Annotated in this window: 54 protein-coding genes, 5 pseudogenes and 1 riboswitch; of the genes and pseudogenes, 21 read left to right on the top strand and 38 right to left on the bottom strand. The window is 71.4% G+C overall.

Going from position 1 to position 55561, the window contains the following annotated elements; all coding sequences use genetic code 11:
• Window positions 1-31: 31 nt before the first annotated feature.
• The 3 genes from WJ438_RS34515 to WJ438_RS34525 all read left to right on the top strand — a co-directional run bounded on the left by WJ438_RS34515 (window position 32) and on the right by WJ438_RS34525 (window position 2808).
• Window positions 32-196, top strand: coding sequence for a hypothetical protein (locus WJ438_RS34515; protein ID WP_406728683.1), 165 nt, complete (start codon window positions 32-34; stop codon window positions 194-196).
• A 713-nt stretch (window positions 197-909) separates the two neighbouring features.
• Window positions 910-2670 carry a sodium:solute symporter family transporter gene (locus tag WJ438_RS34520; protein WP_406729899.1) on the top strand — a complete coding sequence of 587 codons (1761 nt, stop codon included), beginning with the start codon at window positions 910-912 and terminating at the stop codon, window positions 2668-2670.
• A 9-nt stretch (window positions 2671-2679) separates the two neighbouring features.
• Window positions 2680-2808, top strand: coding sequence for a putative transporter small subunit (locus tag WJ438_RS34525; protein WP_406728684.1), 129 nt, complete (start codon window positions 2680-2682; stop codon window positions 2806-2808).
• 97 nt (window positions 2809-2905) lie between these two features.
• Here the strand turns inward: WJ438_RS34525 and purB are convergent, their stop codons facing one another.
• The 5 genes and pseudogenes from purB to WJ438_RS34550 form a co-directional block, all read right to left on the bottom strand.
• Entirely contained in the window at window positions 2906-4348 is a 1443-nt protein-coding gene (gene purB / locus WJ438_RS34530; RefSeq protein WP_406728685.1) for an adenylosuccinate lyase, read from the bottom strand.
• A gap of 58 nt (window positions 4349-4406) precedes the next feature.
• Entirely contained in the window at window positions 4407-5249 is an 843-nt protein-coding gene (locus WJ438_RS34535; RefSeq protein WP_406728686.1) for an SGNH/GDSL hydrolase family protein, read from the bottom strand.
• Window positions 5250-5335: 86 nt separating this feature from the next.
• Window positions 5336-6349 (bottom strand): hemolysin family protein, encoded by a 1014-nt coding sequence (locus WJ438_RS34540; protein ID WP_406728687.1) that lies wholly within the window; start codon window positions 6347-6349, stop codon window positions 5336-5338.
• Window positions 6346-7800: a hemolysin family protein gene (locus WJ438_RS34545; protein ID WP_406728688.1), complete on the bottom strand. Its 1455-nt coding sequence runs from the start codon at window positions 7798-7800 to the stop codon at window positions 6346-6348. Before WJ438_RS34545 ends, WJ438_RS34540 begins: the two co-directional genes overlap by 4 nt.
• A gap of 185 nt (window positions 7801-7985) precedes the next feature.
• Window positions 7986-8255 (bottom strand): annotated as a pseudogene (locus WJ438_RS34550) (GNAT family N-acetyltransferase); the annotation flags it as partial.
• 62 nt (window positions 8256-8317) lie between these two features.
• Here WJ438_RS34550 and WJ438_RS34555 point away from each other — a divergent pair.
• Window positions 8318-8608: a hypothetical protein gene (locus WJ438_RS34555; protein ID WP_406728689.1), complete on the top strand. Its 291-nt coding sequence runs from the start codon at window positions 8318-8320 to the stop codon at window positions 8606-8608.
• A 133-nt stretch (window positions 8609-8741) separates the two neighbouring features.
• Here WJ438_RS34555 and WJ438_RS34560 read toward each other — a convergent pair whose 3' ends face one another.
• From WJ438_RS34560 to WJ438_RS34590, 7 genes and pseudogenes are all read right to left on the bottom strand, one after another.
• Window positions 8742-9731, bottom strand: a complete 990-nt coding sequence (locus WJ438_RS34560; protein WP_406728690.1) for an NAD(P)-dependent alcohol dehydrogenase — start codon at window positions 9729-9731, stop codon at window positions 8742-8744.
• A complete protein-coding gene (locus tag WJ438_RS34565) occupies window positions 9728-9931 on the bottom strand; it encodes a helix-turn-helix transcriptional regulator (RefSeq protein ID WP_406729900.1) in 204 nt (67 codons plus the stop codon). The genes WJ438_RS34560 and WJ438_RS34565 overlap by 4 nt, the downstream gene beginning before the upstream one ends.
• 23 nt (window positions 9932-9954) lie before the next feature.
• Complete coding sequence (locus WJ438_RS34570) at window positions 9955-10386, bottom strand: hypothetical protein (protein WP_406728691.1); 432 nt, start codon at window positions 10384-10386, stop codon at window positions 9955-9957.
• Window positions 10387-10578: 192 nt separating this feature from the next.
• The gene (locus WJ438_RS34575) at window positions 10579-10812 is read right to left on the bottom strand and encodes a Tn3 family transposase (RefSeq protein ID WP_406728692.1); all 234 of its coding nucleotides are present in this window, start codon (window positions 10810-10812) and stop codon (window positions 10579-10581) included.
• A 628-nt stretch (window positions 10813-11440) separates the two neighbouring features.
• Window positions 11441-11641 (bottom strand): annotated as a pseudogene (locus tag WJ438_RS34580) (GNAT family N-acetyltransferase); the annotation flags it as partial.
• 80 nt (window positions 11642-11721) lie between these two features.
• Window positions 11722-14288: pseudogene (locus WJ438_RS34585) on the bottom strand (ABC transporter permease).
• A gap of 4 nt (window positions 14289-14292) precedes the next feature.
• Complete coding sequence (locus tag WJ438_RS34590) at window positions 14293-15165, bottom strand: ABC transporter ATP-binding protein (RefSeq protein ID WP_406728693.1); 873 nt, start codon at window positions 15163-15165, stop codon at window positions 14293-14295.
• 257 nt (window positions 15166-15422) lie between these two features.
• Between WJ438_RS34590 and WJ438_RS34595 the strand changes: the two are divergent.
• Both WJ438_RS34595 and WJ438_RS34600 read left to right on the top strand, forming a co-directional pair.
• A pseudogene (locus tag WJ438_RS34595) lies at window positions 15423-15665 on the top strand (toxin-antitoxin system HicB family antitoxin); the annotation flags it as partial.
• A gap of 39 nt (window positions 15666-15704) precedes the next feature.
• A complete protein-coding gene (locus WJ438_RS34600) occupies window positions 15705-16079 on the top strand; it encodes a fic family toxin-antitoxin system, toxin component (RefSeq protein WP_109380762.1) in 375 nt (124 codons plus the stop codon).
• On the opposite strand, the gene WJ438_RS34605 is transcribed toward WJ438_RS34600, so the two are convergent.
• From WJ438_RS34605 to bioB, 4 genes are all read right to left on the bottom strand, one after another.
• Window positions 16080-16784, bottom strand: a complete 705-nt coding sequence (locus WJ438_RS34605; RefSeq protein WP_406728694.1) for a class I SAM-dependent methyltransferase — start codon at window positions 16782-16784, stop codon at window positions 16080-16082.
• A gap of 122 nt (window positions 16785-16906) precedes the next feature.
• Window positions 16907-17638, bottom strand: coding sequence for a dethiobiotin synthase (bioD, locus tag WJ438_RS34610; RefSeq protein ID WP_406728695.1), 732 nt, complete (start codon window positions 17636-17638; stop codon window positions 16907-16909).
• 1 nt (window position 17639) lies between these two features.
• Entirely contained in the window at window positions 17640-18920 is a 1281-nt protein-coding gene (locus WJ438_RS34615) for an adenosylmethionine--8-amino-7-oxononanoate transaminase (RefSeq protein ID WP_406728696.1), read from the bottom strand.
• Window positions 18913-20157, bottom strand: a complete 1245-nt coding sequence (gene bioB / locus WJ438_RS34620) for a biotin synthase BioB (protein WP_406728697.1) — start codon at window positions 20155-20157, stop codon at window positions 18913-18915. The genes WJ438_RS34615 and bioB overlap by 8 nt, the downstream gene beginning before the upstream one ends.
• Before the next feature lie 146 nt (window positions 20158-20303).
• Between bioB and WJ438_RS34625 the strand changes: the two genes are divergently transcribed.
• Window positions 20304-21431 carry an 8-amino-7-oxononanoate synthase gene (locus WJ438_RS34625; protein WP_406728698.1) on the top strand — a complete coding sequence of 376 codons (1128 nt, stop codon included), beginning with the start codon at window positions 20304-20306 and terminating at the stop codon, window positions 21429-21431.
• A gap of 87 nt (window positions 21432-21518) precedes the next feature.
• Here WJ438_RS34625 and WJ438_RS34630 read toward each other — a convergent pair whose 3' ends face one another.
• Both WJ438_RS34630 and WJ438_RS34635 read right to left on the bottom strand, forming a co-directional pair.
• Window positions 21519-21743: a DUF397 domain-containing protein gene (locus tag WJ438_RS34630; protein WP_406728699.1), complete on the bottom strand. Its 225-nt coding sequence runs from the start codon at window positions 21741-21743 to the stop codon at window positions 21519-21521.
• A gap of 9 nt (window positions 21744-21752) precedes the next feature.
• Window positions 21753-22613 carry a helix-turn-helix domain-containing protein gene (locus tag WJ438_RS34635; protein WP_406728700.1) on the bottom strand — a complete coding sequence of 287 codons (861 nt, stop codon included), beginning with the start codon at window positions 22611-22613 and terminating at the stop codon, window positions 21753-21755.
• Window positions 22614-22825: 212 nt separating this feature from the next.
• Here WJ438_RS34635 and WJ438_RS34640 point away from each other — a divergent pair, with 212 nt between their 5' ends.
• Window positions 22826-23284 carry an ATP-binding protein gene (locus WJ438_RS34640; protein ID WP_406728701.1) on the top strand — a complete coding sequence of 153 codons (459 nt, stop codon included), beginning with the start codon at window positions 22826-22828 and terminating at the stop codon, window positions 23282-23284.
• Between the two features lie 120 nt (window positions 23285-23404).
• Here the strand turns inward: WJ438_RS34640 and WJ438_RS34645 are convergent, their stop codons facing one another.
• The 3 genes from WJ438_RS34645 to WJ438_RS34655 form a co-directional block, all read right to left on the bottom strand.
• Window positions 23405-23878: a C40 family peptidase gene (locus WJ438_RS34645; protein WP_406728702.1), complete on the bottom strand. Its 474-nt coding sequence runs from the start codon at window positions 23876-23878 to the stop codon at window positions 23405-23407.
• A 3-nt stretch (window positions 23879-23881) separates the two neighbouring features.
• Window positions 23882-24090, bottom strand: a riboswitch (cyclic di-AMP (ydaO/yuaA leader).
• A 331-nt stretch (window positions 24091-24421) separates the two neighbouring features.
• The gene (locus WJ438_RS34650; RefSeq protein WP_406728703.1) at window positions 24422-24730 is read right to left on the bottom strand and encodes a hypothetical protein; all 309 of its coding nucleotides are present in this window, start codon (window positions 24728-24730) and stop codon (window positions 24422-24424) included.
• Between the two features lie 7 nt (window positions 24731-24737).
• A complete protein-coding gene (locus WJ438_RS34655) occupies window positions 24738-25373 on the bottom strand; it encodes an ATP-dependent Clp protease proteolytic subunit (protein WP_406728704.1) in 636 nt (211 codons plus the stop codon).
• Between the two features lie 68 nt (window positions 25374-25441).
• On the opposite strand from WJ438_RS34655, the gene WJ438_RS34660 reads away from it, so the two are divergent.
• Window positions 25442-25738 (top strand): type II toxin-antitoxin system Phd/YefM family antitoxin, encoded by a 297-nt coding sequence (locus WJ438_RS34660; protein WP_406728705.1) that lies wholly within the window; start codon window positions 25442-25444, stop codon window positions 25736-25738.
• Between the two features lie 143 nt (window positions 25739-25881).
• Here WJ438_RS34660 and WJ438_RS34665 read toward each other — a convergent pair whose 3' ends face one another.
• On the bottom strand, window positions 25882-26607 hold the full coding sequence (locus WJ438_RS34665; protein WP_406728706.1) for a lysophospholipid acyltransferase family protein: 726 nt from the start codon (window positions 26605-26607) through the stop codon (window positions 25882-25884).
• 230 nt (window positions 26608-26837) lie between these two features.
• Here WJ438_RS34665 and WJ438_RS34670 point away from each other — a divergent pair, with 230 nt between their 5' ends.
• Window positions 26838-27293, top strand: a complete 456-nt coding sequence (locus WJ438_RS34670; protein WP_406728707.1) for an RpiB/LacA/LacB family sugar-phosphate isomerase — start codon at window positions 26838-26840, stop codon at window positions 27291-27293.
• Window positions 27294-27317: 24 nt separating this feature from the next.
• Here WJ438_RS34670 and WJ438_RS34675 read toward each other — a convergent pair whose 3' ends face one another.
• The 5 genes from WJ438_RS34675 to WJ438_RS34695 form a co-directional block, all read right to left on the bottom strand.
• Window positions 27318-28544: a PP2C family protein-serine/threonine phosphatase gene (locus WJ438_RS34675; protein WP_406728708.1), complete on the bottom strand. Its 1227-nt coding sequence runs from the start codon at window positions 28542-28544 to the stop codon at window positions 27318-27320.
• A gap of 143 nt (window positions 28545-28687) precedes the next feature.
• Entirely contained in the window at window positions 28688-31174 is a 2487-nt protein-coding gene (locus tag WJ438_RS34680; protein ID WP_406728709.1) for a SpoIIE family protein phosphatase, read from the bottom strand.
• Between the two features lie 173 nt (window positions 31175-31347).
• A complete protein-coding gene (gene rocD, locus WJ438_RS34685; RefSeq protein ID WP_406728710.1) occupies window positions 31348-32574 on the bottom strand; it encodes an ornithine--oxo-acid transaminase in 1227 nt (408 codons plus the stop codon).
• Window positions 32571-33383: a dimethylargininase gene (ddaH, locus tag WJ438_RS34690; RefSeq protein ID WP_406728711.1), complete on the bottom strand. Its 813-nt coding sequence runs from the start codon at window positions 33381-33383 to the stop codon at window positions 32571-32573. Before ddaH ends, rocD begins: the two co-directional genes overlap by 4 nt.
• A 123-nt stretch (window positions 33384-33506) precedes the next feature.
• Window positions 33507-34022 (bottom strand): Lrp/AsnC family transcriptional regulator, encoded by a 516-nt coding sequence (locus tag WJ438_RS34695; protein ID WP_406728712.1) that lies wholly within the window; start codon window positions 34020-34022, stop codon window positions 33507-33509.
• A gap of 169 nt (window positions 34023-34191) precedes the next feature.
• Between WJ438_RS34695 and WJ438_RS34700 the strand changes: the two genes are divergently transcribed.
• Genes WJ438_RS34700 through WJ438_RS34715 form a run of 4 tightly spaced genes read left to right on the top strand, consistent with a single transcriptional unit; the run spans window position 34192 to window position 38271 of the window.
• Window positions 34192-34962, top strand: coding sequence for a LytR/AlgR family response regulator transcription factor (locus WJ438_RS34700; RefSeq protein ID WP_406728713.1), 771 nt, complete (start codon window positions 34192-34194; stop codon window positions 34960-34962).
• A gap of 9 nt (window positions 34963-34971) precedes the next feature.
• Window positions 34972-35331, top strand: a complete 360-nt coding sequence (locus WJ438_RS34705) for a hypothetical protein (protein ID WP_406728714.1) — start codon at window positions 34972-34974, stop codon at window positions 35329-35331.
• A 25-nt stretch (window positions 35332-35356) separates the two neighbouring features.
• Window positions 35357-37069 (top strand): cation acetate symporter, encoded by a 1713-nt coding sequence (locus WJ438_RS34710; protein ID WP_406728715.1) that lies wholly within the window; start codon window positions 35357-35359, stop codon window positions 37067-37069.
• Window positions 37066-38271, top strand: a complete 1206-nt coding sequence (locus WJ438_RS34715; RefSeq protein ID WP_406728716.1) for a sensor histidine kinase — start codon at window positions 37066-37068, stop codon at window positions 38269-38271. Before WJ438_RS34710 ends, WJ438_RS34715 begins: the two co-directional genes overlap by 4 nt.
• Window positions 38272-38292: 21 nt before the next feature.
• Here the strand turns inward: WJ438_RS34715 and WJ438_RS34720 are convergent, their stop codons facing one another.
• The 5 genes from WJ438_RS34720 to WJ438_RS34740 form a co-directional block, all read right to left on the bottom strand.
• A complete protein-coding gene (locus WJ438_RS34720; RefSeq protein WP_406728717.1) occupies window positions 38293-38469 on the bottom strand; it encodes a hypothetical protein in 177 nt (58 codons plus the stop codon).
• A gap of 119 nt (window positions 38470-38588) precedes the next feature.
• The gene (locus tag WJ438_RS34725; RefSeq protein WP_406728718.1) at window positions 38589-39539 is read right to left on the bottom strand and encodes a cytochrome c oxidase assembly protein; all 951 of its coding nucleotides are present in this window, start codon (window positions 39537-39539) and stop codon (window positions 38589-38591) included.
• A gap of 177 nt (window positions 39540-39716) precedes the next feature.
• The gene (locus tag WJ438_RS34730) at window positions 39717-40742 is read right to left on the bottom strand and encodes a 6-phosphofructokinase (protein ID WP_406728719.1); all 1026 of its coding nucleotides are present in this window, start codon (window positions 40740-40742) and stop codon (window positions 39717-39719) included.
• Window positions 40743-40989: 247 nt separating this feature from the next.
• Window positions 40990-41718, bottom strand: a complete 729-nt coding sequence (locus WJ438_RS34735; protein WP_406728720.1) for a type 1 glutamine amidotransferase — start codon at window positions 41716-41718, stop codon at window positions 40990-40992.
• Window positions 41719-41761: 43 nt separating this feature from the next.
• On the bottom strand, window positions 41762-43000 hold the full coding sequence (locus tag WJ438_RS34740) for a MurT ligase domain-containing protein (protein ID WP_406728721.1): 1239 nt from the start codon (window positions 42998-43000) through the stop codon (window positions 41762-41764).
• A 148-nt stretch (window positions 43001-43148) separates the two neighbouring features.
• On the opposite strand from WJ438_RS34740, the gene def reads away from it, so the two are divergent.
• Window positions 43149-43694 (top strand): peptide deformylase, encoded by a 546-nt coding sequence (gene def, locus WJ438_RS34745; protein WP_406728722.1) that lies wholly within the window; start codon window positions 43149-43151, stop codon window positions 43692-43694.
• Window positions 43695-43697: 3 nt separating this feature from the next.
• Here def and WJ438_RS34750 read toward each other — a convergent pair whose 3' ends face one another.
• Entirely contained in the window at window positions 43698-44339 is a 642-nt protein-coding gene (locus WJ438_RS34750) for a TetR family transcriptional regulator (protein ID WP_406728723.1), read from the bottom strand.
• A gap of 170 nt (window positions 44340-44509) precedes the next feature.
• On the opposite strand from WJ438_RS34750, the pseudogene WJ438_RS34755 reads away from it, so the two are divergent.
• Window positions 44510-45770, top strand: a pseudogene (locus tag WJ438_RS34755) (acyl-CoA dehydrogenase family protein).
• A gap of 185 nt (window positions 45771-45955) precedes the next feature.
• The gene (locus WJ438_RS34760; protein ID WP_406728724.1) at window positions 45956-46618 is read left to right on the top strand and encodes a transcriptional regulator; all 663 of its coding nucleotides are present in this window, start codon (window positions 45956-45958) and stop codon (window positions 46616-46618) included.
• A gap of 33 nt (window positions 46619-46651) precedes the next feature.
• On the opposite strand, the gene WJ438_RS34765 is transcribed toward WJ438_RS34760, so the two are convergent.
• The 5 genes from WJ438_RS34765 to WJ438_RS34785 all read right to left on the bottom strand — a co-directional run bounded on the left by WJ438_RS34765 (window position 46652) and on the right by WJ438_RS34785 (window position 51477).
• Complete coding sequence (locus WJ438_RS34765) at window positions 46652-46888, bottom strand: DUF6213 family protein (protein ID WP_406728725.1); 237 nt, start codon at window positions 46886-46888, stop codon at window positions 46652-46654.
• A gap of 25 nt (window positions 46889-46913) precedes the next feature.
• Window positions 46914-48299, bottom strand: a complete 1386-nt coding sequence (locus WJ438_RS34770) for an NADP-dependent succinic semialdehyde dehydrogenase (RefSeq protein WP_406728726.1) — start codon at window positions 48297-48299, stop codon at window positions 46914-46916.
• Window positions 48300-48376: 77 nt separating this feature from the next.
• Window positions 48377-48841, bottom strand: a complete 465-nt coding sequence (locus tag WJ438_RS34775; RefSeq protein ID WP_406728727.1) for an NUDIX domain-containing protein — start codon at window positions 48839-48841, stop codon at window positions 48377-48379.
• Window positions 48838-50376 carry an ATP-dependent DNA ligase gene (locus WJ438_RS34780; protein WP_406728728.1) on the bottom strand — a complete coding sequence of 513 codons (1539 nt, stop codon included), beginning with the start codon at window positions 50374-50376 and terminating at the stop codon, window positions 48838-48840. The genes WJ438_RS34775 and WJ438_RS34780 overlap by 4 nt, the downstream gene beginning before the upstream one ends.
• A gap of 75 nt (window positions 50377-50451) precedes the next feature.
• Window positions 50452-51477 (bottom strand): NAD(P)/FAD-dependent oxidoreductase, encoded by a 1026-nt coding sequence (locus tag WJ438_RS34785; RefSeq protein ID WP_406728729.1) that lies wholly within the window; start codon window positions 51475-51477, stop codon window positions 50452-50454.
• Window positions 51478-51554: 77 nt separating this feature from the next.
• Between WJ438_RS34785 and WJ438_RS34790 the strand changes: the two genes are divergently transcribed.
• The 4 genes from WJ438_RS34790 (at window position 51555) to WJ438_RS34805 (ending at window position 55486) form a co-directional block, all read left to right on the top strand.
• Window positions 51555-52127, top strand: coding sequence for a helix-turn-helix domain-containing protein (locus WJ438_RS34790; RefSeq protein ID WP_406728730.1), 573 nt, complete (start codon window positions 51555-51557; stop codon window positions 52125-52127).
• A 94-nt stretch (window positions 52128-52221) separates the two neighbouring features.
• Window positions 52222-53199 (top strand): NADPH:quinone oxidoreductase family protein, encoded by a 978-nt coding sequence (locus WJ438_RS34795; protein ID WP_406728731.1) that lies wholly within the window; start codon window positions 52222-52224, stop codon window positions 53197-53199.
• The gene (locus tag WJ438_RS34800) at window positions 53196-54380 is read left to right on the top strand and encodes an acyl-CoA dehydrogenase family protein (protein WP_406728732.1); all 1185 of its coding nucleotides are present in this window, start codon (window positions 53196-53198) and stop codon (window positions 54378-54380) included. The genes WJ438_RS34795 and WJ438_RS34800 overlap by 4 nt, the downstream gene beginning before the upstream one ends.
• Complete coding sequence (locus WJ438_RS34805; RefSeq protein ID WP_406728733.1) at window positions 54377-55486, top strand: acyl-CoA dehydrogenase family protein; 1110 nt, start codon at window positions 54377-54379, stop codon at window positions 55484-55486. Before WJ438_RS34800 ends, WJ438_RS34805 begins: the two co-directional genes overlap by 4 nt.
• Window positions 55487-55561: the final 75 nt, after the last annotated feature.

The raw sequence follows: 55561 nt of genomic DNA on the forward strand, positions 1-55561 counted from the left end.
AAGTTCCAGTGGTGGCACGTCCCCTGGATCCATGAGTGTCGCACAGCACATCGCCGTCATCGACGAGCCGTTCTTCCGTCCCTTCCCGGCGGAGCACGGCCCGTCGGGCGGCGGCTTCGCGGGCCCGGGTCACCATGTCGCCGTACTGGCCGTCAGTACCGGCCCGCGGAGCAGCGATCCCGTGCTGTGGGAGTGACGGTGGATCGGTTCGAGAAGGAACGGGGCGCGGTCCACGAGATCCTGGCCGCGCGCTGGGGGACACCGACCCCTGGGAACCTGCAGACCGTCCTGCTGCGCACCGGCCAGGAGGAGATACCCGAGCCGTGGGCCCGGCTCGGCACGAGCGCGAGTGTCGCCTCGCTGTGGGAGGTCCGGGGCACCGGCCGCCGGATCGTATGGCCGTCGCCGACCGGGACGGGAGCGACGGGGCCCGACTGCCGGCGGGGATCACGGAGACGCCACCGCCTGACGTACGACCGGCCGCATAATCCAAGGCGCACATCAGACGTAAAGGGGTAAATCATGCAGCCCATCGCAGTTGCGACTTGTAAAGAAAGATCTGCAAAGAGGGTGATGTGATCACTGTGAAGGTGGACAGAACAAGTATTGAAGTGTAAACATCTGCTATCTGCCTGGCAGGGCTTGAGGGCGGCCAACCGCGGATCTCGGGTATGACCGAAGATCGCCGCCGCCAGTAGAAGCTGTCGCCCTGCGGCTGGTTTGCGGGCCCAAAGGGCCCGCAGTTTTGTGAGCTCCCCCGACTCGCGCAATGACGCGTCGGGTGGCGGGGATGGAGCACGCTCTGCGCCCATGGCGCGCGGATGCGTTTGGCATGCCCCGAGCGAGCCTTCGGGTGCCGTCGTCGGCGCCGGGCTCCGCGAGACGAAGGAGGTACGTCTGTTGGACGGCATGGAAACGGCCCAGTTCAGCGCCGTAATTGTCGTTGGTCTACTGGTTCTCTTCTACGGTGGGACTTTTCTGATCTCGACCCGGATCGGCAAGAAGGAGGAGAACGCCGACGGGTACATGACTGCTGGTAACAACATCGGATTCGGCATCTCGGCCGCCAGCATGACGGCGACGTGGATCTGGGCGGCCTCGATGTACGCCTCCGCCACGTCGGGTTACACCTACGGCATCTCGGGCCCCATCCACTACGGGCTCTGGGGCGCCCTGATGATTCTTTTCATCTACCCCTTCGGCAAACGCATTCGCTCCGTCGCCCCCAGGGCGCACACCCTGGCGGAAGTCATGTACGCCCGCCACGGGCGCTCCAGCCAGCTGATGCTCGCGGGCTCCAACGTCGTCGGCAGTCTCATCAGCCTGATGTCGAACTTCATCGCCGGCGGTGTGCTGATCTCGCTCCTGTCGCCGTTCAATTTCATCCAGGGCGTCCTCTGCGTCGCGACGGGTGTCCTGCTCTACACCCTGTGGTCCGGGTTCCGCGCCTCCGTAATGACCGACTTCGTGCAGGTCGTGGCGATGCTCGGCGCCGTCGCCGTGATCGTCCCGTTCATCTTCTTCGCGGCCGGCTTCCCGGCGGCGTTCGAGACCGGCGCGGCGAACCTGACCCCGCAGCAGGGAAGCTTCTTCTCCAGCGACGCCTTCATGGGGCAGGGCGCCCCCTACATCGCCGCGGTGCTGGCCTACGCGATCGGCAACCAGACCATCGCCCAGCGCCTGTTCGCGGTGAAGGAGAGCCTGATCAAGCCCACCTTCATCACCGCGACCATCGGCTACGGCGGCATGGTGATCGGCGTCGGCATGCTCGGTGTGCTCGCCCTTTACCTGGGCTTCGAACCGACCGGCGGCGACATGAACAACCTCATCCCCGAGATGGCCGCCACCTATCTGCCGTCCGCGCTGCTGGCCGTCTTCTTCATCATGATCGTCGGTGCGCTGTCCTCCACCGCCGACGCCGACCTCGCCGCCCTCGCGTCGATCACGATGGCCGACATCTACGGCCGGGGCGTGGCGGGCACGAGGAAGGCCAACCCGAAGACGATGCTGCTGGTCGGCCGGCTCACCATGGTGGTGGCCACCGCGCTGGCCGTGACGTTCGCCAGTCTGCAGCTGAGCATCCTCGACCTGCTCGTCTTCGTCGGCGCGCTGTGGGGCGCACTCGTCTTCCCGGTGCTGGCCAGCTTCTACTGGGAGAAGGTCACCAGCAAGGCGTTCACCACCTCGGTGCTCGCGGCGCTCGCGGTGTTCCTGCCCGTGCGCTTCAGCTGGATCCCCGTGGACGGGGTCTTCGGTTTCGTCGTGGACGTGCTGGCCGTCCTCGGTATCGGTGTCGTCCTCGGCCTGATGGTGTTCGGCTTCCTGGGCATCAAGGCAGGGAAGATCACCGGTGTGCTGGCCGTGGTGGTCTCCGCGCCGTTCGCGATCGGATCCCTGCACGAGTACGCGACGCTGTGCGGTTCGCTCGTCGCCTACTCGGTGAGCACCGTCATCTGCTGGGCCATGTCCGCGCGCCAGGGGGAGAGCTTCGACTTCTCCGTCATCGCGGAACGCACCGGCGACTTCGACGACGGGGGCGCCGCCGCGGCGATTGCCGACGGCAACGGGGAAGCGCCCGGCGTCCCGAGCCCGGCGCCGGCCCCGGAGGCGGGCCCGGAACACCGGGCGGACGCGAGCCCGAGCCCGTCGTACACACCAAGTAAGACATAAGGAGGCACAGTGACCTTCGCCCTGAGCGTCTACGTCCTGATGTGGCCCGTCATCGTGGCCGTCATCCTGTTCGTGATCAGCCGTGGGTTCTTCCGCGAGTGGGCCGACGCCCGCCGCAACGGCCGGGACATGATCTGACCCCTGGGTCGCGCGCGAGCCGTGTCCTTCACCACCCCGTCGGGTGGTGAAGGACACGGCTCGCGCATCCCGGCCCTTCAGCCTTGGACCAAGCGGGTCAGAGGATCGCCCCGGGGGTGTAGCCGGCGGCCTCCGGGTGCTGCTTGACGAGGTCGTCGACACGGCCGACGAGGGCGGCGACCTGGGCGCTCGCGGCGCCCGTGAAGGACAGCTTGTCCGCCATCAGCGCGTCGAGTTCGGCCCGGTCGAGGGGGAGACGCTCATCGGCCGCGAGCTTGTCGAGCAGGTCGTTGCGCTCGGCGCCCTGCTCACGCATCGCGAGGGCCGTCGCGACGGCGTGCTCCTTGATCGCCTCGTGCGCCAGCTCACGGCCGACACCCGCGCGCACCGCGCCCATCAGCACCTTGGTGGTGGCCAGGAACGGCAGGTAGCGGTCCAGCTCCCGGGCGACGACCGCCGGGAACGCGCCGAACTCGTCGAGCACCGTCAGGAACGTCTCCAGCAGACCGTCGAGCGCGAAGAACGCGTCGGGGAGCGCCACCCGGCGCACCACCGAGCAGGACACGTCGCCCTCGTTCCACTGGTCGCCCGCCAGCTCCCCGGTCATCGAGGCGTACCCGCGCAGGATCACCATCAGGCCGTTGACGCGCTCGCAGGAGCGGGTGTTCATCTTGTGCGGCATGGCGGACGAACCGACCTGGCCCGGCTTGAACCCCTCGGTGACCAGCTCGTGCCCGGCCATCAGCCGGATCGTCTTCGCCAGCGACGAAGGCGCCGCCGCCAGCTGCACCAGCGCGGTCACCACCTCGTAGTCCAGCGACCGCGGGTAGACCTGGCCGACCGAGGTGAACGCCTCCGCGAAACCCAGGTGACCGGCGGTCCGCCGCTCCAGCTCCTCGAGCTTCGCCGCGTCGCCGCCCAGCAGGTCCAGCATGTCCTGCGCCGTACCGACAGGGCCCTTGATGCCCCGCAGCGGGTAGCGGCCCAGCAGCTCCTCCAGCCGGCCGTACGCGACGAGGAGCTCGTCGGCGGCGGTGGCGAACCGCTTGCCGAGGGTGGTGGCCTGCGCCGCCACGTTGTGCGAACGGCCGGCCATGACCAGCTCGCCGTACTCGCCGGCCAGCCTGCCGAGCCGGGCCAGCACCGCCACCGTACGGTCGCGCATCAGCTCCAGCGAGAGCCGGATCTGCAGCTGCTCGACGTTCTCGGTCAGGTCGCGGGAGGTCATCCCCTTGTGCACGTGCTCGTGCCCGGCGAGGTCGTTGAACTCCTCGATCCGCGCCTTCACGTCATGCCGGGTGACCTTCTCGCGCTCGGCGACGGAGGCCAGGTCGACCTGGTCGAGGACACGCTCGTAGTCGGCGATCGCCGCGTCCGGCACCTCGATGCCGAGGTCCTTCTGGGCCCGCAGCACGGCGAGCCAGAGCTGCCGCTCCAACCTCACCTTCTGCTCGGGCGACCAGAGCGTGGCGAGCTCGGCGGAGGCGTAACGTCCGGCGAGGACGTTCGGGATACGGGGCTTGGCGGGCGCAGCAGTCACGTGTACGGAGTCTACTGGCGAATCGTGCAGGCCAGCGCCACGGGTGATTCAGAGGAAGCTACGAGGAGGACAGCGGGGATCGGCGAGTGCCCCCGGTGCCCCTCAGCCCTGCGGCGCCCTCGGTGTCACCGGCGGCGTACGGCAGTAGCTCGGGGCGCTTCGGCGGCAAGCCGTCGCCCGAGGAGCGGCCGGTGAGGCGGCGGCCGATCCACGGGAGCAGGTGCTGCCGTGCGAACCTGGCGTCCGCGACCCGGCGCGCCGACCAGCCCGGTGGCAGCGTGGCCGCCGGGGGCAGTCGCCACTCGGGGTCCTCGGGCGGGTAGCCCAGCGACTGCCACACCGCCTCGGCGACCCGGCGGTGCCCGTCGGCGGTCAGGTGCAGCCGGTCCACGTCCCACAGCCGTGGGTCGCCGAGCGAGGGCGCCCCGTACAGGTCGACGACCAGGGCGCCGTGCCGTTCGGCCAGCTCGTCGACGCAGGCGAACAGCGCCTCCATGCGCGGCCGGAAACGCTCCTGCACGGGTCCCTGGCGGGCCGGGCTGCGCATCAGGACAAGCTGCCCGCAGTGCGGGGCCAGCCGCTCCACCGCCTCGGTCAGCAGATCCCGTACCAGGCCCATGTCGCACTTGGGCCGCAGGGTGTCGTTCAGCCCGCCGACCAGGGTGACCACGTCGGCCCGCATGGCCGCCGCCGTATCCACCTGTTCCTCGACGATCTGCCGGATCAGCTTGCCGCGCACCGCGAGGTTGGCGTACCGGAACCCGGGGGTGACGGCCGCCATCCGCGCGGCGAGGACATCGGCCCAGCCCCGGTACGTGCCGTCGGGCAGCAGGTCCGACATGCCCTCGGTGAAGGAGTCGCCGACCGCGACCAGGCTGGTGTGAGTGGGGTTCGTCTGCATGGCGACAGAGATGATATCCCGTGCACATACCCGCCGGTCGGTCGGCGTTTCCTCCCGTTCCGCGTGGTCCGCCCGGCCGCTCCCGCTCAGGCCCGCTGCCCGAACAGCTCTTGCAGTACGTCCTCCATCGTCACCAGCCCCGCCAGCCGCCCGTCCGCCCCGAGGACGGCCGCCAGATGCGTACGGCTTCCCCGCATGGCGGTGAGGACGGCGCCCATCGTCGTGTTCTCCCGCACCCGAGCGATGGAGCGCATGTCCCGCAGCAGGAACGGCATGTCGCGCGGTGAGGCGTCCAGGGCGTCCTTCACGTGCAGATAGCCGACGATCCGCCGCCCCTCGTCCACCACCGGGAAACGGGAGTACCCGGACTTCGCCGACAGCTCCTCCAGCCCTTCCGGAGTGACGCCCATGCGCGCGTAGACCACGCTCTCCAACGGCAGCACCACGTCCCGCACCGGTCGGCGGCCCAGCTCCAGCGCGTCGTTCAGGCGCTCCTGCGCGCGGTCGTCGATCAGGCCCGCCTCGCCGGAGTCCTTCACCATCTGCGCCAGCTCCGCGTCGGAGAAGGACGCCACGACCTCGTCGCGCACCTCGACCCGCAGCAGCCTCAGCAGTGTGTTGGCGAAGGCGTTGATCGTGAAGATCACCGGGCGCAGCCCCCGGGACAGTGCCACCAGCGGCGGACCCAGCAGCAGCGCGCTGCGCACGGGCTCCGCGAGCGCGATGTTCTTCGGCACCATCTCGCCGAGCAGCATGTGCAGATAGGTCGCGAGCGCCAGAGCGATCACGAAGGACACCGCGTGGCCCGCGCCCTCCGGCACGCCCACCGCGTGGAACACCGGCTCCAGCAGATGGGCGATGGCGGGCTCGGCGACCACACCGAGGACCAGGGTGCACAGCGTGATGCCGAGCTGCGCCGCCGCCATCAGCGCGGACACGTGCTCGAGGCCCCACAGCACGCTCTTGGCGCGCCGCTCACCCTGTTCGGCGTACGGCTCGATCTGGCTGCGGCGCACCGAGATCAGCGCGAACTCGGCACCTACGAAGAAGGCGTTGACGACCAGCGTCGCCAGACCGATCAGCAACTGTACGACCGTCATCGCCGTGCCCCCTTCTCGCGCGCCTTGCCGTTCGTCCTACTGTTCGTCCTGCTGTCCGGCTCACCGGTCGACCGGAGTCTCGACCTGCCGTCCGGCCCGCCGGCAGTCTCCTCGCCGTCCGCCCGCCCGTCTGTCGGGCGCGGGCCGGCGAGTGGCGCGTGCAGCAGGACGCGCGCCGCGCGGCGGCCGCTCGCGTCCAGGACCTCCATCCGCCAGCCGACGACCTCGAGAGTGTCGCCGACGGCGGGGATCCGGCCGAGCTCGGTGGCCACCAGCCCGGCCAGGGTTTCGTACGGCCCGTCCGGCGCGCGCAGACCGACCCGCGTGAGCTGGTCCATGCGCGCGGAGCCGTCGGCCGAGAACAGGGCGTGACCCTCCTCGTCCGAACCGGTCCGGGCCAGGTCGGGAGTCTCGTGCGGATCGTGCTCGTCGCGGACCTCGCCGACGACCTCCTCGACGATGTCCTCCAGCGTGGCCACGCCCGCCGTACCGCCGTACTCGTCGATCACCACGGCCATGGTGCGCCCGCCGGAGAGCCGGTCCAGCAGCCGGTCGACGGTGAGCGACTCCGGGACCAGCAGCGGCTCGCGCATCATCTCCGACACGGGAACCCGTGCCCGGCGCTCGGCCGGCACCGTCAGCACGTCCTTGATGTGCGCGGTCCCGACCACCGAGTCGAGGGTGCCGCGGTACACCGGGAACCGGGACAGCCCGGTCGCTCGGGTCGCGTTCGCCACGTCCTCGCAGGTCGCCTGGACCTCCAGCGCGACGACCTGCACGCGCGGGGTCATCACGTTCTCCGCGCTGAGATCGGCGAGGTTCAGGGTGCGGACGAACAGCTCCGCGGTGTCGGCCTCCAGAGCACCCAGCTTGGCGGAGTGCCGGGCGAGAGCCGCCAGCTCCTGAGGGCCGCGCGCGGACGCCAGTTCCTCGGCGGGTTCCACACCGAAGCGGCGCACGATGCGGTTGGCCGTGTTGTTGAGGTGCGTGATGAAGGGGCGGAAGGCGGCACTGAACCAGCGCTGCGCGTTGCCCACGTTCTTGGCGACGGCCAGCGGCGACGAGATCGCCCAGTTCTTGGGCACCAGTTCGCCGACCACCATCAGGAAGACGGTCGACAGAGCCGTGCCGATCACCAGCGCCAGGGAGCTCGCCACCGAGGCGGAGACACCGATGTCCCTCAGCGGGCCGGAGATCAGTGCGGCGATCGACGGCTCGGAGAGCATGCCGACCACCAGGTTGGTGACCGTGATGCCGAGCTGCGCCCCGGAGAGTTGAAAGGTCAGGTTCCGTACGGCCTTGAGCGCGCCGGCGGCGCCCCGCTCGCCGCGCTCGACTGCCCGGTCCAGCTCCGCCCGCTCGACCGTGGTGAGGGAGAACTCGGCCGCGACGAAAGCGCCACAGGCGAGGGAGAGCAGGATCGCCACCAGGAGAAGGAGCACTTCTGTCATCGGGCCACCCCCGTCCCATGGCCGGGCGGGAAGTGGACTACCGCGCGACGTCGCGTACGGCTCTGTCGGGGACCGCGATGTCGCGTACTACTGGGAGGCTCGCCCATGGGCGGACGCACACAACCTTTCATGGATGACCGAGTGACCCTCCTAGCGTAAAGGGTCAGCAAAGGTGTCCCGCGAGGTCACCCGACGTCCGCCGTCATGCCCGGGCCCTGTCTCCGGCCGGCCTCCCGAAGAGGTTTGACCCAGCGCCGCCAGCGTTCCTCCGGCGCGTACCCGGCGGCGTCCCACGCGCGGTGGGCGGTCTGGCCGCGCTGCAGCACCATCGCGTCCGCACGGCGCCCGCCGAGCCGCTCCTCGGCGGCGGCCAGCAGCGTGGACCCGATGCCCTGCCTGCGGTGGTCCGGGTGCACCGCGAGCCGGTACGGATGGCAGCGCCAGCCGTCGAAGCCCGGCTGCTCACAAACATCGCCGCCGGATCTACAAGCGGCTCGGCCGCGGCATCGAACTCGCCATGCTCGCCGCGATGTCCGGCATGGAGCGCGAATACATCCGCGACCGCACCCTTGAAGGCCACGAGTCCGCCCGCAAGCGCGGCAAGACCATCGGCGGCGCGGGCGTCACCGACGAGTCCATGCTGTCCATGGCCCTCCACCTGCGCGACCAGGAGATGAGCCTGCGCGACATCGCCAAGAAACTCGCCATCACCACAGGTGCGAAGAAGGGCCAGCGCCCCTCGCCCGCCACCGTCATGCGGATGCTGCGCGAACACGACGAGCAGACTGCCACGGCGGCGAGCGCGTGATCACCCCACTACTTCACGGCTGGTGTCTGAGCTGGGACGCCGGGGCCGAAGGGCGCGGTGCGTTCCCGGCGCCCTCGCGACCAACTGCCGGCCGTCACCTCGGGGCTGTCGACCGTCATCGGATGCACCTCTGTCAAGGCTCGCCGCGGGGTATTGATCCCGGCGTCCCGGAATCAACCGTGATGACGAGCTTTCCGGGCGCGTTGCCCGTCGCCAGGTCACCCACCGCGGTTGAGGCCTCCGCCAGGGAGTACGTGCGCCCGACGGCCGGTCGCACGGCCCCGGCCTCGATGAGGTCGCGCAGCGCCTCCAGGTCGGCGGTGCGGGTCAGCGCGATCCGCGCGTCCAGGCGCCGACGCGTGAACGGGGTGATCAGCCGGGCGGCCAGCAGCCGGCCGAGCCCACCGAACCACCGACCGCCGCCCTCGCCGCCGACGATGACGAGCCGGCCGCGCTCGGTGAGCAGCCCGCGCAGCAGGGCCAGCGGCCGGCGGCCCGCGATGTCGATGATCAGATCGTACGTCCCGGTGAGCGGCTCGCGCGTGTAGTCGATGACGGCCCGGGCGCCCAGCGACCGGACGAGGTCGGCCTTGGCTGTGCTGCACACGGCGGTGACGTGGGCGCCGCCGGTGACCGCGAGTTGCGTCGCGAAGCTGCCCACTCCGCCGCCGGCGCCGATGACCAGCACCTTCTCGCCGGCGGTGACCTGGCCGACGGCCCGCAACGCGGTCACCCCTGACGTGGGTGTGGCCGCCGCTTCGGTGAAGCTCAGGTTGGCGGGCTTGCGGGCGAGCTTGCCCGGGCGGGCGAGCGCGAACTGCGCGTACGCGCCGGTCGCCGCGCCGTACACCTCGTCGCCGGGGCGAAACGCGGTCACGTTGGCGCCGACGGACTCCACGACGCCGGCCACGTCCATGCCCGGCACGCGGTTGCGGGGCCGGCGCAGGCCGAAGCCGAGGCGGCCGATGAGCGGCAGCCCGGTCATGACGTGCCACACGCCGTAGTCGACGCCGGCCGCGTGCACCCGGATCAGCACATCGCCGGCGCCGGGCGTCGGGATCGGGACCTCGCCGAGGCTCAGCACGTGCGGCGGGCCGTACTCGTCCTGGACGATCGCCCTCATGAGGGGTCTCCTTCGGTGTCGGGGTACTGGAAGACCTCGTCGAGTCCGACCCGGAACACCCGGGCGATGCGGAACGCCGTCTCCAGCGAGGGGGAGTAACGACCTTGTTCGATCGCGATGATGGTCTGGCGGGTGACGCCGACCCGGTCGGCCAGCTCGGCCTGGGTCATCTCGTCGTGCGCGAACCGCAGGGCCCGGATCGCGTTGGTGACCCGCGTCGGCTTCACCACGTCTGGAAGCCGCCCTTGCGGTACGCCATGATCTTGGCAGACGAGCTGAGCACCGCGGACAGCACGAACGCCAGGTAGACGGTGTTGGCGATCCAGAAGTGGCGCAGCTCGGCGATGGCCATGACCAGTGCGGCGAGCGCGCCGATGACGACCATCGACTGCCCGATGCGCTCACTGACCTGGTAGATCTCACGGTCGCGCTCGTCAGTGCGGTCGGCGCCGGGGCCGCCCGCGACAGCCATCGCGATGTGGGCCACGATCGCGGCGACGATGGCGCCACCGATGGTCCACAGCAGAGTTCCCGCGTAGGCGACGTCGGCGAGCGGGCCGTCGCCGACCCGGCCCAGGACGGCCGCCACGTAGAGCGTGTACGCGCCGAGGGAGACCAGGATCGTCACCCAGGCGCGTTTTTCCTCGAAGGCCATGCCCGCTCCCCATGTAAAACAAAGCTGACATCAGTCAATGTAAAGCGCACCGGACGCCGTGTCAAAGTTTATTTACACGCCCGGTCGGCGACGCCATGGCCCTCGCCGCGGTGCTGCTACCAAACGTCCACAGTCGGCCGGACGGCGCAGGTCGCACCGGCCCGTCCTCATCGGAAGAGCCGCAGGATCTGGCTACTCCGGTTCGCGCCGCTCGGCGGCGCCCTCGCCGCCGCCCGGTGGCAGACGCTTGGCCACGTCCGGCCGCACCTCGCCGTAGGGCTGGACGTGCTGCCAGAACAGCGGGGTCAGCCCGCGCCGGTCGGCGGGCTCGAGCAGCTCGGCCCACTGGGGGTCGGCCAGGGCGTCCTGCAGCATCAGCGTGTTGATGTACACGAGCGCGGCCTGCAGGATACGCAGGCACGACACGCTCATCTCCAGCTTCGGCGAGCGAAGGATCGGTGCGGCTGTGGTGCGTAGCGGACCGGCGCGCGCCCGTTGAACTGAGCACCGTGACGGATCAGCCGTCCACGCCGACGTGGGTGGCGTCGGCGCGGGGGCCTTCTGCTCCAGCCGCTCGCCGTCGCGAGGCCCTGGGCTGTGCTCTACGCCCAACTGCTTGCCTTGGATGACCCCTTGGGCGGCGGCACACCCTTCGCGACGCAGCACGGAGTCGAGGGTCAGGAGCTCGACAGGGGCCTCGCTGTCGTCAGCAAGGGGCACACTCGCTTCCGGATCCCCGAGATGCCGGCGAACTTCTCCCGGCGCCACGAACTGCGGGGGAAGGTGCGGGAAACCTTCGTCAGGGCGCGGAACCTCTTCTACGTGGCGTCCTCGGGGAACTGCCACACCGAGGAGGAGACCTCGATTGAGCCATGCTGGGGCAAGGTCACTGCGTCACCTCGCGCTTCAACGAGCATCTCTGCTCGGAGAGTTACGAGATGGCCGCCCCATGACCAGGGACATTGGGAGATCGCCGCTACGCCATTCGGCGGGACACCGTCGCGGCCCGCACAGACTCGTGCTCACCCTGCTGAACTGCCTGCTGCCACTTTCACCCGTCGAAGCCCGCGATCACGGTGCCGACCGGCTTCGCCCCCTTCTCGGCGAGGAGCAGCGCCTCGGGGTCGCGCGCGACCAGCCGCTCCACGCCGGCCCGGTCGTCGCTGGTGCTCGTGCTTTCGGCGACGACCTTCCAGAAGGCCAGTACGGCGTCCAGGTCCTCGGGCGTCGCGGCCCGTATGCGCAGCTCGGTCATACGCCGGTCGCAGCACGCGGCACCGCCCGCGACACGGAATTCCACGAGCCGGACGTCCGCCACGAAAGCCCACGCGCGTGTCACTCATGAGCGATCGCCTCCAGGACGTTCATCCGCGACGCGCGGAGGGCCGGCAGCAGCGCCGCGGCGATGCCGGCCACCGCCGCACCGATGACCACCACCACGATCGTGCCCCAGGGGATCGTGAGCGCGGTCATGCCCTCCAGCGCCAGTACCTGCTGTATGCAGACGCCCCACACCAGCCCCAGCACGAGGCCCAGCACCGCGCCGAACACCGCGATCACCACCGACTCGAGCCGGATCATGCGCCGCAGCTGCCGCCGGGCCAGTCCGATGGCCCGCAGCAGCCCGATCTCCCGGGTGCGCTCCACCACCGACAGCGCCAGGGTGTTGACCACGCCGAGCACCGCGATGATGACCGCCAGCCCCAGCAGCGCGTAGACGAGGTACAGCAGGACCGCGATCTGGTCGTGCACGAGGTCCTTGTAGTCGACCTGGTCACGTACCTGGACCTGCGGATACGGGTCGAGCGCCGTCTCCAGCCGGTCACGGAGCTCATCCGCACTCGTGCCGTCGGCGGCGTTCACGTACAGCGCGGAGTCCTGCCCGTCGGGCACGTACTTCTCGACCGCCGCGATACCGAGGAACAGTCCGCCCTGCACGCCGAAGCCCTCGCCGCTTTCCATGTCGGTGAGGGCGCCCACGGTCAGCGCGGTGCGCTGTCCGCCCGGGAACTCGACCGGGATGACGTCGCCCGTCCGGACGCCGTGGTCCGCGGCGAAGTCGGCGTCCATGGCGATGCCACCGTCGGCCAGTGCCGCTGCCGTGCCGCCGCTCGCGTAGGTGAGCCGGGCGACGTCGTCGACCCGGTGGTCGTACCCGGCGGCGGTCGTCTCGATCCGCTCCCCGTCCGGCAGCCTCACCCCCACCGGCGCGAACCGCTGCCGTACGACGACGCCCACGCCCTCGGTGTCCCGCACCTGGTCGGTCACCTCCTGGGCGAACGGCAGGAAGTTGGCGTTCTGGATGACGAAATCGGCGCCCAGAGTCTTGTCGATCCGCTCGTCGAAGGAGCGGGACATGGAGGCGCTGGCCACCGACATGCCGCCGACCAGGGCGAGTCCCACCATCAGCGCGGAGGCGGTGGCACCTGTACGGCGGGGATTGCGCAGGGCGTTGCGCTGGCTCATCCTCCCGACCGGTCCGAACAGGGCGGGGAAGGCCCCGCCCAGCACCCGGATCACCGGCCGCACCAGCAACGGCCGGCGACGATGGTCGCGATCAGGGTCAGCACGATGCCCAGCCCCAGCAGGGACGCCGCCGACCTCGTCCCGGTCGAGACGGCGCAGCCCACCAGGGCGGCCGCGCCGAGCGCCCCGACGACGGAACCCACCACCGCGCGGGTCCGCAATGGCCGGCCCACCCCGGCGATCTCGGCGTCGGCGAGGGCGGCCATCGGGGACACCTCTGCCGCGCGGCGGGCCGGAAGGTACGCCGCCACGAAGGTGACCCCGAGCCCGACCACATACGCCGTGGCGGGCGTGACCCATCCGATGACCATCTCCGTGGTGTTCAGGTTCATGCCGAAGACGCTCATCAGCCGGATCAGTCCGTAGGCGAGCCCGACACCGGCCACGAGGCCCAGCGTCGAGCCGACCAGGCCGAGCAGCACCGCCTCGGTGAGCACCGAGCGGCGCACCTGCCGCCGGTCGGCGCCGAGCGCCCGCAGCAGCCCGAGTTCGCGGGTGCGCTGCGCGATCAGCATCGAGAAGGTGTTGACGATCAGGAAGGTGCCGACGAGCACGGCGATCCCGGCGAAGCCGAGCATCACGTACTTGATCACGGCGAGGAATTCGCCCAGCTCGTCGGTGGCCGTCGCGGCCTGTTCGTCGGCCGTCTCCACCCGGTAGGTGCCGGCGCCGAGCGCCTCGGTGACACGGTGGTCGACCTCCTCGGCGGTCACGCCCGGCCCCGCCTCGACGGCGATGCTCGTGGCCCGGTCCGCCGAGCCCAGCAGCTTGACGGCGGCGACCTCGGGATCGAGGAAGACGAGGGCCGCGCCCGGGTTGGGGGTGGTGAAGGTGGCGATCCCGACGATCTCTACGCGGAAGGTGCCCGGCTGCGCCTGCACCGACAGGGTGTCACCGATCGCCACGTCCTCGGTGTCGGCGGTGTCCGCGTCCAGCACGGCCTCCCCGGCACCGCGCGGGGTGCGGCCGGAGGCCAGCTCCACGCCACTGCGTTCGTCGGCGTACCAGTCCACCGCGCGCATCGGTGCGCCGCTCGTCGGCCCCACCGGCTCGTTGTCGCTGTCGACGACCGTGATGTTCCCGGCCCTGACGTTCGGATGGGCGGACCCGACCCCCTCGATCCCGGCCAGCCGCTCGGCGAGCGAGGCCGGCACGGTCCGGATCTGGCCGGTGGGCACGGCCGCTTTCAGGTCCTCCGGGGGCGACACGGTCACGTCGGCGGAGGTGGAGGCGAAGAGCCGGTCGAAGGTGCGGGCGACGGTGTCGGAGAAGATCAGGCTGCCCGCGACGAACGCCACGGACAGGACGACGGCCAGCGCGGACAGCAGCAGCCGTCCCTTGTGCGCGAGGAAACTCCTGAGCGTCGCCTTCAGCACGGTCTCAGCCCTTGCCGGGGATCGACTCGTCGGGCCGCACGGCCCCGTCGTCGGCCAGGCCGAAGGCGAGGCCGGGAACGGGGCCGCCGTCGTCGCTCTGGGCGCGGAGCACGTCGAACCGCTTCATCCGCTCCAGCACCGCCTCCGCCGTGGGGCGCCGCATCTCGTCGACGATCCGGCCGTCCGCCAGGAACAGCACCAGATCTGAGTGGGAGGCGGCGCCCGGGTCGTGCGTGACCATCACCACGGTCTGGTTCAGCCGGTCGACGGCCTCGCGCAGAAAGCCGAGCACCTCCAGACCGGCGCGCGAGTCGAGGTTGCCGGTCGGCTCGTCCGCGAAGATCAGCTCGGGTCGGGAGGCCAGCGCCCGCGCACAGGCCACGCGCTGCTGCTGGCCGCCGGAGAGCTGTGCCGGGCGGTGCTTCAGCCGGTCCCGCAGGCCGAGTGTGTCGATGACCTGGTCCAGCCACTTCTCGTCGGGCTTCTGGCCCGCGATGTCCATCGGGAGCGTGATGTTCTCCAGCGCGTTCAGAGTGGGGATGAGATTGAACGACTGGAACATGAACCCGATCCGGTCCCGGCGCAGGCGGGTCAGCTCACGGTCCTTCAACCCGGTGATCTCGGTGTCGCCGAGCCACACCTGTCCGGCCGAAACGGTGTCGAGTCCGGCCAGACAGTGCATCAGTGTCGACTTCCCGGACCCCGACGGCCCCATCACCGCGGTGAACCGGCCGCGCACGATGTCCACGTCCACCGCGTCCAGGGCGAGCACTGTCGTCTCGCCGGATCCGTACGCCTTGGTCAGGCCGCGCGCGCGGGCCGCGATTCCGTCGGCCGACGCGAGGCCGGGGGCGTGCTCCGCAGCAGGTGTGGACAAGGCCGGCTCCTCCGTCTGGAGAGGTGGACATGTGGGGCTGGTGGAGTCTGCGCATGCGGGCATCAGGCTGTGCCCGTCGTGCCTGTCGCGCCCGAGGATAGTGTGACCAGGGGCACACCGAGTATCCCCCGTGGGTGCAAAACCGTCTCATACCGGTGCAAGGAGCACGCTCCTCGGTCTCCAGGGGCGGGGCGCCCGGCCGATCGGTCCGGCGTCGGCACTTGCCGGTGCTAGCACTCCGGCGCTAGCTTCGGGGTATGGCGAAGACCCAGTTGAACGTACGCGTGGACGAGGGCACCGCCCGAGCGGCGCGGGAGCGCGCCCTGGCCCGCGGGATGAGCGTCAACCGCTACATCGAGGAACTGGTCCGGCAGGACGCCGGCGAGGTCGGCCACACCTTCGTGGAGGCCGCCGCCGACTTCATGAGGCAGTACGAAAGCGTTTTCGCCGAGGAGTTCGACGGGGCGGTGCCCGCGCGGGTGACGCCGAGAGCGGGGAGAAGAACCCCGAGGGCACGCGCGAAGGTCGCCGTTGATCCCTTGGACGGTCTGCGCATCGACCTCGCCTGGCTGCTGATGCTCGCCGAACAGCAGACTCCGGGGGACCCCCAGGTCACCGACTGGGGAGCCCTCGTCGCCGCCGTAGCCCGCCACGAGGCCGAGATATTCGACGTCCCCGTCTACGGCAGCCCGCAGGCCCGTGCCGCCGCGCTGCTCCAACTGCTGCTCCACGTGCCCGCGCTGGAACGCTCCAACGCCCTGTTCGCCTCCGCCGTCGCGTATGCCTACCTCGTCGCCAGCGGTCTGAAGGTCGTCACCTCGCCGGAGCAGGTGCGCGATCTGGCCCGGCTGGTCAAGAACGGTGAGGCGTCCGTGGACGACATCGCCGCCGAGCTGCGCCGCTGGAGCGAGTGATCAACTCCGGCCGGGCGACGCGTCGGCCACCACATCGGTCGCCGGCCGCCACGCGGTGCCCAGTACGCAGTACGACGTCGGCAGCTTCGGGCCGCTCTCCGGCATCAGCACCCACCGGTACGGGCCGAGTTCGAATCCCGCCTCCCGCAACGCGCCCACCGGGTCGCGCGCCACATGGCAGCCACCGGCGAGCGCCGGCCACACCGTCCGGTCCAGGGCGCGCTGGGTGAGGCGCATGACCTGGCCGCCGCCCCGGCCGTGCTCGAAGAACCGCACCTCGCCGCCCGGCCGCAGCACCCGCCTGAGTTCCGCGAGCGCCCGCGGCAGGTCCCGCACACTACACAGCACCAGGGAGACCACCGCCGCGTCGAACGCCTCGCTCTTGACCGGCAGCGCCTCCGCCGCACCCGGCGCGACCTCCACCGGGACGCGGACGCGCAGGGCGGCCTCCACGGCCAGCCGGCGCAGTACCCGTTCCGGCTCGACGGCGACGACCTCCGAGACGGTGTCCGGATAGTGCGCGAAGTTGAGGCCGTTGCCGGCGCCGACCTCGATCACCCGGCCCGACAGCCCGTCGAGCAGCCTCCGGCGCACCGCGGCCATGCCCCCGCGGGTCTCGGCGGTGACACTGAACCGGGCGTAGCAACGGGCGAACAACGGGTGGTGCACGGGATCCCGCGCCACCTTCGCGGAGCCGGCGGACATGGGGCACCTCCCTGCCGTGGTGAAGCCGAGAAGCCCGGGGGACGAGGACTCTGCCCGCAAGGACTGGCCTTGCCGCGATTGTCCCCCGCGAGACCACCTCGCACCTCTCGCCCCGGGCTCCGTCACGTCTTCCGCCCCCGGCGTGCCTCCCGTACCCGGAACGCCTCCGCGTCCCATGTGCCGTCCAGCCGGGGCGCCAGCCAGTGCGGTGCCGAGGCCCGGAAGCCGGCCGGGGCGAGGGCGGCCGCCCCGGCCGGCACCGTGCCCAGCAGCGGGGCCCCCGTCACGTCCGGCAGGTCCTGCAGGTTGCAGCGCGAGGCAAGATCGGGCTGGGCGGGCCAGCTGCCGATCACCACGCCCGCCGGTTCGAGCCCGCGCGAGCGCAGGTGGCAGGCCGTCAGTTCCGCGACGTTCAGGGTGCCCAGGCCCGCCGGCACCACCACCAGCACCGGCGCCGCCAGCAGTACCGCCGCGTCCGCCAGCGTCCCGCCGGCCGCGTCGAACCGTACGAGCAGTCCGCCGGCGCCCTCCACCAGCACCAGGTCGTGCTCGGTGGCCAGCCTGGCGGCCGCCTCGGCCACGTCGTGCGGATGCACCGGCGCCCGGCCGGCCCGGCGGGCGGCGGTGGCGGGCGCCAGCGGGTCCGGGTACCGGGCGAGTTCGGTGGCCGTGACGGCACCGGCGAGCCGTGTGATCTCCTCGGCGTCTCCGGGCTCGTCCGGCGCCACACCCGTCTGCGCCGCCTTCAGCACAGCCACCGACCGGCCCGCCGCCAGGGCGGTCGCGGCGACCGCCGCCGTCACCACCGTCTTGCCGACCTCGGTGCCCGTGCCCGTGATCACCAGTACCGGCATGTCACCCTTCCTGAGCCGCCGCGCACACCGCACGTGCGATCCGGGCCACGTCCGTGTCACCGGTGACGTACGGCGGCATGGTGTAGATCAGATCGCGGAACGGCCGCAACCACACACCCTCGCGCACCGCGGCCCGCGTGGCCGCCTCCATGTCCACGGCGTGGTCGAGCTGGACGACGCCGATGGCGCCGAGAACCCGCACGTCACGGACGCCCGGCAGGTCCGCCGCCGGCCTCAGCCCGTCTCGCAAGCCCGACTCGATGCGCTTGACCTCCGCGAGCCAGTCCTGTCCGAGCAGCAGCTCGATCGAGGCGCAGGCCACGGCCGCGGCCAGCGGATTGCCCATGAAGGTCGGACCGTGGGCCAGCACCGGTACCTCGCCGCGCGAGATGCCGTCGGCCACCCGCGCGGTGCACAGCGTCGCCGCCATGGTCAGATAGCCACCGGTCAGCGCCTTGCCCACGCACATCACGTCCGGTGTCACCGCCGCGTGCCCGGCCGCGAACAACGCGCCCGTGCGCCCGAACCCGGTCGCGATCTCGTCGAACACCAGCAGCACGTCGTGCGCGTCGCACGCCTCGCGCAGCACCCGCAGATACGCGGGGGAGTGGAAGCGCATCCCGCCCGCGCCCTGCACCACCGGCTCCACGATCACCGCGGCCAGTTCCCCGGCATGCCGTCCGATCAGATCCCGCAGACGGCCGGCGTACGCCTCCTCGTACTCCGCGGGCGGGGCCTCGGCGAACACCTGCTTCGGCAGGACCCCGGCCCACAGCTCGTGCATCCCGCCCTCGGGATCGCAGACCGACATCGGCTGCCAGGTGTCGCCGTGGTAGCCGCCCCGCCAGGTCAGCAGCCGCCGCTTCTCGGGCCGCCCGAGCGAACGCCAGTACTGCAGGCACATCTTGATGGCGACCTCGACGGACACCGAGCCGGAGTCGGCGAGGAAGACATGCTCCAGTCCGTCGGGCGACATGTCGACAAGGAGCTTCGCCAGCCGGACGGCGGGCTCGTGCGTGAGGCCGCCGAACATCACATGACTCATCCGCGCGAGCTGCTCACGGGCGGCCTCGTTCAGCACCGGGTGGTTGAAGCCGTGGATCGCCGACCACCAGGACGCCATCCCGTCGACCAGTTCGCCCGAACCGTTGGCGAGCCTGAGCCGCACCCCGCTCGCCGACTCCACGACCAGCGGCTCCCCGCGCCCCGGCATGGGCCCGTACGGATGCCAGACGTGCCGCCGGTCCAGCTCGAGCAGCTCGGGGACGGACCGCTCAGGCATTGGGAGCGAGATCCGTTCCGGCACCCCGGCGGCGGACCGCGACGAGATCGGTACGCGGCCCGTCGGCCCGGCCGGCCGCCTCTGCGACCGTCTCCGCACCCGCGACCGTCTCCGCACCCGAGGACGCCTCCGCACCCGCACACCCGCCGGAGGACGACGCCTCCGCGCAAGCTCCCGCACCCGAGGGTGCCGTACCGCAGACCCCGCCGTCGTCGTGCGACCCGCACCCGCCCACCCGGTGCCCGGGCAGGGTCACCTGGTCGGTGCCCTCCACCTCGAACCCGGCGTCCGCGATCATCTCCAGGTCGGCCCGTCCCGCCTGGCCCTCGCTGGTGAGGTAGTCGCCGAGGAAGATCGAGTTGGCCAGGTGCAGCGCGAGCGGCTGCATCGTGCGCAGGTGCACCTCCCGGCCGCCCGCGATCCGCACCTCGACGTCCGGGCACACGAACCGCACCATCGCCAGGATCCTGAGGCACCGCTGTGGGGTGAGGTTCCACTCCTCGGCGAGCGGTGTGCCCTCGAACGGGATCAGGAAGTTCACCGGCACCGAGTCGGGGTCCAGTTCGCGCAGCGAGAACACCACGTCGACCAGATCCGTGTCGCTCTCACCCATGCCGGCGATCAGCCCGGAGCAGGCGGACAGGCCGGCCGCGTGCGCCTTGTGCACGGTGTCCACCCGGTCGGCGTACGTGTGCGTCGTGGTGATGTCCCCGTAGGTGGCCTCGGAGGTGTTGAGGTTGTGGTTGTAGGCGTCCGCCCCCGCCTCGCGCAGCCGCTCCGCCTGGCCGTCGGAAAGCAGACCGAGGCAGGCGCACACCTCGACGCCCTCGTTGCCCTCCTTGATCGCCTTGATGGTGTCGGAGACCCGGTCCACGTCACGGTCGGTCGGACCCCGGCCGCTGGCCACCAGGCACACCCGCTTGGCGCCGCCCGCCAGCCCGGCCGCGGCCGCCTCCGAGGCCTGCTCGGGCTTGAGCCAGGTGTACTTGAGGATGTCGGCCTTGGAACCGAGCCGCTGGGAACAGTAGGAGCAGTCCTCCGGGCACAGGCCCGACTTGAGGTTGACCAGATAGTTGAGTTTCACCCGTCGGCCGAACCAGTGCCGCCGCACCTTCCCGGCCGCGGCCACCACGTCGAGCAGGTCGTCGTCGGACGTCCCGAGGACGGCCAGCGCTTCCTCACGGGTCGGCGTCTCGCGCCGAAGCCCCTTGTCCACCAGCGTGTTCAGCAGGTCCATGAGAGCCGATCCTGTCCTATTCGGCCGCCGTGGCCAAGGAGGGTTCGTACAACAGAGGCGCTTCCGGGTGTGGGCATGGCCACACGATGGTCCGCAGGTGGTCCCGCTAAGGTCTGTGCATTGCCTACAAAAGCACCGGAGGACCGATGGCGTTCGGGTGGATCGGCGAACAGGCGGAGCTGCGGCGCCGGGCCGGACTCGTACGGACCCTGCGCCCACGGGCCGCCGACGCGCCGCTCCTCGATCTGGCGAGCAACGACTACCTGGGTCTGGCCCGCCATCCGGAGGTCACCGAGGGCGCGGCACGGGCCGCGCGGACCTGGGGCGGCGGGGCGACCGGGTCCCGGCTCGTCACCGGCACCACCGAACTGCACACCGCGCTGGAAAGCGAACTGGCGGACTTCTGCGGCTTCGAGGCGGCCCTCGTCTTCTCCTCCGGCTACGCGGCCAACCTCGCCGCCGTCACCGCGCTGGCCCCGCACGGTTCGCTGATCGTGTCCGACGCGGGCAACCACGCCTCGCTGATCGACGGCTGCCGACTGGCCCGCGGCGGGACGCGGATCGCGGCGCACGGCGACCCGGACGCCGTGCGCAAGGCGCTGGACGGGCACGACGGACCGGCCGTCGTGGTGTCCGACACGGTCTTCTCGGTCGACGGGGACGCCGCCCCGCTCACCGCGCTGGCCGAGGCGTGCCGGGAGCACGGCGCGGGACTGGTGCTCGACGACGCCCACGGCCTCGGGGTGCTCGGCGACGGAGGGCGCGGCGCCCCGCACGCGGCCGGACTCGCCGGCGCCGACGACGTCGTCGCGACGGTCACGCTGTCCAAGTCGCTCGGCAGCCAGGGCGGGGCGGTGCTCGGCCCGGCGCGGGTCGTCGAACATCTGGTCAACGTGGCCCGGACGTTCATCTTCGACACGGGCCTCGCCCCCGCGGCCGCCGGCGCCGCACTGTCGGCGCTCCGGCTGCTGCGCCGGGAACCCGGGCGTGCCGCACGGGCGGGCGAGGTGGCGCGCGAACTGCACGGACGGCTGACGACCGCGGGTCTTCGAGCGGTACGTCCCGACGCCGCGGTCGTCTCCGTGCGTGCCCCGTCCCCGGAGCAGGCCGTGCGATGGGCGGCCGACTGCCGGGCGGCCGGCCTGTCCGTGGGCTGCTTCCGTCCTCCTTCCGTGCCCGACGGCATCTCACGGCTCAGACTGACCGCCCGCGCGGACCTGTCCGGGGCCGAGATCGAACGCGCTGTACAGGTGGTCGACGAGACGCGGCCATGAGTCGGCGGGGCACGGCCGTGGGTCGCTCGACCACGGATGGTTCGGTCGGTGGTGCCGGACGGATGGGCGGGTCGGTGGTGCTGCCGGTCAGCGGAGCGCGGCCACGAACTCCGCCCAGCTCGCGGGGGAGATGAGCAGCGCGGGTCCGGCCGGGTCCTTGGAATCGCGCACGGCGAGCAGCCCGGCACCCGGGCCGGTGGCCGGCCGGGCCGTCTCGACGCAGTTGTTCGCGCCCGTGCTGTAGCTGCTGCGCAGCCACCGCACACCGTGCAGATCGGTGCTTGAGGGAAGGGTCCGAGGCGGTGCGAACATCGTGCCTCCTCACACGCCGGCAGCTGTCCCGGCGATGAAATCCAACGAGTCCTCGGGCGAAAGGGCGTGGATCGAAAGGGCGTGGAAAGCCTCCGAGTACACCCGGAGGTCTTCTTTCCGCTCGAGATAGAGGCTACTCGTCAAGTGGTCGAGAACTACAACGTCCAGATCAGAAGTGCGCGAAAATGAGAAGATTACGAAAGGCCCGGTGACGCCGATGTGCGCCCCGGCCGTGAACGGCAGGACCTGGAGCCGCACTTGAGGGAGGCGTGCCGCCTCCACGAGCCGGTTCAGCTGCCGGGTCATCACGCCGGGACCGCCGACCTCCCGGCGCAGCACCGCCTCGTCCAGGACGGCGGTCAGCTCCAGGGGCGGCTCCGCCCGCAGCACGTCCTGCCGGGCCAGCCGCACTTCCACCAGCGTGTCCAGCCGCTCCTCCGAGGCACCCTCCAGCGCGGCCTCGGTCACCGCCCGCGCGTACTCGGGTGTCTGCAACAGCCCGGGAACCACCGTGGTCTCCAGCGTGCGCATCGCACTGGCCTGGGACTCCAGGCTGATGAAGTCCCGGTAGGTGGGCGGCAGTACCCCCCGGTACGCGTGCCACCAGTGATGCCGTCCGCCGCTGTCGTCGGATCCCGCCAGCACCAGCAGCAGCTCTCGCAACTGGCGATCGGTCAGGCCGTAGGCGTCGAGCAGTAACCGCACATCGGCCGGTTTCACCCCGCTCGTGCCCGTCTCGATCCGACTCACCTTCGACTGGTGCCAGCCCACCAGCCGGGCCGCCTCACCACTCGTGAACCCCGCCGACGTGCGCAGCGAGCGCAGTTCGGCGCCCAGTTTCCGGCGGCGCACCGCGGGACCGTGCTGCATGGTTTCCCCCTTACTCCCTACGAGCCACCCGAATACGGTCTCTCGTCGCAGAGTTCACCGCTTTGAGCGACAGATATATGCATATCTTGGCCGTATCGTCGCCCACGCCCTGTGCGGATGGCAGTCTGGCGACGAAGTACCAGTGCGGGACCGTACTCGAATCGGCCGCTCCGTGTCGGACTGCGGGCCCGGGGGAAAGGGACGACGTCGCCATGGCAGACCATCTGGAAGCATCCATCACTCTGCCGAGCGATCCAGCCTCGGTTTCCGCCGCGCGCGCCCATGTGGTGGGCACGCTGGCGGAGTGGGGCATGCCGGCGGACACGGAAGTCTCCGACACCATCCGGCTGATCGTGTCCGAACTGGCCACCAACGCCGTGCAGCACACCTTCGGGCAGTCACCCACGTTCACGGTGGACATCGCCCTCGACCACGACGAGCGGTTGCGCGTCGGAGTCACCGACAGTCATCCGAGGTTCCCCAAGTGGCTTCCCGCCGCGGTCCAGCAGGACAACGGCCGGGGGCTGGTCATCATCCGCTGGCTGACCGCGGAATGCGGGGGCAGGATGAGGGTCCGCCCCACCAGGGAGGGCGGCAAGACCATCTCCGTCGTGCTCCCGTGGACCGTCCCGGCCGAGCGGGTCACGCCGGCGGGGCAGCAGGAGCCGTAGGGGCCACGGCGGAGGACCGCAGCGGAACAGCACGGCGGAGCGGTGCAGCCTCAGCCGCTTCGGTGGCTGTCCGACGGGGTGGCGGGGCGGCGGCAGGGGAAGTGCCGCCGCCCCCGCGGATCAACTGACCCGGCCGTACATGACGCTGCGGGTCCAGATCTTCTGCAGGCGTACCACGTCCCCGGTCTTCGGGGCGTGCCAGATCTTGCCCTGACCCGCGTAGATGCCGACGTGGTAGATGTTCCGGCCCGAGTGGAAGAACACCAGATCGCCCACCTTGCGGTGGGTGGCCGAGATCTGGCGTGTCTTGTTGTACTGCTGGGCGGCGGTGCGTGGCAGTTGCTTGCCCGCCTTCTTGTACGAGTAGAGGGTCAGGCCGGAGCAGTCGAAGCGGGACGGTCCGGTGGCGCCCCACCGGTAGGGCGCCCCCTTCTTGGACGCCGCGACGTTGAGAGCCTTGACGGCCGAACTCGCGGCCGTCGCCTCCGAGGCGGCACCGGGAACAACGATCGAGCCGCCCACGGCGGCGAGGGTGAGGGCCGAGGCCGTGCCGGCCCGGGCCATGAGAGACGGGACACGATTGAGCGCGGTCATGCGCAACCCTTCGTCAGCCGCCTGTGAAGGATGACCTGTCGGATTCGGGCTGGCGAAGTTGCCCGGCCGCACACGTGCGGCTTCACCCCAAGGGCAGCTCGGGACGGGAATCCCCGCTCCGGCGACCCGTTGTGCTCGGGTCCTCCACTCCTGCCGATCCACTCCTGTCGACCGGTCATCCGGGCGGCGGCAGGACTCGGCGTCCGCCCGGATCGCCCCGCCGCGGCGGCGGGGGCTTGTCGTCAGTCAGCGATCTTGGCAACGGTTGGCCCGAAATCCCACTGGAGCCGGTGGTTTGTGTTGTTACTCACCACTCATCCGTTCGGGTGGGCAGCGCTGTGTCCGGGCTGTCGTCCAGAGTGCCGAGGAGCCCCGGACCAGCATCGGAATACTTGGTTTCGAAACGGGGCGCGCGCGGTGCGCAACCTTGGCGGCCCGAAAAGAAGTCGTGCGTCTACGCCGCTTGGGGGTAAGCCTTTTGGTCCGTTTCAACTCCGGTGCGGACGTGCGCCGGCGCACGCCCCGCCCGGACCGGTACGGGCGTCAACTGCCGGAGCCCGGTGGCAGGGTGACGCGGGCCGTGCGCCGCTCGCCGTCCAGCACCCGCAACGCACGGGCCAGGGTGGCGGCGTGCAGTTCGGTCTCGCCGCGCCCGTGCATCAGGGCCAGCGCGTCGCGCAGGGCGACGGCCCTGCCGACCAGCGCCTGCGCGGCACGCAGTCCCCGGTAGGTGTCGCCGTCGCGAGCCGGGTTGATCCGGCCGAGCAGGTCGACGGCCTCGAGGTAACGGTCGATCAACTCGGCCTCGGCGCGGGTCAGCGCGGGCAGCGGCGGCAGCTCGGGTGGCAGCATCGGCGACTCACCTCCTGCCGGGGGTGGGCTGCCGGCCCTTGCGGCCGGTCATGATCCGGTCCGCGAGGCCGTAGTCCACCGCCGCCCGGGCGTCGAGGACCGTGTCCCGTTCGATGTCCGACCGTGCCTGCTCCGGAGTGCGGTGGGTGTGCCGGACCAGCATCTCCTCGATCCGGGCCCGAACGCGCGTCAGCTCCTCGGCCTGGACCGCCAGGTCGCTCGCCTGACCCTCCACCGGCTCCGTCAGAGCGGGCTGACGGAGCACCAGCCGCGCCCCGGGCAGGACGTACCGCTTGCCCGGCGTCCCGGCGGCCAGCAGCAGCGCGGCTGTCCCGGCCGCCTGGCCCAGGCAGACCGTCTCCACCTCGCAGGTGAGGTAGCGCAGGGTGTCGTGGATCGCAGACATGGCGTGGAAGGAGCCGCCGGGCGAGTTGACGTAGAGGGAGATGTCCCGGTCGGGGTCCCGGTGCTCCAGGTACATGAACTGGGCGATCACGTCGTTCGCGGAGGTCTCGTCGATCGGTGTCCCGAGGAGGACGATCCGCTCCTCCATCAGCTTCGAGTGCGGATCCGTGCTCCGGCGCCCGGACGCCGTGTGTTCGGTGAACTCGGGCAGCGCGTGGCGGGCGGACGATCGGGTCATGGGAACCCCTCCTCGTGGCAGCAGTCCGTAAAAAATGTACAGGATGTACGTGACGTTATGATGGGGGCATGGCCTACGAGATTCCGGTGACGCGAGCCAGGGCTGAAATCGCCGACCTGATCAACCGTGTGGTGTACGGCGGTGAGCACGTCGTCGTGACCCGGCACGGAAAGCCCCTCGTCGCCCTCGTATCCGCCGATGACCTGCGACGACTCGAGCGGCTCCGGGAACTCGACGCGCAACGGGAGCCCGCCGGGGAGCAAGTGATCAGCACGGTGGCCGGCGTCCACGAGGCGGTGTCCGCTCCACGCGAACAGCAGCGCTTCGGCATCGCCGCGGAACACCGCGGAACGGCCACTTCGTAGGTCTCCGCGACGGCCCAGGGCTCGTTCGGTCGTGGGTGCCGCGTCCTTCGGGCGTTCCCCTCAGGGCGACGGCCTGCGGGCGCTGACGGCGGTGGGCAGCAGCCCCGGCACGTGATGGCCGGTCGGGGAACCGGCCGGACGGGTCAGCTCAGCGGCATCCGCGGGAGCCGGCGCTTCTCCGCCGCCGTGCGCTCGGCATCCTCAGCCTTGGCGACGGCCGCGTACTGATCGACGTACTCCTGCTCGGACAGGCTCAGGATGGTGTACATGATCTCGTCGGTGACGGCGCGGAGTATCGCCTTCTCGTTCTCCATGCCGGCGTAGCGCGAGAAGTCGAGGGGCTTGCCGAAACGGATCACCACCGGGTGGACGCGGGGGACGACCTTACCGGGCGGCTGCGCCTCGAAGGTGCCGATCATCGCGCAGGGAATCACTGGGATGCCGGCCTTGAGGGCCATCACCGCGACCCCGACCTTGCCCTTGTAGAGGCGCCCGTCGTGCGACCGGGTGCCCTCGGGGTAGATACCGAGCAGTTCCCCCTTGCTCAGCACTCCGAGGCCCTCCCGGATCGCGGCCTGGCCGGCGTCCTTGCCGGAGCGGTCGACCGGGATCTGCCCCGCGCTGCGGAAGAAGAACGCCGTCAGTCGGCCCTTGATGCCGGGGCCGGTGAAGTACTCGGCCTTGGCGAGGAAGGTGATGCGCCGCTTGAGTATCGCGGGCATCAGGAAGTGGTCCGAGAACGACAGATGGTTGCCGGCGATGATGGCGGCACCGGACGACGGCACATGCTCCAGGCCCTCTATTCGAGGCCGGAAGACCAGTCGCAGCAGCGGGCCCAGCAGCACGTATTTGAGCAGGTAGTAGAACAAGGGCGCACTCCTCGACTCTGGCAGACGGGCTCAGCGGCGTGCTGCAGCAGATCGACCGGCACGGCGTGGGGGTGCCAGTCTAGGTCCGGGCGGGGGTGTCCGGCACCCTGTCCGGCGGGACGGGGGCGGGGCCGGGCCGGGTGGCTGAGCGTCCGTCAGCGGGGTGCCGGCGGGGACGCGTGCGGCGACCGGCCGGAGCCGGTCGCCGCACGCGCGAGTAGGCTCGCCCCATGCGGATTTCCGTCTCCTCCGACATGGACGAACCCGTCGCCCGGGCCCTGCTCGCCGAACTGCGCGAGCGCGGCCACGAGGTGCGCGTACACGGCGCCCTGAGCCCCGGGGGCGACTCGCGGTGGGCGTTCTGCTCCGAGGCGGCCGCCCGCGACGTTGCCGAGGGGACCGCCGACCAGGCGGTGGTGTGCTGCTGGACCGGCACGGGTGCCTCGATCGCGGCCAACAAGGTGCCGGGCGTACGGGCCGCCCTGTGCACGGACGCCTACACGGCGGAGGGCGCGCGCCGTTGGAACGACGCGAACGTGCTGGCGCTCGGCCTGCGGCTGACGTCCGAGCCGCTGCTGAAGGAGATCCTCGACGCATGGTTCGCCGAGGTGACCGGACAGGACGCGGAGGACCGGCGGAACGTGGACCGGGTGGGCCAGCTCGACGAGGCCCGGCCCACCGGTTGAGCCGTACCGCTGCCTCGCGGCGGATCACAGCCGGACGACGACCAGCGCGGTGTCGTCGGTGGCGCCGCCGGGCGGCAGCAGTTCCCGCAGCACGATGTCCGCCAACGACTCAGGATCCCGCGTCCGGTGGCGGCGCAGCGACTCGGCGAGCCGGAGCAGCCCGGTGTCGATGTCCTCCCGGCGGCGTTCGATCAGACCGTCGGTGTAGAGCACGAGGGTCGCCCCGGGCGTGAACCTGGTCGTCGCCTCGGGTCTGCGAACCGGTTCGGGACGGGCGTCGAGTGGGGGGTCGGTGGCCCGGTCGAGGAACTCCACCCGCCCGTCCGGGTGGACCAGCACCGGCGGGAGGTGACCGGCGCTGCTGTAGGCGATGGTGTGCCGGTCGAAGTCGACGAAGGTGGTGACCACGGTCGCCGACTCGGCGCCGTCGACCACGTGGGCGTAGCGTGCCACGATGTCCAGCGCCTCGGCGGGCCCCGCCGCGACTCGGGAGGCGGCGGTGAGCGCGCTGCGCAGCTGGCCCATGACGCCGGCCGCCTCCAGCCCGTGCCCGACCACGTCGCCCACGGACACGCCGATACGGTGGCCGCGCACCAGCTCGACCAGGTCGTACCAGTCCCCGCAGACGTTGAGCGCGCCCACCGCCGGCCGATAGCGCACGGCGGCCAGGTGGCCCACCTGCCGGGGTGCGGGCAGCATGGACTTCTGCAGTGCCAGCGCCACCTGCCGCTCCCGGGCGTGCGCCTGACGCAGGCGGTTGTTGAGCTTCTGCAGCTCGCGGGCGCGCGTGTACAGTTCGGCCTCCAGGACCCGGCTCTGGTCGACGCCCGCGCGGTTGCGGGCCCGCATCAGCTCGGTGACCTCCTCGACCCGGTGCACGATCAGGACCACGGAGCCGTCGCTGCCCAGCACCGGTGTGTTCACCGGGCTCCAGTAACGCGCCTCCCACTCGCCGGGCCGCTCCGGGCTCTCGACGTCGTAGCGCTGCAGGGCCATGGTGTCGCGCTCGCCGGTGGCCACGACCCGCACCAGTGAGGCGTGCAGGTTGCGCGCACCCGAGGAGTTCGGGTCGTTCGGGTTGTCCGGGAAGACGTCGAACACGTAGCGGCCCAGCAGTTCCTCCCGGGACCTCCCGGTCCCGTGGACGAACGCCTCGTTGACATCCGCGTACACCAGATCGGGGGTGAGGAGCGCCACCATGCCGGGCAGGGCCTGGTACGCCGCCGCGTAGTCGATCGCCGTCTGTGTCATGTCCACCGCCTCACCGCCGGAATTATGTCAGCTATTCACAATAAGGGCGAAGTGGGCATGATGGAGGAAGGTTGCTCAGGAGGCATAGGGGGCATACGTGCCGGAGGTGCCCTCCCGGCGGGAGCGTCGTGCCGACGGGAGCGTCATTCCGAGGGGAAGGCCATCTCGAGGGAGAGGTCACCCGGTCCGGTCAGCGACTGCTCGGCCCAGATGACCTTCCCGTCGGGAACGAAACGGGTGCCCCACCGCTGAGCGAGCTGCGAGACCAGCAGCAGCCCGCGCCCGCCCTCGTCCATGGCACGGGGGTGGCGCAGGTGCGGTGTGGTGGCGCCGCCGTCGAACACTTCGCAGACCAGCGCGCGCTCCCGGATCAGCCGCAGGCGGACGGGGCCGACGGCGTGCCGGATGGCGTTGGTGACCAGTTCGCTGACGATCAGCTCCGTGGTGAAGACCAGCTCGTCCAGACCCCAGTGGGCCAGCTGCCGGGTGGCCGTTCTGCGGGCTTCGGCCACCACGGCCGGATCCACCGGCAGGTCCCGGACCGCCACCTGGTCGGCGTCCAGGAGCCGGGTACGGGCCGTCAGCAGCGCCACGTCGTCGTACGGGCGGACCGGCACCAGGGCGTCCACCACGGCCCGGCACCGCGTTTCCAGCGAGGGCGGGGCCTCCTGCAGTGCCTGCAGCAACCGATCCTGGCCGCCCGCGGTCGAACCGGTCTCCGTGTCGGTCAGCAGACCGTCGGTGTGCAGGGCGAGCGTGCTGCCCTCGGCCAGGGACAGCTCCATCGCCTCGAACGGCGGGCCGCCCACGCCGAGTGGGGGCCCCACCAGCAGATCGACGAAGCCGACCGTGCCGTCGGGTGTCACCAGGGCGGGTACGGGATGGCCCGCGGCGGCCATCGCGCACCGGCCGTCGACCGGGTCGTAGACGACGTACAGGCAGCCGGAGCCCACGGACTGGCCGTAGGTCCCCTCCGGCTCGGCGCCCTCGTCCCGCGCCGGGCCGGACACCAGGTCGTCGAGATGCGCGAGCACCTCCTCGGGCGGCAGATCCAGCGCGGCCAGGGTCCGTACGGCGGTCCGCAGCCGGCCCATCGCCGCGGCGGCGTCGATGCCGTGGCCGGGGACCTCACCGACGACGAGGGCGACCCGGGCACCCGACAACGGGATCAGGTCGTACCAGTCGCCGCCCAGGCCGGTCAGCTCGTCGGCCGGGCGGTAACACGCCGACACCTCGACGGCGTCCAGCTCCGGGAGCCGGCGGGGCAGCAGGCTGCGCTGCAGCACGAGCGTCGCGTCGCGCTCTCTGGTGTAGCGCCGGGCGTTGTCCAGACAGACGGCGGCGCGGGAGACGAGGTCCTCGGCCAGGTTCAGGTCGTCCTCGCTGAAGGGGTCCCGGCGACGCCGGAAGAACCCGGTGATACCCAGGGTGATGCCCCGGGCGCGGATCGGCACGATCATCACACTCTGCAGACCCAGCTCCAGGAAGGTGGCCTCCCGGCCGCCCGGTACGCCCTCGAGCCACTCCGTGGCGAGTGGGTCGAGCTGCTCCTGACGCCAGGACCGGCCCGTGGTCAGACAGCGGACCGGCGGTGAACCGGCCAGAAAGTTCGTCACCGCGCCTGTCTCCCGGATCTTCCGCGGCAGGTCCTCGTACAGCGACCGGTGGCCCGCGCGGCGCAACGACACCCTGTCCGTCTCCGTGAGCGGTCCGGGCGGGAGCTCGGCGCCCCGCAGCACCGTCTCCAGCAGGTCCACGGTCACGAGGTCCGCGAGCTCCGGGACGGCGACATCCGCCAGCTCCTGCGCGGTGCGCGTGACGTCCAGCGTGCGGCCGATGTGCTCGCCGGCCCGGTCGAGCAGGGCGAGCCGCTGGCGGGCGCGGTGCCGCTCGGTGATGTCCACGACGCTGTAGTAGACGCCCATCGGGCGGCCCCGATCGTCGTCGAGCCGGGTGAACGACAGCATGTACGCCGTCTCGCGCAGCGGCGCCGAACGGACCTGGCCGACGTACTCGTAGCCGACCACCGGCTCGCCGGTCTCCAACACACGGCGCATCTGCGCCTCGACGGACTCGGCGTCCAGGCCGGGCTGGACGTCGGCGAACCGCAGGCCCAGCCGCCCCTGGGCCGGGCCGCCGAACTGCTCCAGGGCGGTGTTCGACCACACGTACCGCAGGTCCGTGTCCACGATCGCGAGCCCGATCGACGATCCGGTGACCATCTGCTCGAGCACCACGCGGCTCATGTCCCAGCCGGCGGAACCGGCCAGCTCCGACAACAGCACCAGCAGGGACGAGCGACCCCGCGGCTCCATGGTCCGCGTGATCCGGACCATGACGGGGACCGGCCGTCCGTCCCGGTGCCGGGCCGTCATCAGGCCCGCCCAGCCGTCGTCCGCCCGGCATCGCCCGACCAGGTCCGGCACCCGCTCGGCGTCCTCGGCGATGAGCAGCTCGGCCAGCTTCCTGCCCACCGCCTCGGCCGCCGGATACCCCAGCAGCCGCTCGGCCGGACCGGTCCAGTTCGTCACCACACCCTGCGGATCGAGCAGCAGGGGAACGGCGTCGGCGACGTCGAACCCCTGCCGGGCAACGTCCGGCCCCTCGTGTCCGTCCTCGTGTCCGCCCACGGCCGACCTCTCTGTCGCTGAGAGTGGTCTACCACCTCTTGTTCCCATCTTCACCCGGGAACCGGGCAGGGGGCTTCCCGGGTGAAGAGGGGAACCGCCCGTTCCCACCCTCCGGACAGCGGTCACGCAGGTCGGGCAGGCGGGAACGGGCTGGTGGCCGGGGTTCGGGCGGGTCAGCCGCCCTGGCCCAGTACCTTCCCCAGCGTCTCCAGTGCCTCTTGGAGCTCCTCGCCCCCGATGGTGAGCGGCGGGGCCAGCCGGATGGTGGACCCGTGGGTGTCCTTGACAAGGATTCCCTCCCGCATCAGACGCTCGCTCACCTCCCGGCCGGTGCCCAGCACGGGGTCGACGTCGACGCCCGCCCACAGTCCGCGCGAGCGGAAGCCGACGACGCCCTCGCCGACCAGGGCTTCCAGCCCGTCGCGCAGCACCACGCCCAGTTCCGCCGCCCGGCGCTGGAACTCGCCCGTCTCCAGCAACTCCACCACCGCCGTACCGACGGCCGCGGCCAGCGGATTGCCGCCGAAGGTCGAGCCGTGCTCCCCGGGATGCAGCACTCCGAGCACCTCACGCCGGGCCACCACCGCCGACACCGGGACGATGCCGCCGCCCAGCGCCTTGCCGAGCAGGACCATGTCCGGGACGACCGACTCGTGCTCCACGGCCAGCGTGCGCCCCGTGCGTCCCAGCCCCGACTGGATCTCGTCCGCGATGAACAGGCACCCCGCGCGGCGCGTCAGCTCCCGCACGCCCGCCAGATAGCCGTCGTCGGGGATGTTCACACCCGCCTCGCCCTGGATCGGCTCGATCAGCACCGCGGCCGTCGTCTCGTCGATCGCCGACTCCAGCGCCGCCAGGTCGTTGTACGGCACGATCCGGAAACCGGGCGTGAAGGGCCCGAAACCGGCGCGTGCGGTCTCGTCCGTGGAGAAGCTGACGATGGTCGTCGTCCGGCCGTGGAAGTTGTCCGCCGCGACCACGATCGTCGCCCGGTCGGCCGGGACGCCCTTCACGTCGTAGGCCCACTTGCGGGCCACCTTCACCGCGCTCTCGACCGCCTCCGCACCGGTGTTCATGGGCAGCACCATGTCCAGCCCGGTCAGCGCCGTCAGCCGCTCCGCGAACTCGGCGAGCCGGTCGTTGTGGAAGGCGCGCGAGGTGAGCGTGAGCCGGTCCAGTTGACGGTGCGCCGCCTCGACCAGCGCGGGATGCCGGTGGCCGAAGTTCAGCGCCGAGTAGCCGGCCAGCATGTCGAGGTAGCGGCGGCCCTCCACGTCCTCCACCCACGCGCCCTGCGCGCTCGCGACGACCACGGGCAGCGGATGGTAGTTGTGCGCGAGGACCGGCGCCTCCGCACCGATCAGCTCGGCGGACGAACGGGTAAGGGCGGCAGAGGTCATGAGCGGATCTCCTGAGTGCAGCACTTGATCCCGCCGCCTGCCTTGTAGAACTCGGACAGGTCGACGGGGACGGGAACGTAGCCGCGGTCGGTGAGCTGGGCGGCGAGGCCTGTCGCCTCGGGGGAGATGAACACGTGGCGCCCGTCGGAGACGGAGTTCAGGCCGAACGCCATCGCGTCCTCACGGGTCGCGATCACCGCGTCCGGATACAGCCGGGCCAGCACCTCGCGGCTCCCCGGCGAGAACGCCTCCGGGTAGTACGCGATGTTCTCCTCGTCCAGCGTGAACAGGGCCATGTCCAGGTGGTAGAAGTACGGATCCACCAGCGTCAGGCTGATCACGGGCACGCCGAAGAACTCCTGCGCCTCCCGATGCGCCTCACGGGTGGTACGGAAGCCGGTGCCGGCGAGGATCCAGCGCCCGGCGGGAACCAGGTCCCCCTCGCCCTCGCCCACCGACTCGGGACGGTGGACGTCGAAGCCCTCCGCCTTGAACCAGGTCTCGTACGGAACGGACTCGGGGCGCCGCTCGGGTGCCAGGAACAGGGAGCCGAGGACGCGGCCCTCGACGACGACCGCCGCGTTCGCGGCGAACACCATGTCGGGCAGGCCGGGCACGGGCCGCACGGTCTCCACGGTATGACCGTGGGCGCGGTAGGCGTCGACCAGCGTCCGCCACTGCCGCTGAGCCAGGGGGACGTCGACGGGACGGTCGGGATTCATCCAGGGGTTGATCGCGTACCGCACGGCGAAGTGCCCGGGATCGCAGACGAGATAGCGCCGTCGGCACGGCACACGGGAATCGGTCACAGAGGGGTGCCTCCGCTTCCACGCGGTGTCATCAGGGGTGAGTCCACGGTAGAAAGCGACCGGAGCAGGCGACAAGGAACGAGAGCTGCGTGTTCACGCAGGAATGCTGCGCGTTCCCCCTACTCAGCGCACGCCTGCTGCGTCCTGACCCGGTCCCTGCGGAGCCGGCTGGCTCGCGCCCGCCTCCGGACTCTCCGGGATCAGGTGCGACAGCACCATCACGCTGATCGTCTTACGGATGAACGGCTCCGCACGGATCCGCTCCAGCACCTCCTCGAAGTGCTCCACGTCCCGTGCCCGCAGATGCAGCAGGGCGTCCGCGCCACCGGTCACCGTCATCGCCGCGGCGATCTCCGGATGGTTGCGCACCACCTCCGCCAGCCGCCGGGGCGGCGCCGCCCCCTCGCAGTACACCTCGACGTACGCCTCCGTGCGCCAGCCCAGCGCCGACGGTTGCACCGTCGCCGTGAACCCGGTGATCACTCCCGTCTCACGGAGCCGGTCCACCCGGCGCTTGACCGCCGTGGACGACAGCCCGACGGCCGCGCCGATCTCGGCGAAGGACGACCGGGCGTTCGCCATCAGCGCGGTGACGATCTTCCGGTCGAGCTCGTCGAACGGCGCGGGCCTGCTGCTCATACCGGCACTGTAACCAGCACCGGCGGACCTCCGTCGGCGCGTGCGGCCGGCCACCGTCCCCGGCGGCGGCCGACGGCCGCAGGGAAGCGGGCCCCACCACCGGATCTTGCGGGAACGCCCACGTCCGGCACATGTCCAGGCGTGAAATTCCCCCCTAGACTCCACCTTCATGCTGCGCGCTCTGGCCGTCGACGACGAACGCCCCTCGCTGGAGGAACTGCTCTACCTGCTGCACGCGGACCCCCGCATCGGCAGTGCCGAGGGCGCCGGTGACGCGACCGAGGCGCTGCGCCGCATCAACCGCGCCCTGGAGTCCGGGCCCGACGGACCCGAGGCCATCGACGTCGTCTTCCTCGACATCCAGATGCCCGGTCTCGACGGACTCGACCTCGCCCGGCTGCTCGGCGGGTTCGCCCGGCCGCCACTCGTCGTGTTCGTCACCGCCCACGAGGACTTCGCCGTGCAGGCGTTCGACCTCAAGGCCGTCGACTACGTCCTCAAGCCCGTCCGCAAGGAGCGGCTGGCCGAAGCGGTCCGCCGCGTCGTCGAACCGCGCGCCGCGGCACAGCGCGGCAGCACCCCGCGCATCCCCGTGCACGAACCCGACCCGGACCACATAGCCGTCGAACTCGGCGGTGTGACCCGCTTCGTCGCCGTCGAGGACATCACGCACGTGGAGGCCCAGGGCGACTACGCCCGCCTGCACACCGACCGCGGCAGCCACCTCGTACGGATACCGCTGTCCACCCTGGAGGAACGCTGGCGCTCGCGCGGCTTCGTCCGCATCCACCGCCGCCACCTGGTCGCCCTGCGCCACATCGGGGAACTCCGGCTCGACGCGGGCACCGTGAGCGTCCTGATCGGCTCGGAGGAACTCCAGGTCAGCCGACGGCACACCCGTGAACTGCGGGACCTGCTGATGCGCCGGACCACCAGCTAGGGGGACGGCATGCCCCAGGACCCGACCGAACGCCGCGTGGTCGTCACCGGCCCGCCCCGCAGTGCCCGCCGCGCCTTCGGCTACTACCGCCCGCGGACCGAGATCGACGAGCAGACCACCCTCGGCCACACCTACGTCCGCTCCCTGATGCGCATCCAACTGCGCACCGGTCTGACCGTGTTCGCGATCCTCGTGCTGCTCATCGGCCCGCTCCCGCTGGTCTTCGCCGCGGCCCCGGACGCCCGACGGCTGGAATGGGTGATCCTCGGCTTCGGGCTGTACCCCCCACTGGTCCTGCTCGCCCGCTGGTACGTGCGCCGCGCCGAACGCAACGAACGCGATTTCGTGCGGCTCGTCGAGGACCGCTGAGGGCGGGGAACGGAACGCCGGCACCGTGAACTCCAGTTACGCCGTCCCCGCCGTCGCCCTCGTCGTCCTGGCGACCGTCCTCGTCGGCGCCTTCGGCCTGCGCATCTCCCGCACCACCTCCGACTTCTACGTCGCCTCCCGCACCGTCGGCCCCCGCCTGAACGCCGCCGCCATCAGCGGCGAGTACCTCTCCGCCGCGTCCTTCCTGGGCATCGCGGGCCTCGTCCTGGTCCAGGGCCCGGACATGCTCTGGTACCCGGTGGGCTACACCGCCGGCTACCTGGTCCTGCTGCTGTTCGTCGCCGCCCCGCTGCGCCGCTCCGGCGCCTACACGCTGCCCGACTTCGCGGAGGCACGCCTCGCCTCGCAGGCGGTGCGGCGGCTCGCGGGCGCCTTCGTCGTCGGCGTCGGCTGGCTGTACCTGCTGCCCCAGCTCCAGGGCGCGGGACTCACCCTGACCGTGCTCACCGGCGCTCCCGGCTGGCTCGGCGGAGTGATCGTCGCCGTCGTGGTCACCGTCATCGTCGCCGCCGGCGGCATGCGCAGCATCACCTTCGTGCAGGCCTTCCAGTACTGGCTCAAGCTCACCGCCCTGTTCGTGCCCGGACTGTTCCTGGTCCTCGCCTGGCAGAGCGACGGGGCGCCCAGCCACGCCTTCGACGAACCCGCCGCCTTCCGCGAACAGCGTGTCGTCCGCATCGACGACACCCTCGACCTGCGGCTCGCCGTGCCGCTGACCGTGACCGTGGACGGCACCGTCGACGGCCGCCCGCACGCCGGCACCGAACTCCGCCTGCCCGCCGGCACCCACCGCATCGACGGCGGCACCCGGCTGACCTTCGCCGAGGGAGCCGAGGTCCCGGCCGCCGGGCGGGGCGCCGACGACGCCCTGTCGCCCTCGCGGGCCGAGTCCCGCGAGGAACGCCCGCTGTACGCCACGTACGGGCTGATCCTCGCCACCTTCCTCGGCACCATGGGCCTGCCGCACGTGGTGGTCCGCTACTACACCAGCCCGCACGGCGTCGCCGCCCGCCGCACCACCGTCGCCGTCCTCGGCCTGATCGGCGCCTTCTACCTGCTGCCCCCGGTCTACGGAGCCCTCGGCCGTCTGTACGCCCCCGACCTCACCCTCACCGGCAGCGCGGACGCCGCCGTGCTCCTGCTGCCCGGACGCATGATCGGGGGAGTGGGCGGCGACCTGCTCGGCGCGCTGGTCGCCGGGGGCGCCTTCGCCGCGTTCCTGTCCACGGCGTCCGGGCTGACCATGGCCGTGGCCGGCGTGATCACCCAAGATGTCCTGCCCTCACGCGGCGTACGGCACTTCCGGCTCGGCACGCTGCTCGCCATGGCCGTTCCGCTCGGGGCGAGCATCCTGGTCGGCGGGCTGCCGGTGGCCGACGCGGTCGGGCTCGCCTTCGCCGTGTCGGCGTCCTCGTTCTGCCCGCTGCTCGTCCTCGGTATCTGGTGGCGCCGGCTCACCCCGCCCGGGGCGGCGGTCGGCATGCTGGTCGGGGGCGGCTCCGCCTTCGCCGCCGTCGCCGCGACCATGGCCGGCTTCCCGGGCCGGGGCGCACTGCACGCGCTGCTCGCCTGGCCGGCCCTGTGGTCGGTGCCGCTGGGCTTCCTCACCATGATCCTGGTCTCCCTGGCCACCCCGGGCCGGGTGCCGCCCGGCACGGCGGCGGTGCTCGCCCGGTTCCACCTGCCGGAGGAACTACGGACGGAGGCGTCCAAGTGAGTGGATTCCTGGCGGGCCTGTGCGTCGCCGTACTGCCCCTGCTGGCCGCGGGCTTCTGGCTCGGCCGGCGCACCGCCCGGCCCGCCAGTCTCGCCGGGCTCGGCACGCCCGTCGAGCACGCCACCTTCGAGACCCTGCACACCGCCTCCCTGGCCACACCCCCGCTCCGGGCGGGCCTGACCGAGGAGACCGCCGGCAGATCCGCCCGCAAGCTGCGCTCCCTGCTCGGCACCGACGCCCTGTGCCTCACGGACCGTGAGCAGGTCCTCGTCTGGGACGGCGCCGGCGCCCACCACCGCACCGAGATCATGCAACGACTGGCCGGGCCCCTCGATTCCGGCCGCGGTGAGGCGTTCCCGCTCAGCTGCGACATCCCCGACTGCGCGGTGCGGTGGGCCGTCGTCGCCCCGCTCACCGTCGACGACCGGGTGCACGGCGCGCTCGTCGCCTGCGCGCCCCGCGAGTCCGCGGTCCTGGTCAGGGCGGCCGGAGAGGTGGCCCGCTGGGTCTCCGTCCAGCTCGAACTGGCCGACCTCGACCAGTCCCGCACCCGCCTCATCGAGGCCGAGATCAGGGCGCTGCGGGCACAGATCTCCCCGCACTTCATCTTCAACTCGCTCGCCGTGATCGCCTCGTTCGTCCGCACCGACCCCGAGCGCGCCCGCGAACTGCTACTGGAGTTCGCCGACTTCACCCGCTACTCGTTCCGCAGGCACGGCGACTTCACCACCCTCGCCGACGAACTCCACGCCATCGACCACTATCTGGCACTGGTCCGCGCCCGCTTCGGCGACCGCCTCTCCGTCACCCTGCAGATCGCCCCCGAGGTGCTGCCGGTCGCGCTGCCCTTCCTCTGCCTGCAACCGCTCGTCGAGAACGCCGTCAAGCACGGCCTCGAGGGCAAGGCCGACAAGTGCCACATCCAGATCACCGCACAGGACGCCGGCGCCGAAGCCCTCGTGGTGATCGAGGACGACGGCGCCGGAATGGACCCCGGCCTGCTGCGGCGTATTCTCGCCCGCGAGGTTGACCACACGGGCGGCATCGGCCTGTCCAACGTCGACGACCGGCTCCGCCAGGTCTACGGCGACGACTACGGCCTCGTCATCGAGACCGCGGTGGGCGCGGGCATGAGGGTCACCGTCCGGCTGCCGAAGTACCAGCCGGGCGTGCACCTGGCGGGGCGGCTCACGCCGAAGTGAGCGCCGAACGCCACGGGCAGCTCAGGCGCTGCGCGTGGCGACCATTCCGAGGGTGACCAGTCCCAGGACGACCCAGCCGAACCACAGCCATCCGTTGCTGCCGAGCGCCACCGTGTAGGCCGTCACGGCGACGAGGCCGCCGACGGTGAGCACTCCCATGGTCTTCGTCGAGTGTGAACCGTTACTGGAACCGGGCATCGCGACACCCTCCTCATGGTTCGGTTTCCCTCCATGGTGCCCCGGTTCTGCCGTAATGGCCCTCACGACGACATGGTGTGCTGATTTCCCACGCCCCTCACCGCTCCACGGCAGGGGACTCAGTTCCCGTGTGCGTGCAGCGAGGCCAGATAGGCGTTGTACGCCTGGAGCTCCTTGTCGCCGTCGCGGTCCGCGGCGCGGTCGGTGCGCCTGGCCTGCCGCTTTTCCGAGGCGTACCACTGGAAGAGCAGCGCGATCAGCACCAGCACGGACGGGACCTCGCTGAACGCCCAGGCGATACCGCCGGCCGCGTTCTGGTCGGAGAGCGCGTCGATGCCGAGCGAGGCCGGCGGGTTCTGGAACGTGGTGACCATCGGCGTGGACGCCATCATCAGGGCGATGCCGAAGAACGCGTGGAACGGCATGCCCGCGAACAGCTCCAGCATCCGCATGAGGTAGCCCGGCCGGTGCGGGCCCGGGTCCACGCCCATGATCGGCCAGAAGAAGACCAGACCGACGGCGAGGAAGTGCACCATCATCGCGATGTGCCCCACCTGGGAGCCCATCAGGGCGTCGAACAGCGGGGTGAAGTACAGCCCGTACAGGCTTGCGATGAACATCGGGATGGTGAACACCGGGTGGGTGACGACGCGCATGTAGCGGCTGTGCAGCAGCATCAGCAGCAGTTCGCGCGGTCCCTTGCGCCCGCGTCCCGCCGGCGGCAGCGCGCGCAGCGCCAGGGTGATCGGGGCGCCGAGCAGGATCAGGATGGGCGACACCATGCTGATCATCATGTGCTGCACCATGTGCACGCTGAAGATGACCATGCCGTAGTCGTTCAGCTTCGTGCACATCATGAGCCCGATGCTCAGCACTCCGAGGACGAACGAGACGGTCCGCCCCACCGGCCACTTGTCGCCGCGCCGTACCAGGCGCACCACCGCCCAGCCGTACAGCGCCAGCCCCAGTAGGCAGGCGACGAGGAAGAACGGGTCCGCCGACCAGCCGAGTCCTCGCTCCAGCGTGAACGGCGGCAGATCCATGGTCATGCCGTGCCCGCTGTGATCCATCCGCCGGCTCCTGATTCGTGGGGGTTGTGTGCTGTCTGTCCGCACCAGACTAGAACCGCCCCCCGCCGCGACTGCGGCCGGGGGCGGTTCTGCTCACAGGTACCGCGGGAGGCCACGGGCACAGGACGTCACGGACACTGCGGGACGTCCCCCAGGTACTACAGGGCGTCACAGGTGCTACAGAACGTACTCCGCCTCTGCGTAGCGGTCCTCGGGCACCGTTTTCAGCGTCTCGACGGCCTCCGCGAGCGACACCGTCACGATGTCCGTCCCGCGCAGCGCCGTCATCATCCCGAACTCCCCGCGGTGCGCGGCCTCCACGGCGTGCCAGCCGAAGCGGGTGGCCAGTACCCTGTCGTACGCCGTCGGCGTTCCCCCGCGCTGAGTGTGCCCGAGGATCACCGGACGCGCCTCCTTGCCGAGCCGCGACTCCAGCTCCACGGAGAGCTGCCGCGCGATCCCGGCGAACCGCTCGTGGCCGTAGACGTCCTTGCCGCCCTCGTCGAAGTCCATGGTCCCGGCCTTCGGCTTGGCGCCCTCCGCGGCGACCACGACGGCGAACCGCTTGCCCGCAGAGAACCGCGCGCCGACCGCCGCGGTCAGCTCCTCGATGTCGAAGGGCCGCTCGGGCACCACGATCGCGTGGGCACCGGCCGCCATGCCGGAGTGCAGGGCGATCCAGCCCGTGTGACGGCCCATGACCTCCACGATGAGCACCCGCTGGTGGGACTCGGCGGTCGTCTTCAGCCGGTCCAGCGCCTCGGTCGCCACTCCGACGGCCGTGTCGAAGCCGAAGGTGACGTCGGTGACAGCGATGTCGTTGTCGATGGTCTTCGGGACGCCCACTATCGGCAGGCCGTGGTCCGACAGCAGCCGGGCCGCCTTCAGCGTGCCCTCACCACCGATCGGGATGATCGCGTCGAGGCCGAGTTCCCGGACATGGCCCCTGGCCCGTTCCACACCGTCCCGCAGATGCTCGGGACGGACTCGGGAGGAGCCGAGGATGGTGCCGCCACGGGCGAGGATGCCCCCCACCGCGTCGAGGTCGAGCTTGAGGTAGTCGCACTCCAGGAGGCCCTTCCAGCCGTCCCGGAAGCCGATGACCTCGTCGCCGTGGTCGACGACCGCGCGGTGCACGACGGACCGGATGACGGCGTTCAGACCGGGGCAGTCTCCGCCGGACGTGAGGACACCAATGCGCATAGCCCGAAACAACCTTCTCGCCGTGGGCCGGGACCGGACCGCGTCGTCCGGCTCGATCCCCGCCACCCTAGCGGCATCCGGGGGTGGGTCCGAAGCACGCGTCCGCCTACTGGACGAGCCCGCTCACCTGTGCGGACCAGCCGTCAGACGGGCCGGTGACGCCCCTCCGACACCCGGCCGGCGCCCCGGTGTCCGCGAGCTCGCGGACACCGGGGCGCCGGCCGGGGCGGACGTCGTGGCGCGGGTCCTACGCGGGCTGCTGCGAGGCCGCGATGCGCTCGTTCCGCAGCGCCTCGTACCAGTGGTCGTCGGTCGGCGGCAGCGCGTTGACGTCGAGCGCCAGCTTCAGCAGCAGGTCCGCGATCTGCGGGTTGCGGGCCAGCACCGGACCGTGCATGTACGTGCCGAACACGGTGTCGTTGTAGGCGCCCTCGGTGCCGTCCCCCGTGCCGTTGCCGTTGCCGAAGCGCACCCGGGCGAGCGGGCGGGCCGTCGGGCCGAGGTGGGTGACGCCCTGGTGGTTCTCGAAGCCGGTCAGCGGCGGCAGGCCGAGCGGCGTGTCGATGTCCCCCAGCACGTCGCCGACGCACCGGGCGCCCTCGCCGCGCACCGAGACGACGTCGAGCAGGCCGAGGCCGGGCTCCCGCTGGCCGAGGTCGTTGATGAACTCGTGGCCGAGGATCTGGTAGCCGGCGCACACCGAGAACACGATCGCGCCGTTCTCCACCGCCCGGTGCAGTCCGCCGTCCCGGCGCAGCCGCTCGGCCGCGAGCCGCTGTGGACGGTCCTCACCGCCGCCGATCAGATAGATGTCGCCGGAGGTCGGGATCGGCTGGTCGCTGCGCACGTCGAGCCGGGCCACGTCGAGGCCGCGCTGGCGGGCCCGGCGCTCCACGACGAGCACGTTGCCCTGGTCGCCGTAGGTGCTGAGCAGGTCGGGGTAGATCCACACGATCCGCAGACCGTTGTCGCTCATGAAGTCACTGTCCTTGTGAGTACGTCGCGATACGTCGCCCGCGTCAGTTGCCGACGCGGCGGCGCAGGTCCTGGAACGCGGTGTAGTTGGCGATGACCTCGATCCGGCCCGGCGGGCACTGCTGCAGCGCCTGGCCGAGGTCCTCGCAGACCTGGAACTGCTGGTTCGCGACCTCGAGCCGCACCGCGAGGTCCAGCTTCCGGTCGCCGAGGACGACGATCGGATGACCGGTCAGCCGGGTGTAGTCGACGTCCCACAGCCAGGAGGTGTCGGTGCCGTCGGCGGAGCGGGCGTTCACCGAGAGGATCACCGGGGTGGGCGGCGGATCGATGAGGGAGAACGTCTCCAGCCAGCCCGCGGGATTCTTGGCGAGCAGCAGCCGCAGGTCACGGCCCTGGTGCTGGACGACGTCGTAGCGGCCGGCCACGGCCTGCACCTGGTACATGCGCTCCAGGGCGACCTGCGGCGGCACCCCGAACACCGCGGCGACGGCCGCGGAGCTCGTGGCGTTGGCCTTGTTGGCGCGGCCCGGAAGCTGGAGGTGGATCGGCCAGGCGGAGCCGTGCGGGTCGAGGACGTGGTCGCCGGAGAGCGCCCAGGACGGGGTGGGCCTGCGGAAGCCGCACTCGCCGCAGAACCAGTCGTCGCCGGGGCGCTGCATCACACCGCCGCAGGACGGGCACGACCAGGCGTCGTCCTTCCACATCTGGCCCGCGGCGACCCAGATCACATTGGGGGAGGAGGAGGCGGCCCACACCACCAGCGGATCGTCGCAGTTGGCGACGATGACCGCCTTCGAGCCGGCCAGGCCCTCGCGCCAGTTCTCCGCGAGCATACGGGTCTCGCCGGCCCGGTCGAGCTGGTCGCGGGAGAGGTTGAGCAGGGCGATGCATTTGGGGTCGGTGTCCCGGGCGACGCCGGCGAGGTACTTCTCGTCGACCTCGATGACGCCGAACTTCGACTCCGAGCCGCCCGCGAGCGCCGAGGTGATACCCGCGGGCATGTTGGCGCCGAGGGCGTTGGACACGACCGGTCCCGCGGCGCGCAGGGCCTCCGCGATGAGCCGGGTGGTGGTGGTCTTGCCGTTGGTCGCGGAGACCAGGACGCAGTCCAGGTTCTGCGCGAGCCGGGCGAGGAGGTCCGGGTCGAGTTTGAGCGCCACCCGGCCGCCGATCACCGAACCGCTGCCGCGTCCCGCGGCGCGTGATGCCGCTGCGACCGCCTTGCCCGCGGTCACGGCCAGCTTGGCCCGCGGCGAGAGCGGGTCCGAGTTGCCTGCCATCAAGTCTCGATCCTCCTTGCGTACGCGCCGCGCCTGTGGCTGGCGGCCACGTGGTGTGAACCTCAGCCTATCGAGGTCCATTCGCACTCCAGAACCACGGCACCACCGATGAGACGGGCGTTGCTGGGAGGACCGTACTCTGAGCGCCATGCGACACGGTTCCATCCCGGGCGTCCACGGACGTGTCCGGCCCCTCACCCTGCTCGGCGACCCGGTGCTGCACGCACCCTGCGCGGAGGTCACCGACTTTGGTCCGGAACTGGCCCGGCTGGTGGAGGACTTGTTCGCGACGATGTACGCCGCGCGGGGTGTGGGCCTGGCCGCGAACCAGATCGGTGTGCCGCTGCGGGTGTTCGTGTACGACTGCCCGGACGACGAGGACGTCCGTCACCTGGGCCATGTGGTCAACCCGCGGCTGGTCGAGACGGACGGTGTGGTGGTGCGCGGTCCGGAGGGCTGTCTGTCCCTGCCCGGTCTGGAGGCGGGGACGGAACGTCACGACCACGCGGTCGTCGAGGGCCGCACGGTGGCCGGGGAACCGGTCACCGTGCACGGCACCGGGTTCTTCGCCCGGTGCCTGCAGCACGAGTGCGATCATCTGGAGGGCCGCGTCTACGCCGACCGGCTGACGGGCTGGCGCCACCGCAGGCTCACCCGCCAGGTGCGGCGGGCCTCCTGGAGCGGGCGCGGCTGAGGCTCAGAAGCCGGGTCCGCCGACCCGGTCGCCGGCCGCCGCCAGCCGGCCCCACAGCAGGTCGGCCAGGCTCCGCACCAATTCCGCCCGGGAGCAGGGGCGTTCGCCGAGCCACCAGTCGCCGGCCGCGTGCATCATGCCGACGATCCCGTGCCCCCAGACGCGGGCCAGCTGCTGGCTGCCCGGTCCGAGGTCCAGCCGCTCCTCGATGACCTGTGCCAGTTCCTCGCCCATGCGCCGCAGCAACGGCGCCGAGTGCTTGCCGACGTCGAAGCCCTGGTCGCCCGGTGAGCCCTCGGCCGGGTGCATCAGGAACCGGTACACCTGCGGGCGCAGCTCGATGGCCGCGAGGTAGGTGTCGAGGGTGTTCTCGACCCGCTCGCGCCGGTCCGCCGGGGCGTCCAGCGCCTCCCGCAGTGAGGCAAGGAGAGCGTCGGTGTGCCGCTGGGCCAGGGCGGCGTACAGTCCTCCCTTGTCGCCGAAGTGCCGATAGAGGATCGGCTTGGTGATGCCGGCCTCGGCGGCGATCGCGTTCATGGAGGCATGCGGGCCCTCGCGGAGCACCACCCGGTCGGCGGCCTCCAGCAACTCGCGCCGGCGGCGGTCGGCGGACCGCTGCTGATCGGTCCGCTGTGTGGTGTCCATGATCTCTCCCCACCCGTGCTGATTCGGTGACGCCTGCGCAAACTAACACTGGCGGCGTGCCGGGTCTCGGACGGATCCGGGGGTCCGGGGGAGTTGACTTTCCTTACCAGCCGGTAACAGACTGCGGGTTACCGTAAGTAACATGCACGTGCGCCGCCGCTGGAGGGGACATGGCCGAGTTCACCATGGAGCTCAACGAGGAACAGAAGGAGGTCCGTGACTGGCTCCACGGCTTCGCCGCCGATGTGATCCGCCCCGCGGCCGCCGAGTGGGACGAGCGCGAGGAGACCCCCTGGCCGGTCATCCAGGAGGCCGCCAAGGTCGGCATCTACTCCCTCGACTTCTACGCCCAGCAGTACTTCGACCCCACCGGCCTCGGTATCCCCACGGCCATGGAGGAACTGTTCTGGGGCGACGCGGGCATCGCCCTGTCGATCGTCGGCACCGGTCTCGCCGCCGTCGGCGTCCTCGCCAACGGCACCGAGGAGCAGATCGGCACCTGGATCCCGCAGATGTACGGCGACGCCGACGACGTCAAGCTCGCCGCCTTCTGCTCCTCCGAGCCCGACGCCGGTTCCGACGTGGCCTCCATGCGCACCCGCGCGGTGTACGACGAGGCCAAGGACGAGTGGGTGATCAACGGCACCAAGACCTGGGCGACCAACGGCGGCATCGCCAACGTGCACGTGGTCGTCGCGGTCGTCGACCCGGAACTCGGCTCCAAGGGGCACGCCTCGTTCATCATCCCGCCGGACACCCCCGGCTGCTCCCAGGGCCAGAAGTTCCAGAAGCACGGTATCCGCGCCTCGCACACCGCCGAGGTGATCCTGGACAACGTCCGTGTGCCAGGCTCCTGCCTGCTCGGTGGCAAGGAGAAGTTCGACGAGCGCCTCGCCCGTGCCCGGGAGCGTGCCAAGCAGGGGGGCATGGGGGTCTCCCCGCTCGAGCGGAGCCGAGAGGGGGAGGGTGAAGAACGCCGCGATGGCCACCTTCGAGGCGTCCCGCCCGGCGGTCGGCGCCATGGCGGTGGGCACCGCCCGCGCCGCCTACGAGGTCGCCCTGGAGTACGCGCAGACACGCGAGCAGTTCGGCCGTCCGATCATCGACAACCAGGGTGTCGCCTTCCAACTGGCCGACATGCGCACCCAGATCGACGCCGCCCGCCTCCTGGTGTGGCGTGCCTCCTGGATGGCGGTCAACGGCAAGCCGTTCACGGCGGCCGAGGGATCGATGTCGAAGCTCTACGCCAGTGAGACGGCCAAGAAGGTCACGGCCCAGGCGATACAGATCCTCGGCGGCAACGGCTACACGCGCGAGTACCCGGTGGAGCGGATGCACCGGGACGCCGCGATCTACACCATCTTCGAGGGCACGAGCGAGATCCAGCGCCTGGTCATCGCCCGCACCCTGTCGGGCATGCCCCTCCGCTGAGACGCGGTCGCGAGGAAGAACGACGACAGAGCGGCGGTGCAGGTCATGCCGCCGGGCTGTCGTACGGCGGGGCCGTCACACCGCCGGGGCACGCCGGGTTACGTGGACCCGGCTCCTGAGGGACGATCGTGGGGAAGCCGGCCGCACGACCGGTCGGCCCATCGACCGACGCGACGGAGGCCGCGATGACACGCACGGCCGGGGAACTGCTGGAGACGATCACGCGGGAGCTGGCCCCGGATCCGCGGTCCAATCCTCTCGTGCCGCTGATCGCCCGTGGTGAGGCCGACCGGGACACCCTGGCCGCGCTCGCCCTCGAGCAGCACTGGGTGATCCCCGCCGACCGCCGGGCGTTCCAGCACCTGGCGGACAGGTCCGCGGACCAGCCGCGGGCCGCCGCGTACTTCACCGCCCTCGCCGAGGGCGAGGCGCTGGCGGCACGGCGGCTGGACGCCTTCGCCGCGGCGTGCGGTGTGGACCGGGACCGGGCCAGGACGTACGACCCCCTGCCGGGTTGCCATGCGTACCCCGCCTACATCGCCTGGCTGGCCCTCAACGCCGCGCCCGCCGACGCCGTACTCGCGGTGACCGCCAACTTCTCGGCGTGGGGCGGCTACTGCGCCACCATCGCCGAGGCGCTGCGCGCCCACTACGGCTTCACCGACGAGGCCTGCGCGTTCTTCGACTTCTTCGCCGAACCGACCCCGGACCTGGACCGGACGGCCACGGAAGCGGTCCAGGCCGCTCTGGACGCGGGCCGCCTCGACGAGAACCGTGCCCGGGGGTACGGTCATCTGCTGCAGAGCTACGAGTCGCTGTTCTGGAGGACGCTGCTGCGGCCCGTCTGACGGGGTGCCGACGGCCTCACGCCGCCGTACCGTTCAGGGCGCGCCCCCGCTGCTGTGGGCGATGCAGGCCACGTCGATCCGGTCGGCCAGCTTCGCCAGCTCGATCGTGAGCGCGGCGACCGTGTCCTCGTCGAGCCGGTCCTCCCCGGTCTCCACGAGTCGCAGCCACCGCCCGCCCACCGTGCGGAGCAATTTGCTCACGTCCGCCGCGGAGACCTGCAAGGTACCGCGGTCGTCGACGATCAGAGGCAGAGTCACTTCGCGGTTCACAGTCCGGATCGTAGTCGTGGGAACGTCACGCACCGTGCCAAACCGTGGTGATGTTGCAGAACTCGCGGATTCCGTGCCCGGACAGCTCACGCCCGTACCCGGACCGCTTGACCCCGCCGAACGGGAACGCCGGATGGGACGCCGTCATCCCGTTCACGAAGACGCCGCCCGCCTCCAGATCCCGGGCGAACCGGTCGACCTCGGCCCCGTCACGCGTCCAGACGTTCGAACTCAGGCCGAACGGGGAATCGTTGGCGATCAGTACCGCCTCGTCCAGGTCCGCCGCCCGGTACAGCGTGGCGACCGGGCCGAAGGCCTCCTCCCGGTGAATGCGCATCTCCCGGGTGATCCCGGTCAGAATGGTCGGCGGGTAGTACCAGCCGGGCCCGTCGGGCCGCTCACCGCCGCACAGCACGCCCGCCCCGGCGCGTACGGCGTCGTCGACCAGTTCCTCCAGATCGGTGCGGCCCTGCTCACTGGAGAGGGGGCCGACGTCCGTCTCCTCGTCCATCGGGTCGCCGGTCCGCAGTGCCCGCATGCCCGCGGTGAAGCGCTCGGCGAAGGAGTCGTAGACGTCCGTGTGCACGATGAAGCGCTTGGCGGCGATGCAGGACTGCCCGGTGTTCTGCACCCGCGCGGTCACCGCGACCGCCGCCGCCCGGTCCAGGTCGGCGGAGGGCATGACGACGAACGGGTCGCTGCCGCCCAGTTCCAGTACCGTCTTCTTGATCATCTCCCCGGCGGTGGAGGCGACCGCCCGCCCCGCGGGTTCGCTGCCCGTGAGGGTGGCCGCCTTGACCCGCTCGTCCCGCAGGATCTCGTCGACCGCGGCGGAACCGATGAGCAGCGTCTGGAAGCAGCCCTCTGTGAAGCCCGCCCGATGGAACAGGTCCTCCAGGTACAGAGCCGTCTGTGGCACGTTCGAGGAGTGCTTGAGCAGGCCCACGTTGCCGGCCATCAGCGCGGGCGCCGCGAACCGTACGACCTGCCACAGCGGGAAGTTCCACGGCATCACGGCGAGCACCGGGCCGAGCGGCCGGTAGCGCACCAGGACCCGGGAGGCGCCGGAGTCCTTCACGTCAAAGGCGTCGGGTTCCTCGTCGGCGAGGAGTTCCGCCGCGTGATCGGCGTACCAGTGCATCGCCTTGGCACACTTGGCGGCCTCGGCACGGGCCTGCTTGACCGGCTTGCCCATCTCGGTGGTCATCACCCGGGCGATGTTCTGCCGGTCCTCGTCGAGGAGGTCGGCGGCCCGGTGCAGTAGTCGGGCACGCTCGTCGAAGGTCGTCGTCCGGTACGTGCGGAACGTGGCCTCCGAGAGCCGGAGCCGGCGCTCGATCTCCTCCTCACCCATGGTCTGGTACGTCTTGAGCGTCTCGCCGTTCGCCGGATTCACCGTTGCGATGGGCATGGCTGGCCTCCCTCGGGACGGGCTGTGCTTCTTGACCTTCCCGCGCGGCGGTGGGCGTCGCAATGCGGAAGGGCTCCTCAGGGCGAGTGCTCCGCCAAGCGGTCGAGAAACACCGCCTGTGCCGTGACGACCAGCTCCCGGGCCCGGTCCAGGGCGAACCACTCCACCCGGTCCAGCTCGGGGAACTCCTGCGTCCGCCCCGACTTCGGCGGCCACTCCATCCGGAACGTGCCGGGGACGATCGTCGCCGGGTCGAGATCGCCCTCGACCGCCCAGGCCGTGACGGTCTTGCCGCCGGACTGCCGGACCTCACCGAGCGATACGGCCCTCCCTTCCGGAGGCGGCAGCCCCAGTTCCTCCTGGAACTCGCGGCGGGCCGCGTCCCAGACCGGCTCACCGGGGTCGTACTCGCCCTTCGGCACGGTCCAGGCACCGGCGTCCCGGCGGGCGAAGAACGGGCCGCCCATATGACCGAGCAATACCTCGAGCCCGTGACCGGTGTGTCGGAACACCAGCAGACCGGCGCTCCGGGCACCCTTCACGGCCGTACCTCGGGGTGTGCGGCGAGCAGTGTCTCCACCGTGTCCGCCTCCTGAGGGCGCTTGTCCTCGCGGTAGCGGACCACGCGGGCGAAGCGGAGGGTGATGCCGGCGGGGTAGCGGGGGGAACGCTGGAGCCCGTCGTAGGCGACCTCCACGACGAGTTCCGGGCGTACGGTGACGACGTACCCGCTCTCGTCCACGGCCAGCTCGCGCAGCCGCTCGGTCTGCCAGGCCAGCATCGTGTCGGTCAGGCCCTTGAACGTCTTGCCGAGCATGGTGAAACCGCCGTCGGCGGTGCGCGCGCCCAGATGCAGGTTCGACAGCTTGTCGGTGCGACGGCCGTGGCCCCACTCGGCCGCCAGCACCACCAGGTCGAGCGTGTGCACGGGCTTGACCTTCAGCCAGGACGCGCCGCGCCGCCCGGCGCTGTAGGGGGCGTCGAGCCCTTTGACCACGACCCCCTCGTGACCGCGCGCCAGCGTGTCGGCGAGGAACTCCTGCGCCGCCTGCACGTCCTCGGGTCCGGACACCAGCGTGCGCCGTACCCGCATGGGCTCCGGCACCAGCCGGGCCAGCTCGGCGTGCCGCTCGGTGAAGGGAAGGTCCAGCAGGTCACGGCCGTCGACGGACAGCGCGTCGAAGAAGACGGGGGCGACGGGCACGTCCCGGGCCGCCGTGGCCACGTCCGACCGGGAACCGACCCGCCCGGCGGTCTCCTGGAACGTACGGGGCCGCCCCCGCGCGTCGAACGAGATGACCTCGCCGTCCAGGACGAACCGCTCGCTCGGCAACGCCCGAGCAGCGGCCGTCACTTCGGGCAGCCTGCCGGTGATGTCGTCCAGGGTGCGGGTGTGCACGCGCACCGTGTCGCCGTCGCGGTGCACCTGGACGCGGATGCCGTCCAGTTTCTCCTCGACCGCCGCCGCCCCCAGCTTCTCGACCGCCTCGGCCACCGAGGAGGCGCTGTGCGCCAGCATCGGCAGCACGGGCCGCCCCACGGTGAGGCGGAACCGCTCCAGTGCGGCGGGGCCGTCCGCCAGCAGTGCCTCGGCCACCGTCTGCAGCGAGCCCGCCAGCATCACCGCCCGCCGCACGTCCGTCGACGGCGTCCCGGTCGCCCGCGCCAGCCCCTCCACGGCGACCGCGTCCAGGGCGCCCTGCCGGACCTCGCCGGTGAGCAGACCGAACAGGAACCGCTGCTCCTCCTCGGTGGCCGCGCCCAGCAGCTCCCCGACCAGCAGGGCCCGCTCGGCCTGCGAACCGGGGCCGGAGGTCTTGGCGAGCCGGCCGAGCAGGGTGTCGACCGCGCGCACGGTGAGGGTCGGCCGGTCGGTCGGCGCGACCGGCCGGCTCAGGGTCCTCCAGCCCACGCCGATCCGGCCCTGCGGCAGCCGGCCCGCCAGATACGGGATGACCACGGGCACGTCGTCGGCCTCCGCGTCCCGGAACAGATCGGCGAGCAGCGTGATCTTCCGGGACCGCGACGAGGTGGCGGCGACCTCCTGCGACACACGGGCCAGCCGGGACAGCAGCATGCGGCCATGGTGCTACGGAGGCCGGGATTCCACACCCGGACGGCCGCGGGAGCCACGGATGTGCGGGAGCTGGGCCTACGAGGTCGCGGCGGTCACGGCGGCGTCCAGATCGGTCATCAGCAGGTCTCCGACGATCGCGGCCGCCGCGCGGTAGCCGCCGCTCGCCGCGTGGACGACCTGTTCGGCGAAGCCGATCGCGTTGCCCGCGGCCCAGACGCCGGGCACCGAGGTCAGGCCCGTCCGGTCGACCACCGGGTACGCGCCGAACGGGGTCTCGGCCAGTTCCGCGCCGAGCCGTTCCAGCAGGCCCGTCCGCGGCACCGGGCGCGGCCCGACGTAGAGCACGGAGCGGGCGTGCACGGAGCCGTCGGCGAGGCGGATGCCGCGGAGCCGGTCGTCCTCGACCACCAGCTCCGCGACCTCGCCGGGCACCACGTCGACGCCGGCCGCGGCCAGTCGCCGCAGGTCCTGGTCGGACAGCTCGTCCTCGGCGACCGTGTGCAGGAAGAGGGCGACGTCCTTGGACCAGCGGGACACCATCAGCGCCTGATGCACGCTCACGGCGCCGGCCGCGAGCACCCCGAACGGCTCGTCGCGCACCTCCCAGCCGTGGCAGAAGGGGCAGTGCAGCACGTCCCGCCCGAACCGCTCGGCGACACCGGGGACGTCGGGCAGCTCGTCCTTCAGCCCGGTGGCCACGATCAGCCGTCGGGCGCGCGTGGTGCGGCCGCCGTCCAGGAGCACCGTGAAGTCCGCGTCGTCGTCCCGGGTCGCGTCCGTCACCCGGCCCCGGACCAGCTCGACGCCGTAGCCCGCGACCTCCTCCCGGCCGGCGGCCAGGAACGCGGCCGGCGACATCCCGTCCCGCGACAGATAGCCCTGCATGTGGGTCGAGGGCGCGTTGCGCGGCTCACCCGCGTCGACGACCAGCGTCCGCAGGCGCGACCGGCCGAGCACCAACGCGGCGGACAGCCCCGCCGCCCCGCCGCCCACGACGACCACGTCGTAGGGCGCGCCGGCCACGCTGCCGTTCCTCTCGGTGCTCTCGGTGCTCTCGGTGGTGTTCTCGGTGTTCTTTGGGCGCCCGCTCTTCTCGGCCATGGTGACCACCTCCACGTCGACCGTGGCCCGAGCGCCACCAGATTGACAAACGCCTTTGCCGATCCTGCAATAACCGTATGACGACCGACGACGTTCTCGCGGATGTGGGCCCCCGGCTGCGGCGGATCAGGAAGGAGCGGGAGGTGACGCTCGCCGCGCTGTCCGAGGCGACCGGCATCTCCGTGAGCACTCTCTCGCGACTGGAGTCCGGACTGCGCAAACCCAGCCTGGAGCTGCTGCTGCCGATCGCCCAGGCCCACCAGGTGCCGCTGGACGAACTGGTCGGCGCGCCGCCGGTCGGTGATCCGCGCATCCGCTCCAAGCCGATTCAGCGCCATGGCCGCACCCACTGGCCGCTCACCCGCCAGCCCGGCGGGCTCCAGGCGTACAAGGTGCTCGAACCGCAGCGCAGGCTTGAGCCGGAACCGCGCACCCACGAGGGCTACGAGTGGCTGTACGTGCTGTCCGGCAGGCTGCGGGTGGTGCTCGGCGAGCACGACGTGGTGCTGGCGGCGGGGGAGGCGGCGGAGTTCGACACGCGCGTGCCGCACTGGTTCGGGTCGACGGGGGAGGGGCCGGTGGAGTTCCTCAGTCTGTTCGGACCACAGGGGGAGCGGATGCACGTACGGGCACGTCCCAGGCGGTCGTGACGTACACGACGGTTCCCTGTCGGCAAGCGACCGCTTAGTATGCGAGGGGCCCGGTAAGGCGAAGACGACGTTCACGGCCCCGTGGAGGCTCCGCATGCAGGCATGGCAAGTGCACGAGATCGGCGAGCCGGGCGAGGTCATGCGCCTCGCGGACGTGGCGCGGCCGGCGTCCGGCGACGGTCAGGTCCTGCTGAAGGTGCGCGCCGCGAACATCAACTTCCCGGACGCGCTGATGTGCCGGGGCCAGTACCAGGTCAGGCCGCCGCTGCCGTTCACCCCGGGCCTGGAGATCTGCGGTGAGACCGAGGACGGGCGCCGGGTGATCGCCAACCCCGCGCTGCCGTACGGCGGGTTCGCCGAGTATGCCGTCGCGGACGCCGCCGCGCTGCGGGACGCCCCGGACGCACTGGACGACGCCGAGTCCGCCGCCCTGCACATCGGTTACCAGACCGGCTGGTTCGGGCTGCACCGCAGGGCCGGTCTGGAGGCCGGTGAGACCCTGCTCGTGCACGCCGCGGCGGGTGGTGTCGGCAGCGCGGCCGTGCAACTGGGCAAGGCCGCGGGCGCCACCGTCATCGGCGTGGTCGGCGGCGCGGCGAAGGCGGCCGTCGCCCGTGAACTGGGCTGCGACATGGTGATCGACCGACGTGAGCAGGACGTCATCGCCGCGGTGAAGGAAGCCACCGGCGGCAGGGGCGCCGACGTGATCTACGACCCGGTCGGCGGTCAGGCCTACGCCCAGTCCGCCAAGGTCGTCGCCTTCGAGGGCCGCATCGTGATCGTAGGCTTCGCCAGTGGCACGATTCCCAGCCCGGCGCTGAACCACGCCCTGGTGAAGAACTACTCGATCCTCGGCCTGCACTGGGGCCTGTACAACACCAAGAACCCCAAGCTGGTCCAGCACTGCCACGAACAGCTCACCGACCTGGCCGCCCGGGGTGCCGTCAAGCCGCTGGTGAGCGAGCGCGTGCCGCTCGCCGGCGCCGCCGACGCCGTGCAGCGGGTCGCGGACGGCGTCACCACCGGACGCGTCGCAGTGCTGCCCGTACCGCGGAACGGAGCCACGGCATGACCGACGCCGTCGAACTGAGGAGTCGTGCCCGGGAGTTGCTGGCCGCCCAGCCCCCCGCCGGCACCGACCGCCTCGACTTCCTGCGCGCCCGCTTCGACGCGGGGCTCGCCTGGGTGCACTACCCCGAGGGGCTCGGCGGACTCGGCGCTGCCCGTTCCCTCCAGGCGGTTGTGGACGCCGAGTTGGAGGCCGCCGGGGCTCCCGACAACGAACCGCGGCGCATCGGCATCGGGCTGGGCATGGCAGCGCCGACGATTCTCCAGTTCGGGACGGAGGAGCAGAAGCGGCGCTTCCTCCGTCCGCTGTGGACCGGCGAGGAGGTCTGGTGCCAGCTGTTCAGCGAGCCGGGCGCCGGATCCGACCTGGCCGCTCTCGGCACCCGGGCGGTCCGCGCGGACGGGGACGACTGGGTGGTCGACGGGCAGAAGGTGTGGACCTCCAGCGCCCATGTCGCCCGCTGGGCCATCCTCATCGCCCGCACCGACCCGGAGGTGCCCAAGCACCGGGGCATCACCTACTTCGTCTGCGACATGACCGACCCCGGTGTCGAGGTGCGGCCGCTGCGTCAGCTCACCGGCGAGGCCGAGTTCAACGAGGTCTTCCTCACCGGCGTCCGCATTCCCGACTTCCGCCGCCTCGGTGAGGTCGGTGACGGCTGGCGGGTGGCGCAGACCACGCTCAACAACGAACGCGTCGCCATCGGCGGCACGCGGCTGCCTCGTGAGGGAGGCATGATCGGCCCGGTCGCGACGACCTGGCGCGAACACCCCGAACTGCGCACCCACGACCTGCACCAGCGCCTGCTGGGGCTCTGGGTGGAGGCCGAGGTCGCCCGGCTCACCGGCGAACGCCTCCGGCAGCGGCTCGCAGCCGGCCAGCCCGGTCCCGAAGGCGCCGGGATGAAGCTGGGCTTCGCCCGCCTCAATCAGCAGATCAGCGGCCTGGAAGTGGAACTCCTCGGGGCGGGCGGCCTGTTGTACGACGATTGGACCATGCGCCGCCCCGAACTGGTCGACTTCACCGGCCGCGGGGCCGGCTACCGCTATCTTCGCTCCAAGGGCAACAGCATCGAGGGCGGGACGAGTGAGGTCCTGCTGAACATCGTCGCCGAACGCGTTCTGGGGCTGCCGGCCGAGCCGCGTACCGACAAGGACGTCGTGTGGAAGGACCTGGCCCGATGAGCCCGACGAGCCCGGAGAATCCGCAGCCCGACCTGCTCTACTCGGAGGAGGAAGAGGCGCTGCGCGCCGCTGTCCGGGATCTGCTCACCGACCGCTGCGACGCGGCCGGGGTGATCTCCCGCGTCGAGTCGGGCACCCCGCACGACCTGGCACTGTGGAAGACGCTCGCCGACGGCATGGGCCTCGCCGGTCTGCTGGTGCCCGAGGAGCGCGGCGGCCAGGGCGCCACACACCGGGAGGCCGCCGTCGTGCTGGAGGAACTGGGGCGTGCTGTCGCCCCCGTGCCCTACCTGACCAGCGCCGTCGTGGCCACCGAGGCGCTGCTGGCCTGCGCGGACGGGGAAGACGTGCTGGCCTCCCTGGCGTCCGCACGCCGGATCGGCGCCCTCGCCGTCGGGCTGCACACCGCCCCCGGCGCGGCCTTCGCCACCGCACGCGCGGCGGACGGCGTACTGCACGGTGAGCTGACCGGCATCGCCGACGCCGCCGTGGCCGACGTGCTGCTCGTACCGGCGGACGACGGCGGGCTGTACGCCGTCGAGGCAGACGCGGTCACCGTCACCCTCACCGGTCAGACGTCCCTGGACCTCACCCGTCCCATCGCCACGGTCGTCCTCGATGGAGCCCCGGGACGCCGGCTGGGCGACGCCGAAGCCGCCGTGCGACGGGCTCAGCGGACCGGAGCCGGACTGCTGGCGTCGGAACAACTAGGGCTCGCCGAATGGGCGTTGAAGGAGACCGTCCGTTATCTGAAGGACCGCAGGCAGTTCAACCGGCCCGTCGGCGGCTTCCAGGCGCTCAAGCACCGGCTCGCCCAGCTGTGGCTGGAGGTCGTCAGTCTCCGCGCGGTCGCCCGCAACGCCGCTGCTGCCCTGTCCGCCGATCAGGACACCGATGTGGCGGTCGCCGTCGCGCAGGCCTATGCGGGACAGGTCGCCGTCCACGCCGCCGAGGAGGCACTGCAACTGCACGCCGGCATCGGTATGACCTGGGAGCATCCGGTCCACCTGTACCTGAAGCGGGCCAAGGCCGACTCGATCGCCTACGGCACGGCGGGCGCCCATCGCGAGGCCCTTGCCGAACTGGTCGACCTCCGAGCTCCCTGACGCCACATCACCTTCAGAACGCGCGCCCGCACCATTCACTCCCCTGGGCACCTTCCGTTCCCGCCGCGTGCGAGA

Origin of the sequence: Streptomyces sp. GD-15H (assembly GCF_045291515.1) — a bacterium.
Classification (GTDB): domain Bacteria; phylum Actinomycetota; class Actinomycetes; order Streptomycetales; family Streptomycetaceae; genus Streptomyces.

Coding starts and splice junctions, on each gene's coding strand:
- WJ438_RS34655 (WP_406728704.1), bottom strand. CDS start 25,373: ATGACCCGATCGTCCGCCCGCCACGCGCTGCCCGAGTTCACCGAACAC.
- WJ438_RS34760 (WP_406728724.1), top strand. CDS start 45,956: ATGACACGCACGGCCGGGGAACTGCTGGAGACGATCACGCGGGAGCTG.
- WJ438_RS34705 (WP_406728714.1), top strand. CDS start 34,972: ATGCCCCAGGACCCGACCGAACGCCGCGTGGTCGTCACCGGCCCGCCC.
- WJ438_RS34720 (WP_406728717.1), bottom strand. CDS start 38,469: ATGCCCGGTTCCAGTAACGGTTCACACTCGACGAAGACCATGGGAGTG.
- WJ438_RS34695 (WP_406728712.1), bottom strand. CDS start 34,022: ATGAGCAGCAGGCCCGCGCCGTTCGACGAGCTCGACCGGAAGATCGTC.
- WJ438_RS34630 (WP_406728699.1), bottom strand. CDS start 21,743: ATGTTCGCACCGCCTCGGACCCTTCCCTCAAGCACCGATCTGCACGGT.
- WJ438_RS34750 (WP_406728723.1), bottom strand. CDS start 44,339: ATGGACACCACACAGCGGACCGATCAGCAGCGGTCCGCCGACCGCCGC.
- WJ438_RS34570 (WP_406728691.1), bottom strand. CDS start 10,386: ATGGCCTTCGAGGAAAAACGCGCCTGGGTGACGATCCTGGTCTCCCTC.
- rocD (WP_406728710.1), bottom strand. CDS start 32,574: ATGACCTCTGCCGCCCTTACCCGTTCGTCCGCCGAGCTGATCGGTGCG.
- WJ438_RS34615 (WP_406728696.1), bottom strand. CDS start 18,920: ATGCCTGAGCGGTCCGTCCCCGAGCTGCTCGAGCTGGACCGGCGGCAC.
- WJ438_RS34545 (WP_406728688.1), bottom strand. CDS start 7,800: ATGACAGAAGTGCTCCTTCTCCTGGTGGCGATCCTGCTCTCCCTCGCC.
- WJ438_RS34605 (WP_406728694.1), bottom strand. CDS start 16,784: ATGTCCGCCGGCTCCGCGAAGGTGGCGCGGGATCCCGTGCACCACCCG.
- WJ438_RS34635 (WP_406728700.1), bottom strand. CDS start 22,613: ATGCAGCACGGTCCCGCGGTGCGCCGCCGGAAACTGGGCGCCGAACTG.
- WJ438_RS34780 (WP_406728728.1), bottom strand. CDS start 50,376: ATGCTGCTGTCCCGGCTGGCCCGTGTGTCGCAGGAGGTCGCCGCCACC.
- WJ438_RS34800 (WP_406728732.1), top strand. CDS start 53,196: ATGACCGACGCCGTCGAACTGAGGAGTCGTGCCCGGGAGTTGCTGGCC.
- WJ438_RS34785 (WP_406728729.1), bottom strand. CDS start 51,477: ATGGCCGAGAAGAGCGGGCGCCCAAAGAACACCGAGAACACCACCGAG.
- bioD (WP_406728695.1), bottom strand. CDS start 17,638: ATGCCGGTACTGGTGATCACGGGCACGGGCACCGAGGTCGGCAAGACG.
- WJ438_RS34795 (WP_406728731.1), top strand. CDS start 52,222: ATGCAGGCATGGCAAGTGCACGAGATCGGCGAGCCGGGCGAGGTCATG.
- WJ438_RS34675 (WP_406728708.1), bottom strand. CDS start 28,544: ATGACACAGACGGCGATCGACTACGCGGCGGCGTACCAGGCCCTGCCC.
- WJ438_RS34660 (WP_406728705.1), top strand. CDS start 25,442: ATGGCCTACGAGATTCCGGTGACGCGAGCCAGGGCTGAAATCGCCGAC.
- WJ438_RS34805 (WP_406728733.1), top strand. CDS start 54,377: ATGAGCCCGACGAGCCCGGAGAATCCGCAGCCCGACCTGCTCTACTCG.
- WJ438_RS34700 (WP_406728713.1), top strand. CDS start 34,192: ATGCTGCGCGCTCTGGCCGTCGACGACGAACGCCCCTCGCTGGAGGAA.
- WJ438_RS34790 (WP_406728730.1), top strand. CDS start 51,555: ATGACGACCGACGACGTTCTCGCGGATGTGGGCCCCCGGCTGCGGCGG.
- WJ438_RS34640 (WP_406728701.1), top strand. CDS start 22,826: ATGGCAGACCATCTGGAAGCATCCATCACTCTGCCGAGCGATCCAGCC.
- WJ438_RS34670 (WP_406728707.1), top strand. CDS start 26,838: ATGCGGATTTCCGTCTCCTCCGACATGGACGAACCCGTCGCCCGGGCC.
- WJ438_RS34625 (WP_406728698.1), top strand. CDS start 20,304: ATGGCGTTCGGGTGGATCGGCGAACAGGCGGAGCTGCGGCGCCGGGCC.
- bioB (WP_406728697.1), bottom strand. CDS start 20,157: ATGGACCTGCTGAACACGCTGGTGGACAAGGGGCTTCGGCGCGAGACG.
- WJ438_RS34650 (WP_406728703.1), bottom strand. CDS start 24,730: ATGCTGCCACCCGAGCTGCCGCCGCTGCCCGCGCTGACCCGCGCCGAG.
- def (WP_406728722.1), top strand. CDS start 43,149: ATGCGACACGGTTCCATCCCGGGCGTCCACGGACGTGTCCGGCCCCTC.
- WJ438_RS34520 (WP_406729899.1), top strand. CDS start 910: ATGGAAACGGCCCAGTTCAGCGCCGTAATTGTCGTTGGTCTACTGGTT.
- WJ438_RS34645 (WP_406728702.1), bottom strand. CDS start 23,878: ATGACCGCGCTCAATCGTGTCCCGTCTCTCATGGCCCGGGCCGGCACG.
- WJ438_RS34735 (WP_406728720.1), bottom strand. CDS start 41,718: ATGAGCGACAACGGTCTGCGGATCGTGTGGATCTACCCCGACCTGCTC.
- WJ438_RS34555 (WP_406728689.1), top strand. CDS start 8,318: ATGCTCGCCGCGATGTCCGGCATGGAGCGCGAATACATCCGCGACCGC.
- WJ438_RS34535 (WP_406728686.1), bottom strand. CDS start 5,249: ATGCAGACGAACCCCACTCACACCAGCCTGGTCGCGGTCGGCGACTCC.
- WJ438_RS34725 (WP_406728718.1), bottom strand. CDS start 39,539: ATGGATCACAGCGGGCACGGCATGACCATGGATCTGCCGCCGTTCACG.
- WJ438_RS34730 (WP_406728719.1), bottom strand. CDS start 40,742: ATGCGCATTGGTGTCCTCACGTCCGGCGGAGACTGCCCCGGTCTGAAC.
- WJ438_RS34515 (WP_406728683.1), top strand. CDS start 32: ATGAGTGTCGCACAGCACATCGCCGTCATCGACGAGCCGTTCTTCCGT.
- WJ438_RS34770 (WP_406728726.1), bottom strand. CDS start 48,299: ATGCCCATCGCAACGGTGAATCCGGCGAACGGCGAGACGCTCAAGACG.
- WJ438_RS34540 (WP_406728687.1), bottom strand. CDS start 6,349: ATGACGGTCGTACAGTTGCTGATCGGTCTGGCGACGCTGGTCGTCAAC.
- WJ438_RS34560 (WP_406728690.1), bottom strand. CDS start 9,731: ATGAGGGCGATCGTCCAGGACGAGTACGGCCCGCCGCACGTGCTGAGC.
- WJ438_RS34740 (WP_406728721.1), bottom strand. CDS start 43,000: ATGGCAGGCAACTCGGACCCGCTCTCGCCGCGGGCCAAGCTGGCCGTG.